Annotated in this window: 28 protein-coding genes and 5 pseudogenes; 19 read left to right on the top strand and 14 right to left on the bottom strand. The window is 44.6% G+C overall.

Annotated elements, in window-relative coordinates; translation table 11 throughout:
- The first annotated feature begins 8 nt into the window (after positions 1 to 8).
- On the top strand, positions 9 to 122 hold the full coding sequence (locus QUB52_RS19475; RefSeq protein WP_442923375.1) for a hypothetical protein: 114 nt from the start codon (positions 9 to 11) through the stop codon (positions 120 to 122).
- Positions 123 to 143: 21 nt separating this feature from the next.
- On the opposite strand, the gene QUB52_RS19470 is transcribed toward QUB52_RS19475, so the two are convergent.
- From QUB52_RS19470 to QUB52_RS19450, 5 genes and pseudogenes are all read right to left on the bottom strand, one after another.
- Complete coding sequence (locus tag QUB52_RS19470; protein ID WP_265237649.1) at positions 144 to 851, bottom strand: IS630 family transposase; 708 nt, start codon at positions 849 to 851, stop codon at positions 144 to 146.
- Between the two features lie 135 nt (positions 852 to 986).
- Positions 987 to 2,411: pseudogene (locus tag QUB52_RS19465) on the bottom strand (IS5 family transposase).
- A 119-nt stretch (positions 2,412 to 2,530) separates the two neighbouring features.
- On the bottom strand, positions 2,531 to 2,866 hold the full coding sequence (locus QUB52_RS19460) for a helix-turn-helix domain-containing protein (protein ID WP_332975088.1): 336 nt from the start codon (positions 2,864 to 2,866) through the stop codon (positions 2,531 to 2,533).
- A gap of 234 nt (positions 2,867 to 3,100) precedes the next feature.
- Positions 3,101 to 8,806 carry an AAA family ATPase gene (locus QUB52_RS19455; protein WP_332975087.1) on the bottom strand — a complete coding sequence of 1,902 codons (5,706 nt, stop codon included), beginning with the start codon at positions 8,804 to 8,806 and terminating at the stop codon, positions 3,101 to 3,103.
- 209 nt (positions 8,807 to 9,015) lie between these two features.
- Positions 9,016 to 9,759 (bottom strand): hypothetical protein, encoded by a 744-nt coding sequence (locus QUB52_RS19450; protein WP_265237643.1) that lies wholly within the window; start codon positions 9,757 to 9,759, stop codon positions 9,016 to 9,018.
- Between the two features lie 576 nt (positions 9,760 to 10,335).
- On the opposite strand from QUB52_RS19450, the gene QUB52_RS19445 reads away from it, so the two are divergent.
- From QUB52_RS19445 to QUB52_RS19435, 3 genes are all read left to right on the top strand, one after another.
- Positions 10,336 to 10,542 (top strand): hypothetical protein, encoded by a 207-nt coding sequence (locus tag QUB52_RS19445; RefSeq protein ID WP_265237641.1) that lies wholly within the window; start codon positions 10,336 to 10,338, stop codon positions 10,540 to 10,542.
- Positions 10,543 to 10,864: 322 nt separating this feature from the next.
- Complete coding sequence (locus QUB52_RS19440; protein ID WP_332975085.1) at positions 10,865 to 17,677, top strand: PAS domain S-box protein; 6,813 nt, start codon at positions 10,865 to 10,867, stop codon at positions 17,675 to 17,677.
- A 452-nt stretch (positions 17,678 to 18,129) separates the two neighbouring features.
- On the top strand, positions 18,130 to 19,854 hold the full coding sequence (locus QUB52_RS19435; RefSeq protein ID WP_265237638.1) for a two-component system response regulator: 1,725 nt from the start codon (positions 18,130 to 18,132) through the stop codon (positions 19,852 to 19,854).
- 280 nt (positions 19,855 to 20,134) lie between these two features.
- Here QUB52_RS19435 and QUB52_RS19430 read toward each other — a convergent pair whose 3' ends face one another.
- Positions 20,135 to 21,325, bottom strand: coding sequence for an RNA-guided endonuclease InsQ/TnpB family protein (locus tag QUB52_RS19430; RefSeq protein WP_332975084.1), 1,191 nt, complete (start codon positions 21,323 to 21,325; stop codon positions 20,135 to 20,137).
- A gap of 209 nt (positions 21,326 to 21,534) precedes the next feature.
- Between QUB52_RS19430 and QUB52_RS19425 the strand changes: the two genes are divergently transcribed.
- From QUB52_RS19425 to QUB52_RS19400, 5 genes and pseudogenes are all read left to right on the top strand, one after another.
- Positions 21,535 to 21,699 (top strand): response regulator, encoded by a 165-nt coding sequence (locus tag QUB52_RS19425; protein WP_332967167.1) that lies wholly within the window; start codon positions 21,535 to 21,537, stop codon positions 21,697 to 21,699.
- A gap of 19 nt (positions 21,700 to 21,718) precedes the next feature.
- Positions 21,719 to 22,852 carry a hybrid sensor histidine kinase/response regulator gene (locus tag QUB52_RS19420; RefSeq protein WP_265237614.1) on the top strand — a complete coding sequence of 378 codons (1,134 nt, stop codon included), beginning with the start codon at positions 21,719 to 21,721 and terminating at the stop codon, positions 22,850 to 22,852.
- 213 nt (positions 22,853 to 23,065) lie between these two features.
- Positions 23,066 to 23,257 (top strand): annotated as a pseudogene (locus QUB52_RS19415) (IS5/IS1182 family transposase); the annotation flags it as partial.
- A 132-nt stretch (positions 23,258 to 23,389) separates the two neighbouring features.
- Positions 23,390 to 24,105, top strand: a pseudogene (locus QUB52_RS29300) (ISAzo13-like element transposase-related protein).
- Positions 24,080 to 24,598 (top strand): ISAzo13-like element transposase-related protein, encoded by a 519-nt coding sequence (locus tag QUB52_RS19400; protein WP_332967163.1) that lies wholly within the window; start codon positions 24,080 to 24,082, stop codon positions 24,596 to 24,598. Before QUB52_RS29300 ends, QUB52_RS19400 begins: the two are co-directional and overlap by 26 nt.
- Before the next feature lie 26 nt (positions 24,599 to 24,624).
- On the opposite strand, the pseudogene QUB52_RS19395 reads toward QUB52_RS19400, so the two are convergent.
- A pseudogene (locus QUB52_RS19395) lies at positions 24,625 to 25,613 on the bottom strand (ISKra4 family transposase).
- 983 nt (positions 25,614 to 26,596) lie between these two features.
- The gene (locus QUB52_RS19390; RefSeq protein ID WP_332975146.1) at positions 26,597 to 27,544 is read right to left on the bottom strand and encodes an NAD-dependent epimerase/dehydratase family protein; all 948 of its coding nucleotides are present in this window, start codon (positions 27,542 to 27,544) and stop codon (positions 26,597 to 26,599) included.
- Between the two features lie 410 nt (positions 27,545 to 27,954).
- Between QUB52_RS19390 and QUB52_RS19385 the strand changes: the two are divergent.
- From QUB52_RS19385 to QUB52_RS19375, 3 genes and pseudogenes are all read left to right on the top strand, one after another.
- Positions 27,955 to 28,679, top strand: a pseudogene (locus QUB52_RS19385) (IS1 family transposase).
- Between the two features lie 666 nt (positions 28,680 to 29,345).
- Positions 29,346 to 30,284: a UDP-glucuronic acid decarboxylase family protein gene (locus QUB52_RS19380; RefSeq protein ID WP_332975147.1), complete on the top strand. Its 939-nt coding sequence runs from the start codon at positions 29,346 to 29,348 to the stop codon at positions 30,282 to 30,284.
- Positions 30,285 to 30,494: 210 nt separating this feature from the next.
- The gene (locus tag QUB52_RS19375; RefSeq protein ID WP_332975148.1) at positions 30,495 to 31,883 is read left to right on the top strand and encodes a UDP-glucose dehydrogenase family protein; all 1,389 of its coding nucleotides are present in this window, start codon (positions 30,495 to 30,497) and stop codon (positions 31,881 to 31,883) included.
- A 197-nt stretch (positions 31,884 to 32,080) separates the two neighbouring features.
- Here QUB52_RS19375 and QUB52_RS19370 read toward each other — a convergent pair whose 3' ends face one another.
- On the bottom strand, positions 32,081 to 32,554 hold the full coding sequence (locus tag QUB52_RS19370; protein ID WP_332975149.1) for a hypothetical protein: 474 nt from the start codon (positions 32,552 to 32,554) through the stop codon (positions 32,081 to 32,083).
- 162 nt (positions 32,555 to 32,716) lie between these two features.
- Here QUB52_RS19370 and QUB52_RS19365 point away from each other — a divergent pair, with 162 nt between their 5' ends.
- The 5 genes from QUB52_RS19365 to ppk1 all read left to right on the top strand — a co-directional run bounded on the left by QUB52_RS19365 (position 32,717) and on the right by ppk1 (position 39,539).
- Positions 32,717 to 32,935 carry a helix-turn-helix domain-containing protein gene (locus QUB52_RS19365; RefSeq protein ID WP_265239067.1) on the top strand — a complete coding sequence of 73 codons (219 nt, stop codon included), beginning with the start codon at positions 32,717 to 32,719 and terminating at the stop codon, positions 32,933 to 32,935.
- Between the two features lie 236 nt (positions 32,936 to 33,171).
- Complete coding sequence (locus tag QUB52_RS19360) at positions 33,172 to 33,477, top strand: helix-turn-helix domain-containing transcriptional regulator (RefSeq protein ID WP_332975150.1); 306 nt, start codon at positions 33,172 to 33,174, stop codon at positions 33,475 to 33,477.
- Positions 33,478 to 33,553: 76 nt separating this feature from the next.
- Positions 33,554 to 36,556 carry an NACHT domain-containing protein gene (locus QUB52_RS19355; RefSeq protein ID WP_332975152.1) on the top strand — a complete coding sequence of 1,001 codons (3,003 nt, stop codon included), beginning with the start codon at positions 33,554 to 33,556 and terminating at the stop codon, positions 36,554 to 36,556.
- Positions 36,557 to 36,559: 3 nt separating this feature from the next.
- On the top strand, positions 36,560 to 37,015 hold the full coding sequence (locus QUB52_RS19350; RefSeq protein WP_442923223.1) for an NACHT C-terminal alpha/beta 1 domain-containing protein: 456 nt from the start codon (positions 36,560 to 36,562) through the stop codon (positions 37,013 to 37,015).
- A 340-nt stretch (positions 37,016 to 37,355) separates the two neighbouring features.
- Positions 37,356 to 39,539 (top strand): polyphosphate kinase 1, encoded by a 2,184-nt coding sequence (ppk1, locus tag QUB52_RS19345; protein WP_332970058.1) that lies wholly within the window; start codon positions 37,356 to 37,358, stop codon positions 39,537 to 39,539.
- A 208-nt stretch (positions 39,540 to 39,747) separates the two neighbouring features.
- Here the strand turns inward: ppk1 and QUB52_RS19340 are convergent, their stop codons facing one another.
- Together QUB52_RS19340 and QUB52_RS19335 are read right to left on the bottom strand one after the other, a co-directional pair.
- Positions 39,748 to 39,918 carry a hypothetical protein gene (locus tag QUB52_RS19340; RefSeq protein ID WP_265239069.1) on the bottom strand — a complete coding sequence of 57 codons (171 nt, stop codon included), beginning with the start codon at positions 39,916 to 39,918 and terminating at the stop codon, positions 39,748 to 39,750.
- Between the two features lie 192 nt (positions 39,919 to 40,110).
- Positions 40,111 to 40,371 carry a hypothetical protein gene (locus QUB52_RS19335; RefSeq protein ID WP_332970051.1) on the bottom strand — a complete coding sequence of 87 codons (261 nt, stop codon included), beginning with the start codon at positions 40,369 to 40,371 and terminating at the stop codon, positions 40,111 to 40,113.
- A gap of 311 nt (positions 40,372 to 40,682) precedes the next feature.
- On the opposite strand from QUB52_RS19335, the gene QUB52_RS19330 reads away from it, so the two are divergent.
- Both QUB52_RS19330 and QUB52_RS19325 read left to right on the top strand, forming a co-directional pair.
- A complete protein-coding gene (locus QUB52_RS19330) occupies positions 40,683 to 41,234 on the top strand; it encodes a DUF2854 domain-containing protein (RefSeq protein WP_332970050.1) in 552 nt (183 codons plus the stop codon).
- A 432-nt stretch (positions 41,235 to 41,666) separates the two neighbouring features.
- Positions 41,667 to 42,476, top strand: a complete 810-nt coding sequence (locus tag QUB52_RS19325) for a DUF3598 family protein (protein WP_332975155.1) — start codon at positions 41,667 to 41,669, stop codon at positions 42,474 to 42,476.
- A 5-nt stretch (positions 42,477 to 42,481) separates the two neighbouring features.
- Here QUB52_RS19325 and QUB52_RS19320 read toward each other — a convergent pair whose 3' ends face one another.
- The 3 genes from QUB52_RS19320 to exaC form a co-directional block, all read right to left on the bottom strand.
- A complete protein-coding gene (locus QUB52_RS19320; protein ID WP_332975156.1) occupies positions 42,482 to 43,318 on the bottom strand; it encodes an SDR family oxidoreductase in 837 nt (278 codons plus the stop codon).
- Positions 43,319 to 43,481: 163 nt separating this feature from the next.
- Positions 43,482 to 43,829: a DUF779 domain-containing protein gene (locus QUB52_RS19315; RefSeq protein ID WP_265239074.1), complete on the bottom strand. Its 348-nt coding sequence runs from the start codon at positions 43,827 to 43,829 to the stop codon at positions 43,482 to 43,484.
- A 166-nt stretch (positions 43,830 to 43,995) separates the two neighbouring features.
- Positions 43,996 to 45,516: an acetaldehyde dehydrogenase ExaC gene (exaC, locus tag QUB52_RS19310; RefSeq protein WP_332975157.1), complete on the bottom strand. Its 1,521-nt coding sequence runs from the start codon at positions 45,514 to 45,516 to the stop codon at positions 43,996 to 43,998.
- Positions 45,517 to 45,895: the final 379 nt, after the last annotated feature.

Genomic DNA, 45,895 nt, shown 5'->3' with positions numbered 1-45,895 from the left:
TAGAGGGAATTAATACTAAATTAAAGCTATTAAAAAGGTGTGGTTTTGGATTTAGAAATTTGAGAAATTTTGAAATAGGGGCATTACTTTTTTGGCATTTTCCTGAAAAATTAGCACAATAAGTACGGAAGAGCCATCATTTTCTATGTATAGGTGTACTGATGAATTTTGGGGAAATCAAATTTATGTTCCTTTGTGAAAAACTCAAACAAAAATTTAATCATCTTAAAAGACTTACATAAATACCAATACTTTAGTAAAAAATTTTTAGCTTGTAACCAAATATCTTCAACGGGATTTTGTTCGGGAGCATTGGGAGCAAATAAAATACAAGTGATTGACCAATTATCAGGTTCTTTGTCACGATTAACTTCTGACAAATAATCTCTAAATTCTCCATATTTATGATAACTAGCTCCATCCCAAATCAAGATAATTTTCCGCTCTTTGTATTTATTTTGCAAGCATTTTATGAATTCAACTGTTGATTTTTTATCCCCAGATTTATAACCTTTAACATGGAATTGTTTGGTTTGATAATTGAGTGCGCCAAAATAAGTTTGTCTATTTTTTTGATTGGTAATTTGGACTTCAATTCTTAGATCGGATCGACCCCAAACGTAGCCATTGATATCGCCATGAAGTAGATGACATTCATCTAAAAAAAATACTATTATTTCTCCAGAATTTATGCCAGCCTTGTTTTTGGCTAAAATATTTTTAATTTGTTCCCTCTTTTTTTTGACCAGTTCGGGATCAGATTTGGGATTGATTTTCTGAGTTTTTTTTCCAGGTAATCTTCGCCAGATATAAAAGTTCATAATAGCTCTGTTTTGATTTATAGCTGACACCAAATTTTCCCTCTAAATAAGTAGGGCTTGCTGAAAAAGTCAGAAAACAGTATTTAGAAAGATGAGTGAATTCGCATTCACATTGATGAGATAAGTTTTATTTAAACTTTCTTGGGTAAATACGATTTTTGCTAATCAGTAAAGGTAGAAAAACTGAAAAAAGCTGTTTGTTCTGAAATAGACACAAAAAAGCCAAAGAGCCTGCCGCAGCAGGGCAGAAAGATTCATCACCAGAAAAGTTATGGCGATGGTTGTTTGAGAAGTATTAGAAAGTTTAGCCATCACTCTACCAAGGCTGAATCTTCTTTTAGCTTCTCCAAATTTTCTGACAAATTGAGTTACGAATTCTCTCGTCTAACTGAGCCTGTTTCTTCATTTTCTTGCTGATATTTGTCGGGGGTCTTCCTAGAGGTGGACCACTCATCCTAATCCCTCTTTCTTTGCACCAAGCTAAGAATGTCTCTCGTTCGATAAATCCGATCTACATGAATTGATTCTGGGTAAAATCCCGTGAACCGTTTAAATTCTTCTACTTGTGTTTTTAAGTCTACAGATTCGTTAAAATTATCCCAACTAATTCGGTCTAAAAACACGTACCCATTACGACAACTCGCTGACATTTTTGCCCCAAATTCAACGGATTTCCCGGCTTTTCCTCTGACAATTGGGCGGATGTGTGGTTGTGTTAAACTTACTATTCTGTCCTGAATACTCTGTTCTTTATTTTCATACATCCATAACTGTTGACGGTAGACCTCTGTAGCCACTAACAGCATTTTATAATGATATTTACTCAGCAACTGTAGCTGACCCATTTTATCGATATGAGCCAAATTTCTTTTGATATATTGAAGTTGTTTTTTAATCGCTTTTCTTCGTGCTTTTCGTAAGGGCTTCCGGTTTTTGGCTATTGTTAAGTATTCTTTTCTGGCTGTGTTTCGATATGTTATTTTTTTTTTTTTACTGGTGACTGAATTTGAGTATGTAGAGCATCTATAATTTTTTCGGTATGTTCCCTAGCTTGATTTAATAGTCCTAAGTCGGTCGGATATTTAATGTCTGCTGGCGCGCAGGTTGCATCTAATATTAATTTGCCTTGATTTTTAGCCTCACTTATTTGTGATGACTTTTGTTTGACTTCTACTGCTGGCACTTCTGTCTGGTCTTTAACCATTTTTTCGTTAATTTTGTTGACTAGACTGACACCTATTCTCTGCCTAAAATGAACGAACATGGATGAATCGAATGGTGCTTCACTACTATAGGTTGTCATGCCTATAAAGTATTGTAGGTATGGGTTTTCTCTTATTTGTTCTACTGTTTCTTTGTCGCTAGTTCCTAACCTTTCTTTAATGATTAATGCTCCCAATGCTATCCGAAATGACGCAAGCTGGAGCTCCCGTTGAAACTGTAAAATTTTGGGCATATTCGACTTCAAATTCTGACCACGGAATTAGTTTCGCCATGATTACCCAACGATTATCATCTGACAATTGCCCCTCGAAGGGGAGGTCAAAGTTGGATGGCTCTTTTGGGGCCCTAGTCAAGTTTTCGGTACATTACGAAAATGATAGTGTGCTGGGCTTTTGACTCATTTTAGCTACTATCTTTGCACATTTTCAGCGCTAAAACGAGCCCAAGTCTTTTGATGTAAGGGTTTTAGGCTTTTTCAGCAAGCCCTAAGTAACTAGCTCATCGAAATCCCAATATTCTTTATTCTTTAGCCATTCGATTACTTCAGTTTTGTGTAGAGATGTTAAATATCCTTTTGACCCTTTATGCCCTAGTTTGATCCCTGCGACGCCTTTGGTTTTAAATTGTTTTTTCCAATAACCAATAAAAAATTTACTTACACCTAAAATTTTGCTAATTTCATGGTAGACCTTACCTTCGATAGCCATCCTTACAGCTATTGCTCGCTTGAGTTCTCTTACAGTTCGATCACTTTTAATGAAAGATTCTAACGACGCTCTTTCTTTTTCCATATCTTTCTGTGGCAGTTGTAAGTTATTCATCTTTTTATTGTCACAATCAATTATTGCATATAATTATATCATAATAAGTGTAGATAATGATTTAGGATTGCTATATATACTGGAGGAGTGTCGGATCATTATCACCCCCCCAATTTGCTCTTTGCTTGACAGATTTAGCCCAGCTAGTTAACTTGAAATCTTTGCTTAAACAACCTCGTTCTCCTAAGAAGAAAAAACCGGACTTGATTGTAGACCCACTGCATCGTCATGTATCTACAGCTCGACTTTTGAAGCAAGCTCAGCAAACACCTTGACAGGGCTAGCCACGGCAGTACAGTCACTACTGCTTTGGTCAACTGGAATTTCAATCCAGAATTCAGCCCCTCGACCGGGTTCAGAAAAGCATTCGAGGGAGCCACCATGTTTAGCAACTACAATTTGATAGCTAATTGACAGTCCTAATCCAGTCCCTTGACCAATAGGTTTTGTGGTGAAGAAGGGGTCAAACAACTGTTGTCTAACCTGTTGTGTCATCCCAGAACCGTTGTCTTGAATTTGAATTACCACTCTTTTAGAATGACTAGGCTGAGTATTGTTAGTCAATAACTTAGTCCGAATTGTGATGCAACTGGGATTATTGAGTGCGTCTTTCACAGAACGCTGAGCGTTGTAGTGATCTAAAGCATCAAGCGCGTTTGCCAGAATATTCATAAATACCTGGTTCAACTGGCCTGCATAGCACTCTACCCTTGGTAAATCGCCGTATTCTTTGATAACTTCAATGGCAGGACAATCGGGTTTTGCTTTCAGCCGATTTTGCAAAATCATGAGTGTGCTGTCAATTCCCTCATGGATGTCAACAGGCTTCATTTCTGCTTCATCCAGTCGCGAGAAGTTTCGCAGGGATAGGACAATTTGACGAATGCGCTCTGCCCCTACTTTCATTGAACTCAGTATCTTGGGCAAGTCTTCAATCAGGAAGTCCAAGTCGATTTCTGTAATCTTCTCCTCAATTTGGCGGTTGGTCGCTGGATAGGTCTGTTGATAAAGCTCCACTAAGTCCAGTAAATTCCCCGTATACTCAGCAGTGTGGATCAGATTGCCGTAGATGAAGTTCACTGGATTGTTGATTTCATGAGCCACTCCAGCCACCAGTTGCCCCAACCCTGACATTTTCTCAGTTTGAATTAATTGGGTTTGCGTGCGTTGCAGTTGCTCTAGGGTGGCAGAGAGATGTTGATTTTTCTTGTGCAATTCCTGAGTTCGCTGCTCAACTCGCTTTTCCAGCGTATGGTTTGCTTTCTCCAGTTGCACTTTTGCCACAGCAAGCTTGTTGTATAGCATTGCATTTTGCAGCGAGATCGCTGCCTGCGCCGTGAGCAACCGCAGAACTTCCAGACAGTTACGAGTGAAAGCGGCGATCGTCAAATTATTTTCCAGATACACCATGCCAATCAACTTGCCGCGATTACAGATTGGCATACACAGCAAGCTTTTGGGCTGTTGTAGAATCATGTAGGGATCATCGGCAAAGGTCGTTTCCAGTCGGGCATCATCCAGCACTAAAGGCTCGGCAGTGCGGGAAACATAGTTGACAACGGAGTGGGGAATGTCGCGGCTCGATCGCAGGGGTCGCGAGCGCAAGCCAAACGCCGAATTTTCACCGAGTTGGGAGCGCTGGGCCCCCACTTCTAACGGAGTTTCGAGATCAACATTGGTCGCGGTTTGGGCCGCAATCACCCAATTTTCCTCATGTCGCAGCAGCAGTACACATTTTTCGGCTCCGGCATTTTCAACCACTACCTGCATCAACGTTGACAGTAGCTTCTCCAACTCAATTTCTCCCGCCAGCGCATGAGATGCTTTGATCACCGTTGCCAAATCTAGAGCTTCGGAAATGCTGGAACTGTTACGTCCCGCCCCGGTGGTGGTGGAGCGAACGGCCCGGATGGGAGAGCTTGCGTCCTCGCCCTGTACGATCGGAGCCAAGAGTTGGGGATAGCGGTGTTCCAGGTCATCTAGCTTCGCCTTCGCACCCCAGCGTCCGTAGGCATAATAGCCATTCGTCAGGTAAACCTGAGCGATCGCTTCTTTACCCCAGTCTAGATAAAATCGAGCTGCAAGTTCGTTGGCAAGGGCTTCTTCTTGCGTGTATTCGTTGGCTTTGGCGGCCGCGATTGCGCGATCGTAGTGATCGAGCGCGACCGCCGTTTGACCCAACACCCGACACCGTTCCGCTGCCACCAACTCAAATTTATGCAGATAATTCATGGGCGCATGACTGGCCCAGGTTTGCATTTTTTGCTGGTTCTCAGTCACTCGTTGCAGCAATTCTCCCTGTTCAAACGGTGTAGCAGTAGGATAGGCAGCCAGCGCAGTGAGCGAATCATAAAACTGAAAGACCGGAATCGTGGCGTATCCGGTGCCGGCTCCTAGATACTGTCTGGCTTGAGTAGCAGTTGCGATCGCCAAAGACAGATCCCCAAACAAATAGCAGAGAATTAGTTTATGAACGTAGAAATAGTGCAGTCCTGTAAATTCATTTGCAGCAATTAGCTGAGGTAATAATTCTTCCTCGTTCAATGCTTGACCAGTCAGAACACAAGCATTCTCAGCCTTGCCTAGTAAGTTAAGAACCGCTTGATGATAGATCCGGCAGTAGTTGAGGGTGGTAGTTTGTTGGAAATTCTCCAGGACAAGACTATAAGCCTGCATATCTTCCTCTAGCCGAGGCAGTTCCCGCCCCAGGAAATAGGAATACTGACAAATATCTTTCGCATTGAAGCCGAGGTAGTAGATATTTCCCGTGTCGAGCGCAATTTTATAGCCTTCCAACATCAACTGCACAGCATTCTGGAGATGAGATTTCAGATAGATGATGAAAGCACCCACGACATATAAAACCGTGGGCTTGATGACGTTGATATTCAACTTGGCATTCAACCCTAATGCCAATTTGCCCACCCGATCGGCCACTTCAACGTCTTGCAAAATCCCGTTTAGAAGAATTCCGTAGCAGGCATAGCAGAACGCAGAAAAGGGTGCATTACCATACTGAATCGAGGCTTTTACCTGCGACAAAATGAGCAACGGAAACAGATTTGGGGCGGCAATATAAACAGCGGGAGCCACACTGGCCACAATTTGAACAACTGCCAGTTTGTCTGCCGCCGTCATCATGGGCAAATCGACCAGTTCTTCTGGATTACGCCCGCCCAGCAGAACAGCCGTTTCTTGGAGGGCTGCCTGAATGTCAGCCGGGGTGGGTTCAAGAGGAAAAACGAGGCCGAACTGTGCCATCGCTTGCCGAGCGATCGCGATCGCAGCTAGCACATTATTTTGGGCTGTATAGGCCTGAATTTTGATGTCGTAAATGCCCACGCGATCGAGCAAAGTGTTGGCTTGTTGCATCACGGCCTCACCCAGTTGCTCCATCTGCTCATAGGCTCCGCAGAGATAAGCCGCTTCAGCCGCTGACTCATGCAGAGACAGGGTTAACCCATACTGACGATGCCAGCAGTCCAATCGCAGCAAGCGGATTCCCCTGGTCAAATACTCAATAGCAGCTTTGTATGCGGTAGAAGCGAGGGCTTTTCGTCCTGCGATCAGGTTGAGTTGAGCGAGTTGCTCCCGTAGCGAAGCAACTCGCAAGCCATCGTCCTGCGATCGCATCAACTCGATACCGATATTAAGGTGATTCACAATCTCAAAAACGTTGGCTTCTCGCTCGGCTTCTGGCACATTGTTTAACAGCCGTTGCCCGATTTTGAGATGAGTCGCCTGTTTGTCATCGTCTGGAATCAACGAGTAGGCTGCTTGTTGGACGCGATCGTGAAGAAAGTTGTAGGAGGCGATCGGTTTTTCCTGAGCGCTAGGGATGGGTGCATTTTCTGTCACAAGTGTCCAACCATCGGCCGGGAATAATTTGTATCCTTCGCCGTTGGGCAAAATCACTCCTTCTTTGAGGGCTTGCCACAAAGCAGCAGCCGTCTCTGTGGGAGATTGCTCATACACGATCGCCAACGTTTCCAGGTCAAACTGGTTGCCAATACAAGCCGCCAGTTTCAAGACATTTTGGGTTTCCAGCGACAACTTCTGCAATTGCTTGGCCACAAATTCCACCACATCCTCAATCAGGCTCATAGCGCGGATTGGGGCGATGTCATAATGCCAACCGCCCACCGAGGTATCAAATACAATCAGTCCATCGTCATAAAGCGATTTAATAAATTGATTGCTGAAAAAAGGATTCCCCTGGGTCTTTTGATGCACCAACTTGGTCAAGGAAATTGCTTGCTCTGGTGAGACATTTAGAGTATCGGCAATCAAGTAATTCAGGTGGATGGGGGTCAAGGGAGCTAGAGCAATTTTATTGACCGTGACCGATGTCTGCTGCAGTTCTTCGATCATCTGCATTAACGGATGCGCGGGCGAAACTTCGTTATCCCGATACGCACCCACGAGCAGCAAATAGTGGCTTTTTGCTTCGCTCATCAGCAGTTGCATCAGCTTGAGCGAGGCGGAGTCTGCCCATTGCAGGTCATCGAGAAAAACCACTAGGGGATGATCTTGCGTGGTGAAAACCTGGATGAACTTTTGGAACAACAGATTAAAGCGATTTTGGGCTGCACTGCCGGACAGTTCCGACGCAGGAGACTGTTCGCCAATGATTCGTTGGAGTTCTGGAATTACTTCGACGATCACCTGGCTATTCTCGCCCAGTGCAGCTAGAATGTTGGTCTTCCATAGATCGATCTGGGCATCGCTCTCGGTCAGCAGTTGCCCCATCAAGTCGCGGAACGCCTGCACCAACGCCGAGAAGGGGATGTTGCGTTGGAATTGATCGAACTTGCCTTTGATGAAGTACCCGTGTTGGCGCACGATCAGCTTGTGCACTTCGTGGACGACGGCCGTTTTGCCCACGCCGGAAAAGCCTGCCACCAGCATCAGTTCGGTGGCACCCTGCTGCACCCGCTCAAAGGCTTCCAGCAGCATGGTCACTTCCGCTTCCCGACCATACAGCTTTTCAGGAATCACGAAGCGATCGCAAGTATCCCGGTGTCCCAGCTTAAACGGCACAATCATGGCCGTTGCGTTCCATTGATGCAAACAGGTTTCCAGGTCGTGCTTCAGTCCCCAGGCGGTCTGATAGCGATCTTCGGCATTCTTCGCCATCAGTTTACTCACCACCTCCGAGAGGAGCGGCGGCACGGCAGGATTCAGGTTATGGACGGCGGAGGCTTGTTTGGCGATGTGGCAATGTACCAGTTGGAGAGCATCGTCCGATTGAAACGGCAACTGACCAGTGAGCAATTCGTAGAAGGTGATGCCTAGCGAATAGAAGTCGGTGCGGTAGTCAATGCCCCGGTTCATCCGGCCGGTTTGTTCAGGGGATAAATACTCCAGCGTCCCTTCCAGCACTGAAGGATTAATCAAAAGTTGCGTTTCTCTAGGCAGCAGGGAAGCGATGCTAAAGTCAATCAGCTTAATCTGCTTGGTGGTGGGATGAATCAGAATATTGGCAGGCTTGATATCTTTATGAATAATGCGATGACAGTAGAGATTATTGAGCGATTGGGCGAGGGCGATCGCAATCTGCAAAAATTCGGTGAGAAACAGTGGCTCGTAGCGAGGAGCCTTATGAAGTGAGGTGTTCACTTCAGATTGCTGGCCCCAAAGCGCTGTATACTCCTTGAGTGAAATTCCTCCGAAGTCCTCCATAATTAGAGCAAGCTGATTTTGGTAGGTCTCCAGACTATAGAAACGGACAACATCAGCCATGTTCAAATTTTGGGCGATCGCATATTGGTTCTTGAATTGTGCTAATTCAACCAGGCTGGGATAAGCCGTTTTTAGAAGTTTGATCACAACGGGGGTTTGATCCCACTCTCGCCAGCCCCGGTAAACCACCGTTCTGGAACTGGTGTAAATCGTTTCATGAATTCGATACCCTGGAATTCCAATCAAGCTCTTTAGCATAAACCCTGTTCAAAACAATGGATTCATCATTATATCCACTCTCACGGTTACTTTCACACTACACTCATATTTTTTTTCAGCATAAACCGATCGAATAGATAGAGCAGAAGCCATTTGTAAATATAAACGTAATACTACTGAAAAACGATGGTAAAACAGAAGCGTTATCCCCTCTACCATCGCTACAAGAACTGACAAATGACAATAAATTAGACGACGCTCAGCGCTGGCTCTGAAAGAGCCGCCTTGCCAAACGGATTTTCGTAGGAATGAGTTTTAATGTAAACCAAAAATTCATTGACCAGTTCTGCAAAATAGTCAAAGGCGACATCAATCAACTCCATCGCTTGTTGGCGAATCTCCTCTGAGATTTCAATGTCTCTGATGGCTTGCAAAGAGGCTGGAGTATGGAGCGTGTGGGTATTTTCAATGTGATTGTGACACATACCAAAATAGCGGAACTCATGCCCGGTCATGGCTTGCAGTTGCATTGCCACTGGATTGGTTGCCCGGAAAAAAACATTGGCTGTAACTTCAGAAACCTCGATCGCCACCAGCTTCATGATCGGATCGGCTTGGTAGGTGTAGCGTTCAAACAGAGGAAGCATGGAGCGAGATACCTTGGTGTGCTCACTCCAAATAAATCGTACAACGTCGCTGAAAGGCATGGAATAATTCATGCCCATCTTCTCCATGTCTTCCAGCAGCCATTGCCAGTGAAAATGTTCTTCATAAGTGTGCCGATTCACCATTTCTTGAATCTTGTTTGTCGTGGGTTCCTGTCGCAAAACCCGCTTGCACAACTCGCTGAACTCCAGCGCCAGTGGGGTAATCACTGGCGCAAATGCTAGTTTTTGGCGAGGCTCAACACTTTCATCTTTCATATAGTCGAAAAACGGCAACTGAGCAAACTCCTGATTCTTTTTCTCTATTATATCTAGAAGTGTTTTCATCTCAATTTTTCTCAAGTAATGGGCAACAATTTAGGAGTTGAATTTAGCTAGACCCGAATTCCACCTCTTCCAAGGAATTTGAAGTAGGGGCTTATTCATAACAGGGAATTCCTTAAAATTTCCTCACATTAAGGGCAATCAGTCAAATAAAATCAGACTGATGCGGTCACAACTTGGAGTCCCTACGAACGAGTGAAGGCACGAAGGCATGAAGGCACTTTCATTACTTCAAGCAAATTCTAACTTAAAATTTTTGTTAGAGCCATCGGCAAAACTACTGTTTAGCCAACTGTCCAAACTGCTCATTCAATACTGAGTATTTCCCAGTATTCAGTAATTATACGGAGGCTACTGATTGCTTTCTATCTATCAGAAGCACTTTGAAACTTAGAGGTTATCGGTAAAATTTGACTCTCTAATTTATATAATTCAGTTTCTGTCTAGGTGTCGTACTGCCTAAATTTGTTAGCCTAACTAAGTAAATCTACGATTCTGTAGATTTACTGACACGGACTAATCTGATAGGAGGACAGAGACTGTTATCCTAGAGCAGACTCAACAAAAAAAGTCTGGGTCATGTCAGGTATTATAGTAAAATATAGAGTCTTAAAGGTCGTAGAGGAAATGCCACCAGAGATTACTTTTGAGGAAGTTATGAAGAGGGTTTACTTCCTTGACAAAGTTGACCGAGGTTTGAAGCAAGTTGAAGTCGGTGATATTATTTCCGGCGAAGCAGCGAAAAAAGTGGCTCAGAAGGTGGGACGAGTAAATTTGACTAATTAGCCTTTAGCGGATATCGAAGCGATCGCTACATGGTGCAGGGCTATTTTATTCTAAATAGTTCTTTGGCGTTGCTTATTTACGGTATGAAATAAATAATTGAAAAATCCAGAAGCTTTGTAGACGCTGGTTTTTATGAATTGCATATTTAGCCTTTCATACCGTAAATCAGCAACGCCTTATTTTGAATACAATAATACCAGAACCAAGAAACCTGGTGAAGAATGCTTAAATTTTACTTTTTTAGAAGCCTTTTCTGACTGAGGAACAAATGTCACAGTACAGGTGCGGGATGTAAGATGAACAATAAAACCCCTATAAACCCATGTTGACTCACGCCACAGCTCTGACCCCGCTAGAACTGAAGTCGGCGATCGCCCGCGAGCCATTGATTGTCTCGCCCGATACAACAGTAAGGTCAGCGATCGCCCTAATGAGCGGGGTGCGATCGCTCTGTGCTGCCAATAAAACAGCGGATAGTCAACTGGATGAACTCCACCAAGAGGTACGGTCAAGCTGTGTGTTGGTAGTAGAAAACGAGCGGTTGCTAGGTATTTTGACCGAACGGGACGTAGTACGCCTGATTGCCCAGCAGCAGCCCCTCGATCGCCTAGTCATGCAGCAGGTGATGACACATCCCGCTGTCACTTTGCGCGAGTCAGACTTCACCGATTTGTTTTTTGCCATGAATCTGCGACCGCAGCACCAGATTCGCCATTTACCGCTCCTGGATGAACACGATCGCCTCGTGGGGCTTGTTACCCATGAAAGTCTGCGCCAAATCTCCCGACCGCTCCACCTATTGCGGTTGCGTCTGGTGGCGGAGGTGATGACCAGGGAGGTGATTTTTGCTACACCTGATAGTGACCTGTTGGCAATCGCCCAACAGATGGCAAACCACCACATCAGTTCCGTCATCATTGTCGAACCGAGCTGCTGCTCCACAGAACTCCTGCAAATTCCCGTGGGGATTGTCACCGAGCGGGACATGGTGCAGTTTCTAGCACTGGGATTGAATCTGGACAACTGCACAGCACAGGCGGTGATGAGTACACCAATTTGTGCAGTCAAGCCTGATGATTCGCTCTGGAATGTGCAGCAGATCATGGAGCAGCGCTCGATTCGTCGGTTGGCGGTGACGGGGGAGCAGGGAGAACTATTGGGCATTGTCACCCAAACCATTTTGCTACAAGCCCTTAACCCCCTAGAACTATACAAACTGGTGGAGGTTTTAGACTCCAAGGTGGTGCGCCTAGAGGCGGAAAAGGTGGCACTACTAGAAAATCGCAACATTGAGCTAGAGCAACAGGTTCAAGCCCGCACAGTTGCTCTAGAAACAAAAGCAAAGCAAGAGCGACTCCTAAACACGATTGCCGATAACATCCGATCGTCCCTGAATTTGCAAGACATCCTCGACACCACAGTGCGAGAAATTCGATCGCTCCTTGGGTGCGATCGCGTGATCATTTACCAGTTTCGTCCTGACTTTAGCGGCACGGTGATCGCCGAAGCGATTACCGGTACTGGGCGATCGGTATTGAATACCGAAGCACACGATCCTTGTATTAGCGCAGAATGGCTAGAACCTTATCGCAATGGTAAAATTCGCATCATAAATGACATCTACAACGAAGCGATGACCCAGTGCCATCAGGAACTCTTAGTGGGGTTTGAGATTCGCGCCAAACTGATGGTACCGATCGTAGTCGAGGAGCAATTGTGGGGTCTAATGCTCGCCAGTTATCGAGCCGTGCCGCACACTTGGACAACCGATGAGATCGAACTCATAAGGCAAGTATCCCTGCAAGTGGCGAGCGCCCTCCAACAAGCCATCACCCACCAACGGTTACAAAAGGAACTGACTAAACGACGGAAAGTTGAAGTCCTATTGGTAGAGAGTGAAGAACGCTACGCCACCCTAGTGACAGCAGCTCCCGTGGGGATTTTTCGCACCGATCTTGCGGGTAAGTTGACCTATATCAACGATCGCTACTGTCAGATCAGCGGACTCACCCCAACAACCGCCATTGGGAAGGGATGGCAACAAGGGCTACATCCCGACGAGCGCGACTGGGTTACTGCTGAATGGGAGCAATCTGTCTCCGAAAATCATCCCTTCCAGCTAGAATATCGCTTTCAACGTCCCGATGGTAAAGTGACGTGGGTATGTGGGCAGTCTGTTTCTGAACTGGATGCAGATGGGCAAGTAGTCGGCTATGTAGGCACGGTGACAGATATTAGCGATCACAAGCGAACTGAAACCCAATTGCTAGAGAGCGAAGGACGCTACGCCACCCTAGTTGAAGCGTCTCCAGTGGGGATTTTTCGCACCGATGCTGTCGGTAACTGCATTTATGTTAACGATCGCTGGTGTCAAATTAGCGGAATCACCCCAACAACCGCCTTCGGAGACGGATGGCGAGAAGGGCTACATTCTGACGATCGCGTCGCGCTCCCCACCGAATGGCAGCAATCTATGGAAGAAAATCGTCCCTTCCAACTAGAATACCGCTTTCAACGTCCCGACGGTGGAGTGACGTGGGTCTATGGGCAGTCTGTTGCCGAACTGGATGCAGAGGGGCAAGTAGTCGGTTATGTAGGCACGGTGACAGATATTAGCGATCGCAAACAAGCCGAACAACAACTCCAGCAACTCAATCAAGAACTAGAAGCCAAAATCGTAGAACGCACCCAAGAGCTTTGGCAAGTCAACAGCCTACAACGCGCTATCCTCAATGGTGCTGATTACTCGATCATCTCCACTGACCCAACTGGCATCATCCAAACCTTTAATGCCGCAGCCGAAGAGATGCTGGGTTATAGTGCCGCAGAAATTGTAGGCATTGTCACACCTGCACTCATTCATGATGCCAGGGAGGTAATTGACCGAGCAGCCTCCCTCTGTGCCGAACTGGGGCAATATGTGCCTCCCGGCTTTGAGGTTCTTGTTGCCAAAGCACGCCAAGGCATTGTTAACGAAGAAGAGTGGAGCTATATCCGCAAAGATGGCTCTCGCTTTCCTGTGTTGCTATCCATCACCCCCCTCAAGGATGTCAATCAGCAAATTATGGGCTTTTTAGGGATCGCCAAAGATATTACTGAGCGCAAACGAGCTGAAGCCGAACTACAAAAACTATCAGATCGCCTTGCATTGTCCCTCAAATCAGGGGCGATCGGTTCTTGGGAATGGGACATTGAACAGAACACCATCCTTGGGGATGAGCGGATCTACGAACTGTTTGGCTTCACGAAACAATCTGATTCCCCTATAGCCTACGACAGTTGGACAAACGGAATACATCCCGATGATCGCACCTCCACCGAAACATTGCTCCACCAAGCCGTCTTGGAACAGGCAGAATACGATACCGAGTATGGGTTCGTGCATCCCGATGGTAGCGTCCACTTTATTAAAGCCAATGGAGTGGTGGTGCGAGATGCCCAGGGCAATCCCCAGAGCATGATTGGGATCAACTTTGATATTAGCGATCGCAAACAGGCTGAAGCCGAACGACAGCAGTTAATTCAAGAACTCTCCGCTTTCAAACTCGCCCTCGATCATTCCGCCATTGTCGCTATCACTGATGCTCAAGGGGTCATTAACTACGCTAACGATCGCTTCTGCGACATTTCTGGCTACTCCCGCGATGAACTCATCGGTCAAACCCATCGCATTGTCAACTCTGGCTACCATCCCCCCGCTTTTTTCCAAGAGCTGTGGCGCACCACTTCTAGTGGTCAGATTTGGCGCGGTGAAATTTGCAATCGGACGAAGAATGGTAGCCTGTACTGGCTTGCCAGCACCATCGTCCCCTTTCTGGACGAACAAAGGCAGCCTTTCCAGTATCTAGCAATTCGCTTCGACATTACCGCCCGCAAATTGGCTCAAGCAACTCTCCAGCAGGAAAATACTTTCCGTCAACAAATTGTAGAAAACATGGCAGAAGGTTTGTGTGTTTTTCATGAAGTTGAGGAGTTTCCTTTTATCCGCTTCACAGTCTGGAATCGGCAAATGCAAGCGATTACAGGCTACACCTTAGAAGATATTAACCGTCTGGGGTGGTATCAAAGTTTATACCCAGATCCAAGGGATCGAGAACAAGCGATCGCCCGTTTGGGACAGATGTGGCAAGGGGAAAATCAGATCGCTCAAGAAAGGGAAATCCAGCGTCAAGATGGGCACAAACGAACTGTCACCATTTCTACCTCTGTCCTATCAAGCCATGACGGACTGACACACTTACTAATCTTGATTCAAGACATTACCGAGCGCAAAGAAACTGAGCAGGCGATGACGCAGCAACTAGCGGCAATTGAGGCGGCGATCGATGGCATTGCAATTATGCAAGGAGACACCTACCTCTACTTGAATCAAGCTCATTTAGAACTATTTGGTTACGAATACCCTGAAGAATTGGTAGGCAAAAACTGGAGTGGTTTGTATTCCCTAGAGGAGTTAGAACGGTTTGAGCAGGAAGTTTTTCCAGTGCTGGGGCGCGATCGCGCTTGGGAGGGAGAAGCGATCGCTACCCGTAAAGATGGCTCGACTTTTAGTGAAGGTCTATCTCTGACTCTTACAGAAGATGGATTGTTGATTTGTGTATGCCGCGATATTAGCGATCGCAAACAAACCGAATTGAGATTGCAACAACAGGCAAAACAGGAACGTTTGCTGGGAGTGATTACTCAACGGGTGCGATCGTCTCTGAATCTAGACGAAGTTCTCAATACCACTGTTGAGGAAATCCGTCATGTCTTACAATCAGACCGGGCGCTGGTTTATCGGGTTTTTCCTGGAGGAACGGGGGCTGCCATTGCTGAATCTGTGTTGCCAAAATGGCCCCAAATTCTGGATATCCTTTTTCCTCAAGAGGTTTTCCCAGAAGAGAATTATGAGCGCTATATCCAAGGAAGAGTGTATGCCCTCAGCGATCGCGAAGATGAAAACCAGCCAGTTTTACCCTGTCTGATTCAATTCCTAGCAGAAATTCATGTCAGAGCTAAACTCGTAGTTCCAATTGTTCAGAATCACACACTCTGGGGATTGCTAATTGTCCATCAATGCGATCTTCCACGCCAGTGGGAAGACTGGGAAATCAATTTACTCAAACAAACTGCTAACCAGTTAGCGATCGCCATTCAGCAAGCTAATCTCTACGAACAGGTGCAATCGGAACTGGTCATCCGCAAGCAAACAGAAGAGGCGATCGCTTTACAACTGCAACGGCAGCGAGCTTTGGGAGTGATCGTCCAGCAAATTCGCGAATCCTTGGATATTAACCAAATTTTGGCGACTGTGACGCAGCAAGTCAAAGAAATTTTGCGAGGCGATCGCGTCATCGTGTTCCGGCTATTTGGCAATGGCAAAAGCCAAATTGTTAAGGAATCGGTATCTAGTCAGTTCCCCGCTCTCAAGGATCGTCAGTGGGATAATGAAGTTTGGTCTCAAGAAATCTTACAATACTATTGGCAGGGTAAGCCGTGCATTGTCCCTGATGTGATGACTGACATATCGAGTGATTGTTTAGTAGAATACTGCATTGAAGGTCAAATTCAGTCCAAAATCGTTGCGCCTATCCTGCAAGAAGTGGGAGGGAGCGAAAACGATAGATGGGTTGCCCCAGACCAAAGCAATAAGCTCTGGGGGGTTTTAGTCATCCATGCCTGTCGAGAAAAACGAGTATGGCAAGAGTCTGAAGCGCAACTACTGCAACAAATTGCTAATCAGTTGGCGATCGCCATTCAGCAAGCCCACCTCTTTGAGCAGTTGCAGCAAGAACTCACTGAACGACAACAAGCGCAGCAGCAAGTCACTGAGCGCAATCAACAATTGGCAGTTTCTAACGAGGAACTTGCCCGTGCTACCCGCCTTAAAGACGAATTTCTCGCCAACATGAGTCACGAACTCCGCACCCCCCTTAATGCCATTCTGGGTATGACTGAGGGGCTACAAGAGGCAGTCTTTGGCATAGTTAACGAAGCACAAATTAAGGCTTTACAAACCATCGAGCGCAGTGGCTTTCACTTACTAGAATTAATCAACGACATTTTGGATGTGGCTAAAATTGAATCCGGTCAAATGGAGTTGGATTTTACACCAGTTTCAATCAATCGTCTGTGTCAATCTAGTCTGGCATTTATCAAACAACAAGCCATGCAAAAACGCCTCCAACTAGAGATTAAAATTCCCTTAAATTTGCCAGACTTCTTAATTGATGAACGGCGCATCCGCCAAGTCTTGATCAATCTGCTTAACAATGCTGTCAAATTCACCCCAGAAGGGGGACGCATTACCCTAGAAGTCACTCGTCACAAGCGGGCAACGGTTCTAGTCCCGCACGATCTCCAAGGGGACACCAAGGTGATGTTATACCAGACTCCCTTCGAGCAGGAACTAGCTCTCAAACCCCAGGAAGAGGGGTTAGAACTCAAAGACTATCTAAGAATTGCTGTCATCGATACAGGCATCGGTATTGCCCCAGAAAATATTAACAAATTGTTTCAGCCTTTTATCCAAATCGATAGTGCCTTAAATCGTCAATATGCGGGTACTGGCTTGGGTTTAGCCTTAGTGAAACGCATTGTCGAACTTCATGGCGGACAAGTGGGCTTAACGAGTCAAGTAGGATTAGGAAGTTGCTTCACGATTGACCTTCCCGGCGTTGGTTGTGAACTATCTTCTCCTAACCTATCTTCTCCTAACTTATCTGCTTCTAATTTGAAATCCCAGGCGGAGTCTCCCATCGAGTTTTTTCAACCAGAAAAGGAAGGATCTCCTTTAATTTTGTTGGCAGAAGACAACGAAGCTAATATTAGTACGGTTACGAGCTACCTGAAAGCTAAAGGCTATCGTATTGTTTTGGCTAAGAATGGAGAAGAGGCGATCGCGCTAGCCAAGTCTAAAAACCCCAATATAATTTTGATGGATATTCAAATGCCGGGGCTGGATGGATTAGAAGCTATGGAGCACATTCGCCGTGATCCAAACTTAGTCAATGTGCCGATTATTGCCCTAACTGCTTTAGCTATGACTGGCGATCGCGATCGTTGTCTCGCCGCTGGAGCTAATGATTATCTTACGAAACCTGTTAAGTTGAAGCAATTAGTATCCTCTATTCAACAACTTTTAGCTCCCTAAACAAAGGTATTTGGTTCTCAATAGGGGTTTTCTTGCTAGGGCGTGTTTTCAAACTATAAATTTGGTGTAGGGGTTCAGCATTCGAGCGATAAATTCCCCCTAAAAAACACTGTTTTAGTCCCGAATGCTTTGCCCTTCGAGAGTTTGAAAAGTTTTTTCTACCAATTCCTAAAACTATAATTTGTAGAACGAGCGCGAGCTTAAATTATATATGGGTAAGATAAATATCACTTGTTTGTGGCGATCGCCCACCTACTCTCCTAATTTTGATATAGCAATCCGATCTGAGTCTCAAGATATAACGACCTCTTATATTATTAGACTCTTTGTATAGCAAGGGTTTCAACTTTAATATACCTAGAAAATCAATGAGGATTGCTAGAGTTATAATAATAATAATATAAAAGAGTGCATACAATATCTTCAGACCCTTCATTACGTACATTGGTTTTATGAATACCCCTTCTATTTTAGTCGTTGACGACGAACCCGATAACTTTGACGTGATTGAAACCCTTTTGCCCAATCTTGGCTACAAGTTATACTACGCTTCCAATGGTCAAGATGCGATCGCTTCCTTAGACCTTTTTAAGCCAGATGTGATTTTGCTCGATGTAATGATGCCAGGGATAGACGGCATAGAAGTCTGTAAACGCATTAAAGCTATGCCGCAATGGGAATCAGTGCCTATAATTATGGTGACAGCCTTGACAACCAAAACGGATCTCGCCAGATGTTTCGCGGCAGGGGCGGATGACTTTATCAGCAAACCTATCAATCACTTAGAATTAAAAGCAAGGGTGCGATCGATGTTACGCATTCATGGGCAATATCAGCAATTAGTAAGCTTCAATGCTCAATTAGAAGCAACGGTGCAACAACGAACCGCCCAATTGGAAACCATGATTCTTCAGGATGCACTCACAGCATTACCCAGTCGAACTTTCTTGCTTCAAAAATTGGCTGAGATTTTACAAGCTGGGGAATTATCATTTGCGGTGGTTTATCTAGACTGCGATCAGTTTAAATTGGTTAATGGTTCCTTTGGTTATGCCGTCGGCAATCAATTGCTACTCGCCATGACAGAACGGTTACAGCATCATCTACGCCCTGGCGATGTGTTAGCACGTATGGGTGAGGATGAGTTTTGCTTTTTGCTTTATAACATTGATGGTGCGGTCGATCTTGAACTATTTATTGAAGCTGTTTTACGGGGATTTGACGCATCGTTTCTAGTTGCAGATTGTGAAATCTTTATGACTGCTTGTATGGGCATTGCTCTAGGTAGTAGTGTTTATAAACAACCGGAAGAACCCTTACAAGATGCCGATACAGCAATGTATAAAGCTAAACTTTCTGGGAAAGGCTGCTATCAAATTTTTGATTGTCAGATGTCTTTGGCAATGCTAAACCGGCTGACCTTGGAAAATGATTTACAGCGAGCACTGGAACATCAAGAGTTTGTCATCTACTACCAGCCAATTGTCAATCTACAAACCCAAAAAATGGTCGGATTTGAAGCACTGGTACGCTGGCAAAATCCCGTTCGGGGTATGGTTTTACCAGGAGAATTTATCCCCTGCATGGAGCAAACAGGGCTGATTGTGCCAGTAGGAATGGTAGTGTTGAAGCAGGCGTGTCAGCAACTTCGGATATGGGAGCAACGGGGCTGGACAGAGTTAACAATGAGCGTTAACCTCTCTGTGCGACAATTTTCTTCCCCAACCCTTTTGGCTGATGTCGATCGGGTGTTGGCAGAAACTGCGGTTAATCCTGCTAACATCAAACTGGAAATTACCGAAAGCGCGATTATAGAAAATGCTCAGATGGCGATCGCGCTAACTGAACAATTGCGTTCGCGCCAAATTCAGATCAGCATTGATGATTTCGGCACGGGATATTCTTCCCTGGGTTATCTGCACCGTTTTCCAGTGGATAACCTCAAAATCGATCGCTCTTTTGTCAATCAGCTCCAAGCCGAAAATCGCAACTATCAAGTTGTGAACACTATTATTACTCTGAGTAATCAACTCGAACTTACCGTCATTGCCGAAGGAATTGAAACAACTCAGCAACTTCAGTGGCTCCAACAACTCGGTTGTGAATTTGGACAGGGTTATTTATTTTCTAAACCCCTCCCGGCGACTGAAATTGAAAGGATTTATCTTACCAATTAATATAAAAAGTGTTGCCCACCTGCTTCAATCAATTAATTCAATATATAGCAACCGCTGTCGTCGTTTACGACAGATGCAACCCCTCTTCCCTCCAACCCTAGCCCGTAGAGCCTGTTTTCAGTAGGGGGCGAACCCTGCGGGTGATCGCTTACCGCTAAAAACGAATGTTTTGTGTCCGCAGGGTTCGCCCTCCCAGGGTTGGAAAACACACCCTAGTCTTGAGCATCGGTGCATCGTAGCTTTGACACTCCCCAGCCTGAAGGCATGGGGATTCTTTGATCTACGAGCCGACTTGCTCTAATTGGATTTCTCCAACCACAGTAGAGGTCAATTCTCCCAAAGCGTTATTTGCATCTAATGCAAAGGTTCCGGTATGCCCTACCGTACCCAATCCCCGACCTAGGATATTCATAGCAGCATTGAAATCTCTATCCATTAGACACCCGCATTTACAAGCGTGAGTTCTGGTGGATAGCGTTTTTTTGACAACTTCGCCGCAGCTAGAGCATTCTTGACTGGTATATTGCGGATTCACCGCAACCGTTACGCGCTCAAATACTTTTCCAAAATATTCAAGCCATACACGAAACTGATACCAAGATGCGTCGTTAATAGACTTAGCGAGACAATGATTCTGCACCATATTTTTAATTCTCAAATCTTCGTAGGCTATCAAGTCGTTTGACTGAACTACGCACCTTGCCAATTTTACGGCATGGTCTTTACGTTGCCTGCTTATTTTGAGATGGCGCTTGCCTAAAACCTGTCGAGCTTTGCCTCTATTCTTTGAACTTTTAACTTTTCTCGATACTCGACGCTGACTGCGCTTAAGGATACGTTCACTTTTTCTCAAGAACCTAGGATTTTCAACCGTGACTCCGTTTGAATCAGTGTAATATTCTTTTAGCCCAACATCTAGTCCAATGGTTTTACCCGTTGGTTTTGTGTTTTCCTTTCTATTGACATCAACACAAAACTGGACGTACATACCGTCAGCACGTTTTACCAATCGTACCCGTTTAATTTGGCTGATTTGGTAAAAATGCAAGTCGCGTGTACCTTTGAGCTTGAGCTTGCCGACCCCTTTTTTATCGGTGAAAGTTATCGACTTTCTGTCATCTGTAAGTTTCCACCCAGTAGATTTGTACTCAACAGAACGGCAGTCTTTCTGGAATTGTGGATATCCTTTTTTGCAAGGAATCTTTTTCTTACAGTTTTCGTAGAACCGAGAGATGGCTGCCCAGGCACGTTCGGCACTTGCTTGTCTTGCCTGGGAGTTGAGTTCGTCAGCAAACGGAAAAGTTGCCGCTAGTACAGCACAGTATTTATTCAAGTCGTACTTGTTCTTTTTAGGATTGTCTATCCAGTAACGCAAACAGCTATTACGGATAAACTGGCTGGTGCGAATAGCTTCGTTTACCGCTTGGAACTGACTTGATTTTCCGTAAGCCTTGAACTCAAAAACTAGCATTGCCTTACCTCCACCCTTATGCTATCACGGTCAGCACAAAACAAATGGGTGCGTGACAAAAAGTTACAATTAAAGCCGTCGAGCTTATGACGGGGTTTTAAACCCAAGTTCTTGATAAATGGAGAGGAGGCCATCACTCTAGTCTAGTCTGAAAACCCCAATCTGATGCTGATTAACATTCAAATCCCTGTATGAATTGACGAGAAGCCATGCAGCAGATCTGCCGCGATTCAAACTTAGTTGATGTACCCATCATTGCTCTCACCACCCTAGTCATGACAAGCGAGCGCGATCGTTGCCTTGCCCTTGGAGCCAACGATTACCTTAGCAAATCTGTCAACTTAAAGCAATTGGCAACTATTATTAACTTTTAGCTCCCCAATCAAGATCACCATGAAAACACCATCCATTTTAATCATTGATGATGAGCCAGATAATTTTGATGTGATTGAAACCCTGTTATCCGAGCAGGATTATCAATTGCATTATGCTGCCAATGGTCAAGAGGCGATCGCTACCCTCGACACCTTCAATCCCGATCTAATTTTGCTAGATGTGATGATGCCAGGAATAGATGGCATCGAAGTTTGTCGGCAAATCAAAGCTATCTCAAAATGGCAAGCAATTCCCATCATTATGGTCACGGCATTAAGCTCAAAATCAGACCTTGCTCATTGTCTAACCGCCGGCGCCGACGACTTCATTAGTAAACCCGTAAATGGAATTGAATTGCGTGCTCGCGTCAATTCAATGCTCAGAATCAAGCAACAGTATGACAATATCCAGAACTTGTCCCACATCCAAGAAAATACTATCAATATCTTAGAAAGTACCCTCAATGAACTGCGTGGCAACTTAGCTTCTAGTCTATCCCATGAATTGAATACGCCCCTCAATGGCATATTAGGTACTATCGGATTGCTTAAGGAGGATTTTGAAGAGATGGATCTCGCCGAAATCAATGAGATGTTAGGCTGGCTCGATCAATCTGCCCGTCGCTTAGAAAATTTAACGAAAAAATTCCTCATTTATTTAGAATTAGAATTATCCGCCAATCGGCAACACAAGCTTCAATCCGCCCCTACTCAATTCTCAACTTCTGCCATTGAAACTGCGTTGAAATCCCATGCTCAGAGCTTCAACCGTAGCAACGACCTCATATTTGCACTTGAGGAAGTGGTACTGTCTCTACCAGAGCGATATCTATCAATAATTCTGCATGAATTAGTTGATAATGCACTGAAATTTTCCCCACCAGATACAACAATTAAAGTTAGTGGTCAAGTTGTGGGGGAAATGCTGAATTTATCTGTACATGACTCAGGGCGGGGCATGACAGAAGAGCAAATTGCTAAAATCGGTGCCTTCATGCAGTTTGAGCGCAAGACCTATGAGCAACAGGGCATTGGTTTGGGCTTAAAAATTGTCAATAAAGTTGTCGAACTAGCCGGAGGTGAGTTCTCGATTACCAGTATTTATCAACAGGAAACAACGGTATATGTCACCCTGCCGATAGTTCCCAGTTAGCAGGGGTTTTGACAGGATTATTTCAAGATCGTAAAAGCTACAAAGTATCATAAAAAATGTCTTCCATCCTTGTTGTCGATGACGAACTAGATAGGGTTTGCTGAAAAAGCCTAAAACCCTTACATCAAAGGACTTGGGCTCGTTTTAGCGCTGAAAATGTGCAAAGATAGTAGCTAAAATGAGTCAAAAGCCCAGCACACCATCACTTTCGTAATGTACCGAAAAGTTGACCCAACCCCAAGCCCGCCGTCCAGCTTTGACCTGCCCTTCGAGGGGCAATTGTCAGAGGATAATCGTTGGGTAATCATGGCAAAACTAATTCCGTGGTCAGAATTTGAAGCAGAATATGCCCAAAATTTTACAGTTTCTACTGGAGCTCCAGCCAAATCATTTCGGGTGCATCTCACTTTGGCAAATACATCAAATTGAAAGTTGACCGTTGAGATAAGGGGCTTGCAATTAAATATCACCCCAGGTATGCTAGAAAGGTAGGAAACAAAAAATCTGACATAAGTGGTTGTGACCTCTGTGAGTGGGATGCGAGAAATGATATTGAGTGAGCCCGTTAAATCGACATTCAAGGATGCTGCCAAAAAACTGACGGGCTATCGCCGTCGAGACTTTATGGCAAAAGTAGCCGAAGACTACTTTAATAGTTCAGCCCGAAAAGTAGAAACATTTATGGGATGGAACCGAGACAGCGTTCAATTAGGCTTACATGAACGACGAACCGGGTTGATTTGTGTTGATAATTACCGAGCAAGAGGGCGACATAAAAGTGAAATATTGCTGCCCAACAAAGATGCCGATATTCGTTCTTTAGTAGATCCCGATTCCCAGACAGACCGGAAGTTTCAATCGACATTTTTGTATGCTCGGATCAGTGCCAAGGCGGTACTATCGGCATTAGTGAGTCAGAAGAACTACGACTGTGAGCAATTGCCTTCTCGTCAAACAATTGGCACGATTTTAAATCGGATGGGATATCGCCTAAAAAAACACAAAAAACCAAGCCCTTGAAAAAGATTCCCGAAACAGATGCCATTTTTGAGAATGTATCAAAGGAGAATCAAGCCTCCGATAAAGATGTTAAGTCTCTACGAATATCAATTGATACCAAAGCCAAAGTCAAAATTGGCAACCTCTCACGGGATGGTAAATCCCGAACCCTTGAACCGAAGTCGGCTGATGACCATGATACGGAGTGGCAAGCCGTATTAGTCCCCTTTGGCATTCTCAACAATAAAGAGTGACCAATTATCAATTTATATGGGACAGTCCGCTGAAACCACTGATTTTATCGTCGATTGTCTAACGGATTGGTGGCAAAATAACCAATCTGATTACACCGAACTGGAAGAATTGGTGATTGACCTTGATGGTGGTCCAGCAACTAGAAGCAATCGAACACAATTCATCAAACGTATCATTGAGTTATCTCAGAGAATTGGTTTAAGAATCCGACTAATTTACTATCCACCTTATCACAGCAAGTATAATCCAATTGAACGCTGCTGGGCGGCACTTGAACATTATTGGAATGGTGCTATTTTAGATTCGGTTGAAACTGCCATATACTGGGCATCCAACATGACATGGAAAGGAATTCAGCCCATTTTACACTTAGTTGAAATCACTTATGAGAAAGGAGTAAAAGTCTTACCTGATGAGTTAAAACAGTATTTGCCTGAATGGCAACGTTCTGAAACTTTACCAAAATGGGATATCACGATTATCCCATTTTGACTGGTATTTTATTTGTCCGCGAGCCCCTAAGCACAGCGAAGAGAAAGGATAGAGGGAACGCTCTCAATCTTCCATTGCGCTCCTGATATTTTCACCCTAAACCCAATTCGTTTAATAATTGATTCAACTGTTCCCGAACCTATCGAACTTATGCATTCTTCTTTATAGTATTGGTAGTTGACTATTCGGCAGCGATGGGTCTCTAAATAGTTGCAAAATGTTTTAAATTCTTTTTTTGTCATCTCTTTAAATAGATTGATAACTTCATCTATTTTACCTTGTCACAACATATTTTCTGCTAATTTTAAACGTTTTAGTGAACCTCCTACTTTGTAAACATTTTCTTTCAGATGATACCAATCTAAGATTTATTGTCTTTGTTCAGTATCTCCAATTTCTTGAAATATTTGCCAAATTTCCGCATTACCATCTCCTAGGCAATACATAGGATGTAGCAATTTTTGGCTGTTAGTTCAATCAATTAAATCTTGATTATTTTGAAAAAATGCTCCCGAATAAACGTTATCGAAACAAACGGCTTTATAGTCTTTCCAGCAACACCCTTCGCCTTTTGTTTCGTTGCAGACGCTGACTTTGCCGCCATCCAATGTAATTTCTTGGACTCCTTGTTTAGATGTAGGTAATTCAAATTCTTGTCGTTTGACTAATCTTTGTAATGTACTATGAGAGACTTTGACCCCTGTGAAAATCTCTAAATCTTTTTCTGCCATTTGATAAGATTCGTTGGCACTGATTAAAAGACAGCATTTTTCCATCATTGGACTGAATTGACTCTAAGCTTTCAATCCAAAATATTTCGCCTGATTGTCTGTAATTTCGAGCGCACCGACTATTGATTTTATTTTTCTGGGTTTTCCTATTTGAATTCCTGATACTGCTGAAAAAAAAAGCTACCTAGTTCTGATCCCACTTCTTCTAGCATTTTCTGACGGAGAGATTTTTCTATGCTGTCAAAACTTTATAACTCGGTTGGATCTGTATTTCTGTAAAGAATTTATGCTGCCGCTTTAAAGTAGGCTTTTAGCTGTTCTTGGTCTGAGGGTGTCATTTTCTTGGCATCATATTTTTTGGCGATTTTATGAGCTTTTCCATTTTAATCCTTTTGTGACATATTCGCCAAAGTGAGATGCACCCCTAAAAATCTCTGGTATATCTTAGCCGCTACCTGTAAAGGTAACCTGCTTTTCAATGATGATAGTTTTGAGGTTCAGCACTAAAGAAGTACACCGATGATTGTTTTGATAATGACTAATCTGTTAAAGTTAGCAATCTGCAAGTTGGATTTTCTGAATTGTACTTTTAGAGATAGTCATCATAAAAGTTACAACAATACAATTGCCAAACAACGATTAATAATAGAATCCCTGATTGTTCCTGAATTAAGGCTTGAGTACACAATCATCTCAGCTTGAAGGATATCGAGACTAATGAATTTGCAGTGTCACAGTCAGAATTACTAGCAATTAAATTATATCTTTCAGCACTATTTCTTGGTCACTTTCTTTTATGGTTGATTTTCCTACTCGTCAATTTACGCACGGTACTTTGTTATATATAGTTGCATAACCAGAGTTAAAATGTACCAAAAATGATTAACTTTACACAAAATGTACATACAATAAGAGTTTTATATTTTTTTTGTAAAAGGTATATTGATATCATCTCCGCTTGTATCGAAAAATTAACCGCATATATAAGCAGATTTACGCATTTAATTGCAAATCAGTACGATCTTCTAGCCCGTGGCACAGACAGGATGGTGCGACGGGCTGCCTTTGTCTAGTTTGGTCTCTTTCAAGCGATCGCTTTGTGTAGTAAAGTCTCCCCAAAAGGTCAAATACCCAAGCTTATAAGTAACTATACAAAAAAGACATAAGACCGAGAAACCGGGTTTCTTTAAAAAACCCGGTTTCTGAACTTATCAGATCCGGTAGCTGTATGCCTCACAGCATTTGATATGAGTAGGTTCAGCGCACTCTAACCGTACAAAGACTGCACCCATTCCCATTCTTGCTTTAACCCTTCTTTCAAAGAAACCTGTGCCTGATATCCCAAGATTTTCTGAGCTTTTGATACGTCAGCGCTAGTATCCCGCGCATCTCCTTTGCTCGATTCTAGGTAATTGATGCGAATTGGGCGATCGACAATGCTTTCCATAGTCTGAATAACTTCTGCTAAAGCAACTCGACTTCCGCCCCCAATATTGAATATTTCACCGACAGCTTCCGGCACTTTAGCAGCAGCTAAATTAGCAGCAATGCAATCGCTGACAAATGTGAAATCTCGCGTTTGTTGTCCGTCTCCGTAAATTGAAATCGCTTCGCCGCGCAAAATTGATTTGAAAAATATGTGAAATGCCATATCGGGACGCTGGCGAGGCCCGTAAACAGTGAAATAGCGCAGCATAGTTGCGGGAACGCCGAAATTGTGATAGTAAAGCGAACACAAACGTTCAGCGGCTAATTTGGTAATGCCGTAGGGAGAAACTGGTTGAGGGCAGGCAGTTTCGGAAGTAGGAAAAGTTTCAGCATTGCCGTACACGGACGAAGATGAAGCCAACACAAACTTTTTCAGTTGCGGTGCATCTTTTGCGGCTTCTAAGAGTACCTGAGTTGCATTGATATTGCGTTCTGTATAGCTGCGAAAACCATTTCCCCAGCTAGAGCGGACTCCTGCTTGGGCTGATTGGTGGTAAATGACTTCCACATTGGCTAAGAGAGATTTCCAATCTAAAGATAAGATATTGCTTTCTACCAGTTTAAAATTCGGATGTTTTTCAAAATTAGCGAGATTTTTTCTCTTCAATTCGGGATTGTAGTAATCGTTGACTTCATCAACGCCGATCACTTGTTCACCTTGCTTTAAAAGAGTTTCTACTAAGTGAGAGCCGATGAAACCTGCCGCGCCTGTAACGATATTAGTCATTGGTTATGCTCCTTTGTAATAGCTAATGAAAGACTGGTTGCCAAAGTTACTCCAAAAACAAGCTTTATAATTTTCCGGTATTTTTTTATTAATTGCTTGATTCTTCGGAACCGCTGACGACATGAAATATCATACCACAAGTTTATTATCTCTGTAAATTGCCGATTTTGACTCTAGCTTTAGTGTGTTATAATTCTATCGACATAATTTTACATTCTAGCTGGTTGATTGTTTATTGTTCATTAGATTTAGTGTCTCCGAAAATTTCTAATTTTCGATAGTATCCTTCTAGTGTTTTAAATCCCAAATTCTCATCATTTCAGCTTCTAAACGGTGACGGCTTGCTGTTCCATAGGCTAACCGCAAGTCAGGATTTGCCAGCAAAATTCCCGGCGTTGCTGAGTTAGAGTATGAATAGGAGGAATAATTTATGCAACGCAAGCGAATGTAAATCAACCCATATCCGTAAAAATGGCGAGAAAAAAGGAAAACAGAACCACATTTGTGTCCAATGCGGTCGTCAATTCATCAATGAGTATGAGCCCCAGCGAGGTCAAGCGCGAAACCATCAAACGTGATTGCCTAAAAATGTACGTTAATGGCATGGGTTTACGGGCGATAGAACGAGTTAAGGGAGTTCATCATACCACGGTAATAAATTGGGTAAAACAAGTCGGTAAACTGTTACCAGATGTTTATGACCCGGAAGTCATTCCAGAAGTTGGTGAGCTCGATGAATTACAAACTTATGTTTAAAAAAACAGACAAGATCTGGCTGTGGAGAGCGGTTGACTACTTTAGTCCAGGAATTTTAGGATGGGTATTAGGGGATCATAGCGCTAAGACATTTGAACCATTATGGGACAAAGTAAGTGCATGAAAATGCTATTTTTATGTAACTGATGGATGGTCTGTATATCCCATGTTTATTCCTGATGGAGATCAGATTATTAGCAAGACTTACATGACACGAGTAGAAGGAGAAAATACAAGACTAAGACATTATTTAGCTAGGCTAGATCGTAAAATTTTTTGTTATTATAAATGTGACAAAATGCTCAAGCATTCTATTAACTTATTAATCCATTACTTGAAATTTGACGATATTCCCATGACCGGGGCATTCATACCTTGATTCAGCAACGCCGCATTTTAATTGTTAGTTTAGCATACCAAGTAAGGAAGAACCTAAAATACAGTGTTTAACTATTAATCCTGCTGCTTTCGGTGCGGATAGAGAACAAGTTCGCCTCGCACTTACTAAGGATAAAAGAGAAGCGCGTCCGGTTGGGAAACCTTTGCATTTGTAGCCTGTATTTGCTGAGTGTGAATGTATGGGAGGTGCAGTTGCTGAAGAGTTATTTGAGTACGGTCTTTGCTTACCTTCTGGCTCGAATTTAACTGAAGAAGATTTAGAAAGAGTCACAAGCGCGATATTGGGTTTGTAGTCAGGACTTTAGTCCTTATTAGATTTATAGCAAGGACTTGATCTTTTGTTTGCTACCTAATATTTGCACCAAAAATTAAGGCAAATAATTATATAGTCACTTTGGAGTTAATGTCAACAGTATTTTTGCGGAAGTATTGAAGTGTAAATAAAATTAGGTAGCTTGGATGTAGGAGCGATCGCACTCTGTTGCATATATCTGACAATGCTAAGTTAATTAAAGATTTGATGCAGGTGGCGGATAAGTCTTTACATTGTCGATCGATATTTTGTTATTGTATTAGCAAGTTTGATTCGATCGACTGAATCGTTGTACCACAGTCTTACACTCTAAACAGAACGGCAGTTTCCCCCATGAGAATTTTAGTCACAGGCGGTGCGGGTTTCCTCGGTTCCCACCTAATCGATCGCTTAATGGCCCAAGGACACGAGGTAGTCTGCCTGGATAACTTTTACACCGGGACTAAACGCAATATCCTCAAATGGCTGGATAACCCCTACTTTGAGCTGATCCGCCACGACATCACGGAACCGATTCGGTTAGAGGTAGATCAGATTTACCATCTGGCTTGTCCCGCTTCCCCTATACACTATCAGTACAATCCAGTCAAGACAATTAAAACAAACGTCATCGGCACGATGAATATGTTGGGATTGGCCAAACGGGTAAAAGCAAGATTCTTTCTGGCCTCCACATCCGAAGTGTACGGAGATCCTGACGTACATCCACAAACAGAAGATTATCGCGGCAATGTTAATTGTATCGGAATTCGCAGTTGTTACGACGAAGGAAAGCGAGTAGCTGAAACCCTATCTTTTGACTACCACCGCCAAAATGGGGTAGATATTCGAGTTGTGCGAATCTTCAATACCTACGGCCCCCGGATGTTGGAAAATGACGGCAGAGTAGTGAGCAATTTTATTGCTCAAGCTTTACGAAATCAGCCGCTGACTGTTTATGGCGACGGTTCCCAAACGCGGAGTTTTTGCTACGTTTCCGATTTGGTGGAAGGATTTATTCGACTGATGAATAGCGACCAAATCGGGCCGATGAATTTGGGGAATCCAGGCGAATACACTATCTTGGAGTTGGCACAAAAAATTCAAAACATGATTAATCCAGGGGTGGAAATTATCTTCAAACCGCTGCCGGAAGACGATCCCAAACAGCGACAACCGGATATTACTCTTGCTAAAAATTGGTTGGGTTGGGAGCCAACTGTGCCACTGGATCAAGGTTTAGAGTTGACTATAAAGGATTTTCGCGATCGTATTGAGGGAAATCTTAATTAGAGATGGAGAGTGGGAGAGTGAGACAGGAGGAAAATTTTTACTTCTTACTTATTTCCACTTCCCTCGGACTTCCTCAATCTGCAATCTGCAATCTGCAATCTGACTAATAACCACTGACTAATAACAACTATCAACTGTCAACTATCAACTGTTAACTGTCAACTGTCAACTATCAACTGTCAATTGTTTACTAACTTTGAGGACATTTCTATGCGTGTTTGCGTCATCGGTACAGGATACGTTGGCTTAGTCACAGGCACTTGCTTGGCACATATCGGACATCATGTGATTTGTGTTGACAACAACGAAGAAAAAGTTAAATTAATGAAGTCGGGACAGTCGCCTATTTTTGAACCCGGACTGTCTGAATTAATGTCCTCTGCTTCTCAATCGGGCAATCTAGAATTTACTTCAGATTTAGCAGCAGGAGTCGCTCACGGAGACATTTTATTCATTGCCGTGGGAACCCCTCCTTTGCCTACTGGCGAAAGCGATACTCGCTACGTGGAAGCGGTTGCGCGCGGCATTGGAGCTCACCTCGACGGCGATTACAAAGTGCTCGTCAACAAATCCACGGTGCCCATCGGTTCGGGGGATTGGGTGCGGAGGATTGTATTAGACGGTTTGGCTGAACGTCAAAAACCTCAAAGCGGTGATGGGGCTACTGGTGAGGAAGTAGCAGCAAAAACTGGCGTGCAATTTGATGTGGTTAGCAATCCAGAGTTTTTGCGGGAGGGCTGCGCTGTTCATGATACGTTTAATCCCGATCGCATTGTTCTCGGCAGCAACTCTCAGCGAGCTATGGATATGATGCTAGAGTTATACAGGCCGATTGTCGATCGCAAGTTTGCAGAAAATGAGTCTTTGCCCGCGGTGCCCGTGGTGATGACTGATATCAGTTCAGCAGAAATGATTAAGTACGCTGCTAATGCTTTTTTGGCGACTAAGATTAGCTTTATTAATGAAGTAGCTAATATTTGCGATCGCGTCGGTGCAGATGTTACCCAAGTAGCCAAAGGTATCGGTTTAGATTCGCGGATTGGCGGCAAATTTCTGCAAGCCGGCATCGGTTGGGGCGGTTCTTGTTTCCCCAAAGATGTTTCAGCTTTAGTTCACACTGCTGAGGATTACGGCTATGAGGCGCATTTGCTCAGGGCGGCGGTGGAAGTTAACGAACGCCAGCGATTGATTGCAATTGAAAAGTTGCAGCAAGTTTTGAAGATTCTTAAAGGTAAAACAGTCGGACTTTTGGGTTTGACTTTTAAGCCGGATACTGACGATTTGCGGGATGCTCCTTCGCTGAATTTAATCGACAATTTGAACCGATTGGGAGCAAAAGTTAAAGCTTACGATCCGATTGTTTCTCAAACTGGGATGCGTCACGGTTTATCTGGAGTTTTGGTAGAAACAGACCCCGAAAGGTTGGCTGATGGTTGCGATGCTTTGGTGTTGGTGACTGATTGGGAACAGTTTCGCAATTTAGATTACGAGAAAATGGCGAAGTTGATGGATCATGCGGTGATGATTGATGGCCGCAATTTCTTAGATAAGAAGGTTTTAGAAGCGGCTGGTTTCCAATATGTGGGGATTGGAAGATAATAAGCTATTGCGCATTTAAATTGCATATTCGGAGCGGCGTCGAAGCCCACTCCACAAGAGTTTAATTATTTCTTGAGATACAATTTAAATGCCGCAATAGCTTAAAGAGTTCTAAGCATAATCTCTATCTCGTAGGGTGTTCTTCGGCGCACCTTACATTTAGTTGTGGCGAGGAATCGCGGGTAAATCCGCCTGCTTTAGAAGCTTTCCATCAATGTTTTTTCTTCAGCGTAAACATCTCGTAGTTGTTGGAGTGCTGAGGTAGAAATTACTGATTTGACTGTAGCGACTAATTTACCCCACTCATGTAAGCTGTCAACTGAAACAGCGGCTTTGAAGTTGTACGTATAAAATTTAGTCCAAAATTCTGGTGCTTGCGTGCGTTTCCAGCGTTTGTACCAGCCGAGAAAATCTTGAGCGCAGGCTGGTTTTACTTCTAAAATTGGGGGGAAATCGGCGTAGCTGACGAATCTACTTAGGCCTTTGGCGTGCAGGTACACCATGTTGTGACAGCATTCGATTCGGTAAATTTGGTCTGGTGTGATGTTGAACAAAAGTGCTACTGTTTCTTCGGTGACAAATCTCGATCGCGGATTGACGATTAACGATTTGTGAATAATTTTTGAGGCGCCGATCGCCCAGGACGATCTTAACTGATTTTCTGATATCATTGTAGTTGCATCTGGTGGTTGGTAAATCTATCTGCTGGGTGCGATCGACAGAAATTATCTGTCAGAATTAATTTTAACTGGCGATCGTCCTTAGTTTCGCTGACCGGGGGCGATCGCTTTTTGCTATATTATACTAAATCCAAAATTTTGTAAATAGTTTTTATGAGTAAAGGTTTAGTCAGGTTGCGGGTTCGAGAGTTGGCGGCCGAGAAGGGATGGACGCTGAAGGAGGTTGCGGAGCGATCGGGAGTCGGATACAGTACGATTAGCAATTATGCCCGCTCTCAGGGGATGGCGATGGTTGACTTTGCGGCAGTGCACAAGTTGGCTCGCACTTTTGATGTGATGATTGAGGATTTTGTGGTAATTATGGAAAAGTAGGTGCTTTTTGGCGATCGAGCATTTGGTGTAGATTATATCAGTTTTAAATCTGATCAACTGGTTCCAAGGCTTGCCTTAGAACCCAGATTCAGAGGCTCTGCCTCGGCTGGTAAAAGGTCGGCAGAGCCTCCAGATATGCGTTACCAGGCAGAGCCTTGGAACAAGTAGATAATCGTCCCGAAATTTGGACACGGCAGTGCCGTTTCCCTACCGGAAATTTAATCGCAAAAGTAGAGATGATGTCTAGAAGTATTAGCTATCAAGAAGAATTGATTGAATCTCTGAAAGACTCCTTAGAGGCTGCTCCTTATATTGAGGCTTGCTTGGAAGAGGAGAATTCTGAGGTGCTAAAGCTGGCATTAAATGATGTTGTTGAAGCCCGTCACAGGATGAATGAACTCTCAGAAGATGCTACAGCACTTTTGGCAAAATTGGGCGAACTATTGTCCGAGAAAAAAGGAGCAGAAATTTACTGTTTGAGTGCTTTACTTGATGCACTCGGTTTTCAACTGACGGTGACTGTTAAGCAGAGAAATTCCTGAATTAATCGATCGCAACCAAAGTCGATCCTATAATCAAACTAACCCCCTTGCAATAGCCCATCAGGAGAGCCGTCAAATGTCAGATCCGATTACTTTGGGCTTGCTTTTCACAGTCGCTTGGCAAGGCATTCTGGGAACTCAAGTTAATGATGCAGCAAAGCATCTTTGTTTGACAGGAATTAAAAAAGTATCACGAAACGGTAAAATAGTCAATCACGATTTAGAAAAAGCGCTCAAAACTTCTTTCCTGAAAGCTCAACAACAAATCGCCTCAGAATGCAAACAGGAAATCGATCCGAAAAATAGCGCTAATCGAGAGAGTTTTAGCTATTCGCTGCAAGACAGGCGCAGGGATTTTGATTGGTTGAAACGAAAGCTCGATCGGCTCAAATTAGATTTAGAACAGGTTGATCAAGAAACTGTTCCCTCTGGGATTCCGATTGAGGGTTTAGATGAAATAGAATTGCTGCTGACTACGACAGATGAGTTAAAGCAGAATCGGGTTGAAGCAGTTAAGCAAAAACTGCTGGAAGTTGCCCTGGAAAATTGTGATGTCGCACCCTACAAAATTAAGTTAGAGCAAGATTTATTTGCCTTAGTATCAGCATACTTTGCTCAGGAAATCAAGGATAATGAAAAGGTTTTTCAGATTTTTACCGGGCAGAGTTTGGCGCGGATAGATCGCACAACGCAACAGATGTATGCTTGGCTTGAGGAGATTGTTGAAAAAAGCCGGATTGTTTACCAACCGATTGACTGGCGGGTTATTTGTCAGCAGATTTTAGATGAGAAAGAACAGCAGCGACTGAGTAGTAATCAGCTAACTTTTGGCAACCATCAAATTGATGATGTTTATGTGCCGCTGGGATTGGTGGAACGGCACAAAGTGACTCAGCGGCGGGAGGATGTGGCGGCTGAGGAAGGTTCGGATTTGTACCGGGAAAAAGAAGTTACTCAAACCTTTGAACATAGCGAGTTTCTTGAGCAAGTGCTGCGGGGAGGAAGTAGCCCGAAAAGCAATGGGAAGCGGTTAGGAATTATTGGGGAACCGGGGGCGGGGAAAACAACGCTGTTGCGGCGGATTGCGAATTGGGTTGCTGATGAAATTTCCGAGGCGATTGTGATTTGGGTATCCTTGGCAGATTTGCAGGGGAAGGATTTAGAAACCTATTTATTTGATAGTTGGTTGCTGGCGGCAATTAAGAGGGTTGGGAAGGCTGAGGCGACGGCGGATATTAAGGATGATTTTTTAGCTTTGTTTAATGCTGAGCGAGTTTGGTTGGTGTTGGATGGCGCGGATGAGATGGCTGTCGGAGATGGGAATCCTTTGGCGGAAATTCAGCGGCAAATTAGAACCGGCGGCTGTATTCAAAGGGCGCGGATTGTGCTAAGTTGTCGGCAGAATGTCTGGGATGCGATCGGCTCTGCGTTGGATACTTTTGATACTTATCGTACTCTGGAGTTTTCCTATCCTGAACAGGTGGAAATGTTTATCGATAAGTGGTTTGGAACCCCCCCTAACCCCCAGTTTGGAACCCCCCCTAACCCCCCCTTGGTAAGGGGGGAGACAAGAGAAGAAGGGGAGGCAATAGGAGAAGGGGAGACTCTTGCTCGCGGTTTCTCAACAGAGGCGACAGAAGAAGGGAACACTCTTGCTCCCCCCTTCTTAAGGGGGGCTGGGGGGGATCTCTCCAAACAGCTACGGGAAGCATTAGCAGCATCGGGGAAAGAGCGAATTCAAGACTTAGTAAAAAACCCCTTGAGATGTTCGCTGCTGTGCGGTACTTGGCAGTCGTTGGATGGGGATTTGCCGGATACTAAGGCTAAGCTTTATCAGCGGTTTGTGACTACTTTGTATCAGTGGAAGCAACCGCGCCTGAATTGGAGTCAGCAGCAGGATTTGAATGCGGCTTTGGGGAATTTGGCTCTGGCTGGGATGTTAAATGAAACATCACGGTTTCAGTTGCGAGAAAGTGTCGGATATCGGGTGATGGGTGCATCGCAGTTTGAGTTAGCTTGTCGTTTGGGTTGGCTGAATTTAGTGGCGAGGGATGGGGAGACGTTGGAAGGGATTTATGCTTTTTATCATCCGACGTTTCAGGAATATTTTGCGGCGTTGGCGGTTGAGCATTGGCATTTTTTCTTGAATCACTTTCCTGGGAATCCGCAGCATCCTGATGCTCGATACCGGATTTTTGAGAAGCGGTGGAAGGAGGTTATTTTGCTGTGGTTGGGGCGTGAGGAGGTTGGGAAGGAGGAGAAGGAAGCGTTTATTAAGGCGTTGGTTGAGTTTGAGGATGGGTGTGGTATTGGTTTTTATAAGTATCGGGCTTATTTTCTAGCGGGTGTGGCGATTGTTGAGTTTAAGGATTGTAGTCTTGCTGATGAGATTGTGTCCCAGATTGTTAAGTGGGGATTTGGTTGTTTTAATGAGGAAAAACAGGAGTGGTGGAGATGTCTTGATCCAATTGCAGAGGGTTCAAGGGAAGTTCTGAAAAATACTGATCGGGAAAGAGTGATATCCGCTTTAGTCGAGTTGATCCGCGATTCAGGCAGTGAAAATACCCGGAATCAAGCTGCAATAAAGTTAGGAGAAATAGACAAAAATCACCCAGAAGCGATTTTACTAGAATACCCAATCTTCTTTTCAGCTCATGGAGATACCAGGATGATAGGGGCAGATAGCTTAGGGCAAATAGGCAAATATCTCCCATGGGCGCCCACATATTTAGTCTCGTTAGACGCCTGCCAGTCATCTATTCCAACCTGGTGGCAAGAGACAGAAAGCTTAAGGAATATCAGCCAAGATAACCCAGTTGCCCTCGCCGCTTTAGTTGAGTTAATCCGTAATTCAGGTGATGAAATTACCCGGAGCTTAGCGGCAGAAAGCTTAGGGAAAATTATGAAAGGTAAACACTTCGCCACCGCAGTCTCAGGATTGAAAGATTGTCTAACTTCCGAAGTCCGAGAAAATGAGTTTTCTCTCTATAGAAACTGCTACAAAGTAATCTGGAACTGTGCCCAAAATATGACTTACCCAGAATTTTATCAAGCATGGCACACTCAACCAACCAATTAGCCAATACCCGACAACCACCGACAAAACACCGATCGCCCCACACTCCTAAAACAACTCAAACCCACAGATAAAGCCTTCCCCGTGGCTCTCAACATTCGCGCATTAGAAGGCGAAACCGATATAAGCGCGATCGCCCAAGAACTCTGTACCCAACTATATCAAACAATCTTCCCCGCAGATACAGACATCCCCGCAATCCGCAACGCCCCCGAATTCAAGCGATTAATTCCCCAACTCAAAAACCGGCTGCAAAAACCGCACATCGCCTTAATTTTGCACTCCTGCCCCTGCGAAAACGCGCTTTCGTCTTTCACCCGCAAACTCGCCGACTCTCACGTGGGAATTCATATTGCCTGGATTACCGATACACCGCTGGAATTGCCGTTAACAAGTTTTGCCGCGGATGGAGAGGATTTGTTGGAGGCGGTGCAGGATTGGATTGCGGGGATTGGTGCGTGATATTGGGGGCGGAGGTATTCACAGACTGCTGCTTATCGCCGAGGCCAGATCCCCCCTAGCCCCCCTTAAGAAAGGGGGGGACAAGAAGCGCTCAAAGTCACCCTTGCTTTCGGGGGATTTAGGGGGATCTGGCCTCGGCAACAAACGAGAAATACAAAATGTGCGATCGTACACAACATAAACCATAAAGTTCGATCGCTCTTCCTCTTCAACCCCTCTGAGCTCCGGTTTTGTCTGTGTCGGCGCGATTTCAATCGCCCGCTACCGCGCCGCTACCACAATGACTGCGATACTAATGGTAAAGATACAATCGAGCCTCCCCAAAAGACTCCCCCAAACCATGTCCAAGCAAAAAAAGACCCCAGCCAAAACCTACACCGAAATCAACCTCAGCGACCCGCAATACTACTTCAACCGAGAACAAAGCTGGCTAGAATTCAACAACCGCGTCCTCCACGAAGCCCTAGACCCCCGCACGCCCCTCCTAGAAAGACTCAAATTTCTCGCTATTTTTAGCTCAAACCTAGACGAATACTTCATGGTGCGAGTAGCGGCCCTCAAACAACAAGTAGAAGCAAAAGTCAGCAAATTGACCTCCGACGGTAGCAAGCCCCAAGAACAGCTAGATGCCATTAACAAGCGGCTATTGCCGATGGTTACTCAGCAACACGCCTATTTTGACCAAACCCTGCGGCCCAAATTAGCAGCAAACGGCATCTACATTCTCGACTACATTGACCTCAATCAAGAACAGCGCAATTACTTGCACCGCTACTTCCAAGAACAAGTTTTTCCCGTACTCACACCCCTAGCAGTTGACCCCAGCCACCCATTCCCATTCCTATCCAATCTCAGTCTCAATTTAGCAGTAGTTGTTAGAGATCCCGACACGCGCGAAGAATTGTTTGCGCGCGTCAAAGTACCGCAGGTTTTGCCCAGGTTTTTGCCGCTACCAAAGGATTTGCAGTGGCAGCAAAAAGGCAAAACTCCTGTGTGGACGGGCGTACCTCTCGAACAGGTAATCGCCCACAATTTAGAGGCTTTGTTTCCGGGGATGGATATTCAGGAATATCACCCGTTTCGGATTACTCGCAATTCCGATTTGACTGTGGAGGAAGATGAGGCAGAGGATTTGCTGCTGGCGATTGAACAGGAACTCCGCAAACAGCGGTTTACAGGTTCTGCGGTGCGCCTGGAAATTCAAGCGATTATGCCGCCTGCACTGCGAGATATGTTGATGGATGAGTTGGATCTCGGTGAGCAGGATGTTTACGTCGTGGACGGGCTGCTAGGCCTCAAGGATTTGATGACTTTTATCGGGCTGCCCGTGCCAGAACTGAAAGACCCGCCTTGGACTCCGGTTGTCCCACCACGCTTGCGGAACTCAGAATCGCCACTGATTTTAGGCAAATCGATGTTGGATGCTGAGGATGGTGAGGATATTTTCACGGTGATCCGCCAGGGCGATTTGATGCTGCACCATCCTTATCACTCGTTTGCGGCGACTGTCCAGCGGTTTATTACTGAGGCGGCGCACGATCGCTCCGTGTTAGCAATTAAGATGACTTTATACCGCACTTCTGGTGATTCGCCGATCGTCAGTTCTTTAATTGAAGCAGCCGAAAACGGCAAGCAAGTAGCCGTTTTAGTAGAGCTCAAAGCTAGATTCGACGAAGAAAATAACATTAACTGGGCGCGCAAGTTAGAACAAGCGGGTGTGCACGTAGTTTACGGTTTGGTGGGACTCAAAACCCACACCAAGATTGTGATGGTAGTCCGTCGCGAGGATGGATTTATTCGCCGCTATGTCCACATCGGCACGGGAAATTATAACCCGAAAACGGCTGGACTGTATACGGATGTTGGTTTGTTGAGTTGTCGCGAGGATTTGGGTGCGGATTTGACGGAGTTGTTTAATTATTTAACCGGTTATTCGCGGCAGGTTTCTTATCGTAAATTGTTGGTTGCGCCGGTCAATATGCGCGATCGATTTTTAGCTTTGATCCGCCGCGAGGCCGACTTCTGCCGTTTGAATGCCGAAAACGGCACTGGTAGCTGCGGCCGGATTGTCGCTAAAATGAATGCTTTAGTTGACCCTCAAATTATTGTTGCTTTGTACGAAGCATCGCAAGCGGGAGTTAAAATTGATTTGATTATCCGGGGGATTTGCTGTTTGCGTCCGGGCGTTGAGGGTGTTAGCGACAATATCAAAGTTATCAGTATTATCGGTCGCTTTTTAGAGCATTCTCGGATGTTTTATTTTTTCAATGGTGGTGCCGAAGAGGTGTATATTGGTTCTGCTGACTGGATGCAGCGTAATCTCACAAGACGGGTTGAGGCGATCGTCCAAGTGGAAGATCCGACTATAGTGATGGAGTTACAAGAAATTTTGGGTGTGATGTTGGCGGACAATCGCCAAGCTTGGGATTTGCAGCCTGGGGGACATTATTCTCAGCGGCGCCCTCCTGCTAATAACCCGGAGGTGAGCTGTCAACAAATTTTGATGGATATGGCAATGAATTAGTCAGTTGACAGTTGACAGTTGACAGTTGACAGTTGACAGTTGACAGTTGACAGTGGTCAGTTATTGTTAGCTATTAAGCTGTACTGCATTTAATTTTAACTTTTAGGGCGGGCAAGATGCCCGCCCCACAAAGTTTTTAATACGAAATATGCAAATTAAATGCGCGACAACTCTCAACTGCCAACTGCCAACTAACAACTGCCAACTGTCAACTGTCAAAAGTGCGCTTAAATTCTTCTAACAAATCGTCAATTTCCTCGATCGCCTGACTGACATCAATTCTCAGAGCTCCCAAGTCCGATCGATCTAACAGCCGCACGAGGGATTCCCGCTTACTTTCTATTTCTGCTACGCGCTCTTTGATTGTCTGTACATCCATTGTTTTTGGCCTTTTGCTAGTATTCACAAAAATATTTGACATTTCCCCCTGCGAACAGACGGGGATTCTTAATTCACCGACGTACCTTTCTGGGCTAATCCTTCACTGTTTTTATATTGTAAGTGATCAACCTGCTCAGGGTTTTTGGGTCTGTGTTATAGTTGGATTGTACATCAAAACTTCAGCTAAACTTCACCGCAGAAAAGGCGGACGTTTATTATCTGCGGGTTTGTTTTTCATCACTTCAGTTAAAAATCGCTTCAGAGCCTTCTCGCGGTTTTTCATAAAAGCAGACCAAAATCCCGGTTGATATTCATCCATTGTCTTGGCTAGGGCCCAGACATCGATCGCTAAGATATTATAAAGCCTTTCATCTTCGCGTTTGAGCGAGTTAATCTGGTCGAGAACAGACTTGTTGGCGACCGCAGTTTGTTTGTCTTCGTCTTTAATCATGTCCGAAAATTGGTTGAAAGGGCAAGAGGGTCGATCGCCGCTCTCTATACTTTGATCATACTGCCGATCTCGATTGCCTTCTGGAACCAACGGCGCGCAATTAACCTGGATCTTGATCGGTGGCGCCGTGGCGAGTCTAAGCAGGATAGTTTTTGAAGATAGAGACAAGATCGTGGATGCACAGAGAACCCGCTCTCATAGATGCTAGCAGTTTTGGCGAGTATTTTGGCAAAAAAACTAAATTTATTCAAGACTTCTTGCCCGATAATAATTAAAGTATCTTGTTGATTCCAGCTACTTACCTCACTAATATGTTTCGTAAAATTTCTTTAGCAAGCCTAGCCTTAGTCGTCGGCGGTATTTTAGCAGTAGTCGGGTTCTATGCCTACTTCACAGACAAACCAACCCTAAACCTAGCCGGTTTTTTTTATGGAATTCCCCTGTTGCTGGGAGGTTTAGCCTTGAAAGCTGCCGAACTCGAACCAGCGGAGTTCACCGAACCGACTTCTCCTGAAGTTCTGCTTCTGCGAGAAAGTCAGGCCACAGATACTCAAAACCAAGTCCGCAAAGATATCACCCGATTTCGCTACGGCCAACCCGCCCACTTAGATGATGCTCTGGAACGCTTGGGAATGGCCCCGACAGACGAAGAACGCCCCCTCCTCCAAGGCTTGCGGGAAGTTGATGTTGACGGTGCTTATGCCTTAATTCTAGAGTTTTATTCGCCGCTAATGCCGATCGAAGTCTGGGAAGAAAAGCAAGAAAAAATAGCTAAATTTTTTGGCCCCGGTTTGCACGCACAAGTCACTCAAAAGCCTGATGAAAAAATTGAATTGGCTTTAATTACAAGTCCTAAAGCTTAAAGTGGTCTTAAGTTTTGAGTGCGGAAATTTTGAAGTCACCAATTAATAATTAATCCTGCATCGGCCCAAATACTGATTTTAGCGGCAGCTTGAAACCTGTCGCTATCGGCAAAAGCTCGTTAGCGAAGCCCTCGAAGAGGATCGCCAGTTGAGATTTTGCCCAACTTTGATTTTCGTTAATTATAATATTAGTTGAGGAGCGATCGACCATCTTAAATCAGGAGCAGCGCAAATGGTTTCGTCAAGGATGAGGATAGGTATTATCGGCTCAGGACAGGGTTTTTCAGTTGCAGTTAAACAAGCATCGAAGTGGATGATAGCAGTCTCAGTTGCAAATAATCCTGGCTCAGTCTTGAGTAGAATAAATGAGCAGATTAAATCCGCCAAACTAAATTATTGACAACAATCTATAGGGAAAACAGGGATACGCCAATGTCAGAAAACAGAGTGTCCATCATCGCCAAAGTACCTTTAACTGCTCAACAGCAGTGGGAAAATTTCATAGCTCATCACTGCGCACGTTGGCAAGGGGTATTGGTTAGATATGATGCCGCAGGGCAGGTTCTCGATATTCTTGATTCTGTACGCAGCTTAATTCCTTCTGACGATCGGCAAACTGTCACCCATTCCCTCGACTTCAGGAGTCGGATGACAGAAACAGTAACGCAGAAACAATGGGTTTTGACCTTGGGTAATCCGCTGATTATCCATCCGGTTGATCCAGATGCTGATCTGCTTTTTAATCCCAATTCTTCTGACACAATGGTTGGGGGTGATCGAACTGGTCAGGGATTTTATTTTGAGCCTTACCTCCTGGCATCAGGAAAAAGAACGAGTGTGGTAGTAATGTACAAATCTGCCGCAAATAGCCCTCAGCCTAATACGTTTTCATTCTTCAGAGAGATTAAGGAAGAGGTAGCGAAACCTTGGTGGTCTGAACAAACTCACTGTAGGATCGATCGAGTCAACTGCCTCAAACTTCCTGCTCCAACGACAGGCGGGATCTATGTTTCATTAGATGAGATGGCTCAACTGCCAGTTCCTCCTCAACCCAGTGAAATACAAGGCGATTTTCTACAAATCCAATTTCCAGATTCAATAGAGGTTGTTCTTTCGAGCGATCGATTCAAGACTCCCTATTATGCATCCATGCGTTGGACATCAGATACTCAGAACACCCCCCGAAGCTGTACTTTAATCTACGAAAAACCGGATCAAAAGGCTGATGTATTCGCCATTTAACAGGCTCAAATTTCCACTTCTGGATGAATGAGCTGGTATCCTTCTGCTTTGAGCTTCTGATTCGATATGCGCCGATTATTCGATCGCTCTGTTGTATCTGACCCATCCCATTCCACTTCAGGTAATTCGTAGCGATCGCACAGTTGTTTAAACAACTCACAAGCAGTAATTGGAACATCATTCACTACGTTATAAACTCCTTGTAATTGACGAGCGAGGGCTAACTCACTTGCTGATACAATGTCGTCGAGATGAACCCAGTTCGTGAAATGATTGCCTGTGCCTGGGCGAGTTGTGCCTGCAAGCTTACTTAACCGTTTCTTGAACTCGCGATCGGGCCCATAAATTGCTCCAAGGCGAAAGATACATACTTTCAAATCAGGGCTGGATGCTGACAGCAAAACTTGCTCTGTCTCATGTAAAATCTCTCCATGTCTGTTAGCTGGTGCCACAGTTGAAAGTTCACTCACCCAGGCTCCATTACTATTGCCATACACGGCACAACTACTGGTATATATGAGTTGTTTTATGTTGGGAAAATGCTTCAAGGCAAGAACAAGGTTGTTGGCCGTATGCAGGTATGTCTCCTCGTACATATCGGAATCTACTTGTTGGTTTGCTGTAGGAGCGAGACTCAGGAAGATGGCATCTTGATTTGGCAGGATCGTCTGTAATGTCTCTTCATCGCAGCGCTTCAGGACGATCGCCTGATTGGCAACTTTCTGTAACTCCCCAATGCGATCTTGCGTAGTCGTCGTTGCAGTGATTACGTGACCCAGGTTCCGCCAATGCTGGGCAACGACAGTTCCAACATAACCACAACCAATAATTATAGCGTTCATCCGTTTTTTCAACTTCTAAGATAGAAGGATCTAGATTGCATCCAAGATAACAATATATCCCAGCTACAAAACTTTACGCACAGTCCGGCGCATATTGGATTTGCTTTTTGGGCATTTCATGCTGCTTTTTCTCCAGATCATCCCTCTATTATGCAACGCCGAGTTAATCAGCATTAACAAACAAGCGAGAACGAGTAATAAAACGCTCTCCATCCGGCCCTTCCAGGGAAAAATCGCTGCCTCCTGGCCCCGATGCCACATCTATAATTAACTGCGTGTGCTGCCAATATTTGTATTGCTGGGCTGCAATATAAAAGGGACAACCACCTATTTTTCCCAGCAATAAATCACCATCGCCGATGATTAATTCCCCGTTGGGATAGCACATGGGAGAACTACCGTCGCAGCAGCCACCGGATTGGTGAAACATCAATTCTCCGTGCTGTGTTTTGAGGTAGTCGATTAGTTTTAAGGCGGCTTCTGTGGCGGTGACTTTAGGGATTGTTTCCATTTGAGAAGGAAGAAGGAAGAGGGAAGAGGGAAGAAGAAAGAAGGAATTATTTATCTTAGGATTTATACACTCCAGCAAAGAAACCGGATTTTTTACTTAATCTGGGGACTGCGGCAAAGGATTACGAAAAAAACCCGGTTTCTGGATACCCGTGCGACTATCCTGCTTAGAAGAAACCTAAAGCTTTGGGGCTGTAACTTACCAACAAATTCTTAGTTTGTTGATAGTGATCCAACATCATTTTGTGGTTTTCGCGACCGATACCGGATGATTTGTAGCCGCCGAAAGCTGCGTGGGCTGGATACAAATGATAGCAGTTTGTCCACACGCGGCCTGCTTGAACGGCGCGGCCCATGCGGTAGGCGGTGTTGATATCGCGAGTCCAAAGTCCTGCACCTAAACCGTACAGAGTATCGTTGGCAATTTCTAAGGCTTCGACTTCGTCTTTGAAGGTGGTGACTGCTAATACTGGGCCGAAGATTTCTTCTTGGAAAATTCGCATTTTGTTGTTTCCTTTGAAGACTGTCGGCTGGAAATAATAGCCGTCTTGTAAGTCGCCAGATAAGGTGTTTCTTGCGCCACCAATCAGGCATTCTGCGCCTTCTTCACGCCCGATTTTGACGTATTCGGCGATTTTTTCCATCTGGTTGATTGAGACTTGCGCGCCTAGGGCGGTTGTCATATCTAGGGGGTTGTCTTGTTTGATTTGGCGGATGCGATCGATCGCCCTTTCCATAAATCGATCGTAAATTGACTCCTGAATTAACGCCCGCGAGGGACAAGTGCAAACTTCCCCTTGGTTGAAAGCGAACATCACAAGTCCTTCGACTGCTTTGTCGAGAAAATCGTCATCTTGGGCGCAGACATCCTCAAAGAAAATGTTGGGCGATTTTCCGCCTAATTCTAGGGTGACGGGGATGACATTTTGGGAGGCGTACTGCATGATCAACCGGCCCGTGGTTGTTTCACCAGTGAAGGCTACTTTCGCAATGCGGGGGCTGGTAGCGAGGGTTTTGCCGATTTCGGCTCCCGGCCCGTTAACCACGTTGATAACGCCGTCTGGTACTAAATCGGCGATGATTTCCATCAGTACCAAGATTGAGGCTGGGGTCGGCCCGGCTGGTTTGAGGACAACGCAGTTTCCGGCGGCGAGGGCTGGGGCGAGTTTCCACGCAGCCATTAATATCGGGAAGTTCCAGGGGATAATTTGTCCGATCACGCCTAGGGGTTCGTGGAAGTGGTAGGCGACTGTTGTGCCGTCGAGTTCGCCGATCGACCCTTCTTGGGCTCGGATGCAGCTTGCGAAGTAGCGGAAATGGTCGATCGCCAGCGGGATGTCTGCTAGTCTGGTTTCGCGAATTGGTTTACCGTTGTCCCAGGTTTCGGCGATGGCGAGGCGATCGAGGTTTTCTTCCATGCGATCGGCAATTTTGTGCAACACCCGCGCCCTGTCTGCTGGGGGAGTCTTACCCCACTTGTCTTTCGCGGCGTGGGCGGCATCTAGTGCCAATTCTACATCCTCGGCGCTCGATCGGGGAATTTGACAAATTGATTTTCCGGTAATTGGAGAAAGGTTTTCCGAGTATTTCCCCTTCACCGGTGCTACCCACTTGCCGCCAATAAAGTTGTCGTAACGAGCTTGAAAAATCGACGGACTGCCGGATTGAACAGGTGCTGCTACTACCATTTTATTACCTGATTAAAATTTGTTTTCGCGGACTTGTGAAATCTCTTAAATATCAACTATCGTCTATTTGCGAACAATTAGGTTAATTTATATACAAAATTTTACATTATTTTCAATAAAATAGGAATTACGCACCCCAACCTCAGAAACCCGGTTTCTTCGTATGTTTCTCGTTAATAAACACCATATTTTCGTAGAAACCTGGTTTCTAACCAGACGTAATTCCTGTACAAATACCCCAGCCTAATCCGCCATCTTACCAGAAATAATTGGTTTAAAGCCGGAACCCTTTGAGTGATAAATTAGGGTGCATCTCACTTTGGCAAATACATCAAATTGAAAGTTGACCGTTGAGATAAGCACAGCGAAGAGAAAGGAT

The organism is Microcoleus sp. A6-C6, assembly GCF_036705955.1.
GTDB lineage: Bacteria > Cyanobacteriota > Cyanobacteriia > Cyanobacteriales > Microcoleaceae > Microcoleus.
This window is presented reverse-complemented; position numbering and strand designations above follow the sequence as displayed.

What these genes read in the sequence shown, in the direction of transcription:
- QUB52_RS19460 (WP_332975088.1), bottom strand. Translation starts at nt 2,866, where the DNA reads ATGAATAACTTACAACTGCCACAGAAAGATATGGAAAAAGAAAGAGCG.
- QUB52_RS19455 (WP_332975087.1), bottom strand. Translation starts at nt 8,806, where the DNA reads ATGCTAAAGAGCTTGATTGGAATTCCAGGGTATCGAATTCATGAAACG.
- QUB52_RS19450 (WP_265237643.1), bottom strand. Translation starts at nt 9,759, where the DNA reads ATGAAAACACTTCTAGATATAATAGAGAAAAAGAATCAGGAGTTTGCT.
- QUB52_RS19445 (WP_265237641.1), top strand. Translation starts at nt 10,336, where the DNA reads ATGTCAGGTATTATAGTAAAATATAGAGTCTTAAAGGTCGTAGAGGAA.
- QUB52_RS19440 (WP_332975085.1), top strand. Translation starts at nt 10,865, where the DNA reads ATGTTGACTCACGCCACAGCTCTGACCCCGCTAGAACTGAAGTCGGCG.
- QUB52_RS19435 (WP_265237638.1), top strand. Translation starts at nt 18,130, where the DNA reads ATGAATACCCCTTCTATTTTAGTCGTTGACGACGAACCCGATAACTTT.
- QUB52_RS19430 (WP_332975084.1), bottom strand. Translation starts at nt 21,325, where the DNA reads ATGCTAGTTTTTGAGTTCAAGGCTTACGGAAAATCAAGTCAGTTCCAA.
- QUB52_RS19425 (WP_332967167.1), top strand. Translation starts at nt 21,535, where the DNA reads ATGCAGCAGATCTGCCGCGATTCAAACTTAGTTGATGTACCCATCATT.
- QUB52_RS19420 (WP_265237614.1), top strand. Translation starts at nt 21,719, where the DNA reads ATGAAAACACCATCCATTTTAATCATTGATGATGAGCCAGATAATTTT.
- QUB52_RS19390 (WP_332975146.1), bottom strand. Translation starts at nt 27,544, where the DNA reads ATGACTAATATCGTTACAGGCGCGGCAGGTTTCATCGGCTCTCACTTA.
- QUB52_RS19380 (WP_332975147.1), top strand. Translation starts at nt 29,346, where the DNA reads ATGAGAATTTTAGTCACAGGCGGTGCGGGTTTCCTCGGTTCCCACCTA.
- QUB52_RS19375 (WP_332975148.1), top strand. Translation starts at nt 30,495, where the DNA reads ATGCGTGTTTGCGTCATCGGTACAGGATACGTTGGCTTAGTCACAGGC.
- QUB52_RS19370 (WP_332975149.1), bottom strand. Translation starts at nt 32,554, where the DNA reads ATGATATCAGAAAATCAGTTAAGATCGTCCTGGGCGATCGGCGCCTCA.
- QUB52_RS19365 (WP_265239067.1), top strand. Translation starts at nt 32,717, where the DNA reads ATGAGTAAAGGTTTAGTCAGGTTGCGGGTTCGAGAGTTGGCGGCCGAG.
- QUB52_RS19360 (WP_332975150.1), top strand. Translation starts at nt 33,172, where the DNA reads ATGATGTCTAGAAGTATTAGCTATCAAGAAGAATTGATTGAATCTCTG.
- QUB52_RS19355 (WP_332975152.1), top strand. Translation starts at nt 33,554, where the DNA reads ATGTCAGATCCGATTACTTTGGGCTTGCTTTTCACAGTCGCTTGGCAA.
- ppk1 (WP_332970058.1), top strand. Translation starts at nt 37,356, where the DNA reads ATGTCCAAGCAAAAAAAGACCCCAGCCAAAACCTACACCGAAATCAAC.
- QUB52_RS19340 (WP_265239069.1), bottom strand. Translation starts at nt 39,918, where the DNA reads ATGGATGTACAGACAATCAAAGAGCGCGTAGCAGAAATAGAAAGTAAG.
- QUB52_RS19335 (WP_332970051.1), bottom strand. Translation starts at nt 40,371, where the DNA reads ATGATTAAAGACGAAGACAAACAAACTGCGGTCGCCAACAAGTCTGTT.
- QUB52_RS19330 (WP_332970050.1), top strand. Translation starts at nt 40,683, where the DNA reads ATGTTTCGTAAAATTTCTTTAGCAAGCCTAGCCTTAGTCGTCGGCGGT.
- QUB52_RS19325 (WP_332975155.1), top strand. Translation starts at nt 41,667, where the DNA reads ATGTCAGAAAACAGAGTGTCCATCATCGCCAAAGTACCTTTAACTGCT.
- QUB52_RS19320 (WP_332975156.1), bottom strand. Translation starts at nt 43,318, where the DNA reads ATGAACGCTATAATTATTGGTTGTGGTTATGTTGGAACTGTCGTTGCC.
- QUB52_RS19315 (WP_265239074.1), bottom strand. Translation starts at nt 43,829, where the DNA reads ATGGAAACAATCCCTAAAGTCACCGCCACAGAAGCCGCCTTAAAACTA.
- exaC (WP_332975157.1), bottom strand. Translation starts at nt 45,516, where the DNA reads ATGGTAGTAGCAGCACCTGTTCAATCCGGCAGTCCGTCGATTTTTCAA.